This is a genomic window from Rhodospirillales bacterium (assembly GCA_014323865.1).
Taxonomy (GTDB): domain Bacteria; phylum Pseudomonadota; class Alphaproteobacteria; order SP197; family SP197; genus SP197.
Genome location: JACONG010000005.1, coordinates 9,435 through 64,901, shown reverse-complemented (window position 1 = coordinate 64,901; position 55,467 = coordinate 9,435). Strand labels below are relative to the sequence as shown.

59 protein-coding genes, 1 tRNA gene, 1 other RNA gene and 2 pseudogenes (1 of these 63 cut by a window edge) are annotated in these 55,467 nt (G+C 63.3%); 38 read left to right on the top strand and 25 right to left on the bottom strand.

The window, feature by feature from the left end; all coding sequences use genetic code 11:
• Positions 1 to 1,283 carry the end of a sodium:solute symporter gene (locus GDA49_02210; GenBank protein ID MBC6439232.1) on the top strand. It extends 1,396 nt beyond the left edge of the window, so 1,283 of the gene's 2,679 nt are visible here — the last part of the coding sequence; its start codon lies beyond the left edge, outside the window; its stop codon occupies positions 1,281 to 1,283.
• 245 nt (positions 1,284 to 1,528) lie between these two features.
• On the top strand, positions 1,529 to 1,984 hold the full coding sequence (locus GDA49_02205; protein ID MBC6439231.1) for a methylated-DNA--[protein]-cysteine S-methyltransferase: 456 nt from the start codon (positions 1,529 to 1,531) through the stop codon (positions 1,982 to 1,984).
• Positions 1,985 to 2,113: 129 nt separating this feature from the next.
• Here the strand turns inward: GDA49_02205 and GDA49_02200 are convergent, their stop codons facing one another.
• Together GDA49_02200 and GDA49_02195 are read right to left on the bottom strand one after the other, a co-directional pair.
• Positions 2,114 to 3,229: a dimethylsulfoniopropionate demethylase gene (locus tag GDA49_02200; GenBank protein MBC6439230.1), complete on the bottom strand. Its 1,116-nt coding sequence runs from the start codon at positions 3,227 to 3,229 to the stop codon at positions 2,114 to 2,116.
• A gap of 439 nt (positions 3,230 to 3,668) precedes the next feature.
• Positions 3,669 to 3,866: a hypothetical protein gene (locus GDA49_02195; GenBank protein MBC6439229.1), complete on the bottom strand. Its 198-nt coding sequence runs from the start codon at positions 3,864 to 3,866 to the stop codon at positions 3,669 to 3,671.
• A gap of 242 nt (positions 3,867 to 4,108) precedes the next feature.
• On the opposite strand from GDA49_02195, the gene GDA49_02190 reads away from it, so the two are divergent.
• A complete protein-coding gene (locus GDA49_02190; protein MBC6439228.1) occupies positions 4,109 to 6,007 on the top strand; it encodes a vanadium-dependent haloperoxidase in 1,899 nt (632 codons plus the stop codon).
• Here the strand turns inward: GDA49_02190 and GDA49_02185 are convergent, their stop codons facing one another.
• Complete coding sequence (locus GDA49_02185) at positions 6,008 to 6,358, bottom strand: hypothetical protein (GenBank protein MBC6439227.1); 351 nt, start codon at positions 6,356 to 6,358, stop codon at positions 6,008 to 6,010. It abuts the gene before it with no gap.
• A 175-nt stretch (positions 6,359 to 6,533) separates the two neighbouring features.
• Positions 6,534 to 8,030 (bottom strand): FAD-dependent tricarballylate dehydrogenase TcuA, encoded by a 1,497-nt coding sequence (gene tcuA / locus GDA49_02180; protein ID MBC6439226.1) that lies wholly within the window; start codon positions 8,028 to 8,030, stop codon positions 6,534 to 6,536.
• A 125-nt stretch (positions 8,031 to 8,155) separates the two neighbouring features.
• Here tcuA and GDA49_02175 point away from each other — a divergent pair, with 125 nt between their 5' ends.
• Positions 8,156 to 8,938 carry a phosphonoacetaldehyde hydrolase gene (locus GDA49_02175; GenBank protein MBC6439225.1) on the top strand — a complete coding sequence of 261 codons (783 nt, stop codon included), beginning with the start codon at positions 8,156 to 8,158 and terminating at the stop codon, positions 8,936 to 8,938.
• Between the two features lie 47 nt (positions 8,939 to 8,985).
• Here GDA49_02175 and GDA49_02170 read toward each other — a convergent pair whose 3' ends face one another.
• Positions 8,986 to 9,225, bottom strand: coding sequence for a hypothetical protein (locus GDA49_02170; GenBank protein ID MBC6439224.1), 240 nt, complete (start codon positions 9,223 to 9,225; stop codon positions 8,986 to 8,988).
• Positions 9,226 to 9,424: 199 nt separating this feature from the next.
• Here GDA49_02170 and GDA49_02165 point away from each other — a divergent pair, with 199 nt between their 5' ends.
• From GDA49_02165 to GDA49_02155, 3 genes are all read left to right on the top strand, one after another.
• Complete coding sequence (locus GDA49_02165; protein MBC6439223.1) at positions 9,425 to 10,030, top strand: hypothetical protein; 606 nt, start codon at positions 9,425 to 9,427, stop codon at positions 10,028 to 10,030.
• Positions 10,031 to 10,402: 372 nt separating this feature from the next.
• Positions 10,403 to 10,834, top strand: coding sequence for a hypothetical protein (locus GDA49_02160; GenBank protein ID MBC6439222.1), 432 nt, complete (start codon positions 10,403 to 10,405; stop codon positions 10,832 to 10,834).
• A gap of 394 nt (positions 10,835 to 11,228) precedes the next feature.
• On the top strand, positions 11,229 to 12,665 hold the full coding sequence (locus tag GDA49_02155; protein MBC6439221.1) for a sulfatase-like hydrolase/transferase: 1,437 nt from the start codon (positions 11,229 to 11,231) through the stop codon (positions 12,663 to 12,665).
• 237 nt (positions 12,666 to 12,902) lie between these two features.
• On the opposite strand, the gene GDA49_02150 is transcribed toward GDA49_02155, so the two are convergent.
• Entirely contained in the window at positions 12,903 to 13,838 is a 936-nt protein-coding gene (locus GDA49_02150; GenBank protein MBC6439220.1) for an ABC transporter substrate-binding protein, read from the bottom strand.
• A 677-nt stretch (positions 13,839 to 14,515) separates the two neighbouring features.
• Entirely contained in the window at positions 14,516 to 14,959 is a 444-nt protein-coding gene (locus tag GDA49_02145; GenBank protein ID MBC6439219.1) for an ankyrin repeat domain-containing protein, read from the bottom strand.
• 661 nt (positions 14,960 to 15,620) lie between these two features.
• On the opposite strand from GDA49_02145, the gene GDA49_02140 reads away from it, so the two are divergent.
• Positions 15,621 to 15,827, top strand: coding sequence for a hypothetical protein (locus tag GDA49_02140; GenBank protein ID MBC6439218.1), 207 nt, complete (start codon positions 15,621 to 15,623; stop codon positions 15,825 to 15,827).
• Positions 15,828 to 16,051: 224 nt separating this feature from the next.
• Here GDA49_02140 and GDA49_02135 read toward each other — a convergent pair whose 3' ends face one another.
• From GDA49_02135 to ssrA, 5 genes are all read right to left on the bottom strand, one after another.
• Positions 16,052 to 16,360 carry an ankyrin repeat domain-containing protein gene (locus tag GDA49_02135; protein ID MBC6439217.1) on the bottom strand — a complete coding sequence of 103 codons (309 nt, stop codon included), beginning with the start codon at positions 16,358 to 16,360 and terminating at the stop codon, positions 16,052 to 16,054.
• 219 nt (positions 16,361 to 16,579) lie between these two features.
• The gene (locus GDA49_02130; protein ID MBC6439216.1) at positions 16,580 to 16,816 is read right to left on the bottom strand and encodes a hypothetical protein; all 237 of its coding nucleotides are present in this window, start codon (positions 16,814 to 16,816) and stop codon (positions 16,580 to 16,582) included.
• 59 nt (positions 16,817 to 16,875) lie between these two features.
• On the bottom strand, positions 16,876 to 17,730 hold the full coding sequence (gene yghU / locus GDA49_02125) for a glutathione-dependent disulfide-bond oxidoreductase (protein ID MBC6439215.1): 855 nt from the start codon (positions 17,728 to 17,730) through the stop codon (positions 16,876 to 16,878).
• Positions 17,731 to 17,924: 194 nt separating this feature from the next.
• Positions 17,925 to 18,404: a hypothetical protein gene (locus GDA49_02120; GenBank protein MBC6439214.1), complete on the bottom strand. Its 480-nt coding sequence runs from the start codon at positions 18,402 to 18,404 to the stop codon at positions 17,925 to 17,927.
• A gap of 30 nt (positions 18,405 to 18,434) precedes the next feature.
• Positions 18,435 to 18,727: a transfer-messenger RNA gene (ssrA, locus tag GDA49_02115) on the bottom strand.
• Positions 18,728 to 18,827: 100 nt separating this feature from the next.
• On the opposite strand from ssrA, the gene GDA49_02110 reads away from it, so the two are divergent.
• Together GDA49_02110 and GDA49_02105 are read left to right on the top strand one after the other, a co-directional pair.
• Positions 18,828 to 19,751, top strand: a complete 924-nt coding sequence (locus GDA49_02110) for an FAD-dependent thymidylate synthase (protein ID MBC6439213.1) — start codon at positions 18,828 to 18,830, stop codon at positions 19,749 to 19,751.
• Positions 19,748 to 20,020 (top strand): Ldh family oxidoreductase, encoded by a 273-nt coding sequence (locus tag GDA49_02105; protein MBC6439212.1) that lies wholly within the window; start codon positions 19,748 to 19,750, stop codon positions 20,018 to 20,020. Before GDA49_02110 ends, GDA49_02105 begins: the two co-directional genes overlap by 4 nt.
• Positions 20,021 to 20,058: 38 nt before the next feature.
• On the opposite strand, the gene GDA49_02100 is transcribed toward GDA49_02105, so the two are convergent.
• Positions 20,059 to 21,171, bottom strand: a complete 1,113-nt coding sequence (locus GDA49_02100) for an Mrp/NBP35 family ATP-binding protein (GenBank protein ID MBC6439211.1) — start codon at positions 21,169 to 21,171, stop codon at positions 20,059 to 20,061.
• A gap of 176 nt (positions 21,172 to 21,347) precedes the next feature.
• Between GDA49_02100 and hflK the strand changes: the two genes are divergently transcribed.
• Genes hflK through GDA49_02080 form a run of 4 tightly spaced genes read left to right on the top strand, consistent with a single transcriptional unit; the run spans position 21,348 to position 25,079 of the window.
• Positions 21,348 to 22,442 (top strand): FtsH protease activity modulator HflK, encoded by a 1,095-nt coding sequence (gene hflK / locus GDA49_02095; protein ID MBC6439210.1) that lies wholly within the window; start codon positions 21,348 to 21,350, stop codon positions 22,440 to 22,442.
• A gap of 12 nt (positions 22,443 to 22,454) precedes the next feature.
• Positions 22,455 to 23,351, top strand: coding sequence for a protease modulator HflC (hflC, locus tag GDA49_02090; GenBank protein MBC6439209.1), 897 nt, complete (start codon positions 22,455 to 22,457; stop codon positions 23,349 to 23,351).
• Between the two features lie 34 nt (positions 23,352 to 23,385).
• Positions 23,386 to 23,571, top strand: coding sequence for a DUF2065 domain-containing protein (locus GDA49_02085; GenBank protein MBC6439208.1), 186 nt, complete (start codon positions 23,386 to 23,388; stop codon positions 23,569 to 23,571).
• A 59-nt stretch (positions 23,572 to 23,630) separates the two neighbouring features.
• Entirely contained in the window at positions 23,631 to 25,079 is a 1,449-nt protein-coding gene (locus GDA49_02080; protein ID MBC6439207.1) for a DegQ family serine endoprotease, read from the top strand.
• A gap of 53 nt (positions 25,080 to 25,132) precedes the next feature.
• On the opposite strand, the gene GDA49_02075 is transcribed toward GDA49_02080, so the two are convergent.
• Together GDA49_02075 and GDA49_02070 are read right to left on the bottom strand one after the other, a co-directional pair.
• Positions 25,133 to 25,393 carry an HAD hydrolase family protein gene (locus GDA49_02075; GenBank protein MBC6439206.1) on the bottom strand — a complete coding sequence of 87 codons (261 nt, stop codon included), beginning with the start codon at positions 25,391 to 25,393 and terminating at the stop codon, positions 25,133 to 25,135.
• A gap of 54 nt (positions 25,394 to 25,447) precedes the next feature.
• The gene (locus tag GDA49_02070; GenBank protein MBC6439205.1) at positions 25,448 to 25,633 is read right to left on the bottom strand and encodes a hypothetical protein; all 186 of its coding nucleotides are present in this window, start codon (positions 25,631 to 25,633) and stop codon (positions 25,448 to 25,450) included.
• A 27-nt stretch (positions 25,634 to 25,660) separates the two neighbouring features.
• On the opposite strand from GDA49_02070, the gene miaA reads away from it, so the two are divergent.
• The 10 genes from miaA (at position 25,661) to GDA49_02020 (ending at position 36,571) form a co-directional block, all read left to right on the top strand.
• Positions 25,661 to 26,620, top strand: coding sequence for a tRNA (adenosine(37)-N6)-dimethylallyltransferase MiaA (gene miaA, locus GDA49_02065; protein MBC6439204.1), 960 nt, complete (start codon positions 25,661 to 25,663; stop codon positions 26,618 to 26,620).
• Between the two features lie 147 nt (positions 26,621 to 26,767).
• The gene (locus GDA49_02060) at positions 26,768 to 28,537 is read left to right on the top strand and encodes an acetolactate synthase 3 large subunit (GenBank protein ID MBC6439203.1); all 1,770 of its coding nucleotides are present in this window, start codon (positions 26,768 to 26,770) and stop codon (positions 28,535 to 28,537) included.
• A gap of 69 nt (positions 28,538 to 28,606) precedes the next feature.
• On the top strand, positions 28,607 to 29,116 hold the full coding sequence (gene ilvN, locus GDA49_02055; GenBank protein ID MBC6439202.1) for an acetolactate synthase small subunit: 510 nt from the start codon (positions 28,607 to 28,609) through the stop codon (positions 29,114 to 29,116).
• 25 nt (positions 29,117 to 29,141) lie between these two features.
• Positions 29,142 to 30,161 carry a ketol-acid reductoisomerase gene (gene ilvC / locus GDA49_02050; protein ID MBC6439201.1) on the top strand — a complete coding sequence of 340 codons (1,020 nt, stop codon included), beginning with the start codon at positions 29,142 to 29,144 and terminating at the stop codon, positions 30,159 to 30,161.
• 294 nt (positions 30,162 to 30,455) lie between these two features.
• Complete coding sequence (locus GDA49_02045; GenBank protein MBC6439200.1) at positions 30,456 to 31,490, top strand: rod shape-determining protein; 1,035 nt, start codon at positions 30,456 to 30,458, stop codon at positions 31,488 to 31,490.
• A gap of 36 nt (positions 31,491 to 31,526) precedes the next feature.
• Positions 31,527 to 32,387: a rod shape-determining protein MreC gene (gene mreC / locus GDA49_02040; protein MBC6439199.1), complete on the top strand. Its 861-nt coding sequence runs from the start codon at positions 31,527 to 31,529 to the stop codon at positions 32,385 to 32,387.
• The gene (mreD, locus tag GDA49_02035) at positions 32,387 to 32,920 is read left to right on the top strand and encodes a rod shape-determining protein MreD (protein MBC6439198.1); all 534 of its coding nucleotides are present in this window, start codon (positions 32,387 to 32,389) and stop codon (positions 32,918 to 32,920) included. Before mreC ends, mreD begins: the two co-directional genes overlap by 1 nt.
• Before the next feature lies 1 nt (position 32,921).
• Positions 32,922 to 34,778: a penicillin-binding protein 2 gene (gene mrdA, locus GDA49_02030; GenBank protein ID MBC6439197.1), complete on the top strand. Its 1,857-nt coding sequence runs from the start codon at positions 32,922 to 32,924 to the stop codon at positions 34,776 to 34,778.
• A 44-nt stretch (positions 34,779 to 34,822) separates the two neighbouring features.
• Positions 34,823 to 35,947, top strand: coding sequence for a rod shape-determining protein RodA (gene rodA / locus GDA49_02025; GenBank protein MBC6439196.1), 1,125 nt, complete (start codon positions 34,823 to 34,825; stop codon positions 35,945 to 35,947).
• 548 nt (positions 35,948 to 36,495) lie between these two features.
• Positions 36,496 to 36,571 (top strand) — tRNA-Lys (locus GDA49_02020).
• 966 nt (positions 36,572 to 37,537) lie between these two features.
• Here the strand turns inward: GDA49_02020 and GDA49_02015 are convergent.
• Positions 37,538 to 38,312, bottom strand: a pseudogene (locus tag GDA49_02015) (aminotransferase class V-fold PLP-dependent enzyme).
• Between the two features lie 221 nt (positions 38,313 to 38,533).
• Here GDA49_02015 and GDA49_02010 point away from each other — a divergent pair.
• Both GDA49_02010 and GDA49_02005 read left to right on the top strand, forming a co-directional pair.
• Positions 38,534 to 40,168, top strand: coding sequence for a hypothetical protein (locus tag GDA49_02010; protein MBC6439195.1), 1,635 nt, complete (start codon positions 38,534 to 38,536; stop codon positions 40,166 to 40,168).
• Positions 40,165 to 40,761, top strand: coding sequence for a DUF3726 domain-containing protein (locus GDA49_02005; GenBank protein ID MBC6439194.1), 597 nt, complete (start codon positions 40,165 to 40,167; stop codon positions 40,759 to 40,761). Before GDA49_02010 ends, GDA49_02005 begins: the two co-directional genes overlap by 4 nt.
• 128 nt (positions 40,762 to 40,889) lie before the next feature.
• Here the strand turns inward: GDA49_02005 and GDA49_02000 are convergent.
• From GDA49_02000 to GDA49_01985, 4 genes and pseudogenes are all read right to left on the bottom strand, one after another.
• A pseudogene (locus GDA49_02000) lies at positions 40,890 to 41,158 on the bottom strand (hypothetical protein).
• Between the two features lie 49 nt (positions 41,159 to 41,207).
• Positions 41,208 to 41,387, bottom strand: coding sequence for a hypothetical protein (locus GDA49_01995; protein ID MBC6439193.1), 180 nt, complete (start codon positions 41,385 to 41,387; stop codon positions 41,208 to 41,210).
• A 120-nt stretch (positions 41,388 to 41,507) separates the two neighbouring features.
• Positions 41,508 to 41,990 (bottom strand): thioesterase family protein, encoded by a 483-nt coding sequence (locus GDA49_01990; GenBank protein ID MBC6439192.1) that lies wholly within the window; start codon positions 41,988 to 41,990, stop codon positions 41,508 to 41,510.
• Between the two features lie 55 nt (positions 41,991 to 42,045).
• Positions 42,046 to 42,420, bottom strand: a complete 375-nt coding sequence (locus GDA49_01985) for a hypothetical protein (protein ID MBC6439191.1) — start codon at positions 42,418 to 42,420, stop codon at positions 42,046 to 42,048.
• Between the two features lies 1 nt (position 42,421).
• On the opposite strand from GDA49_01985, the gene GDA49_01980 reads away from it, so the two are divergent.
• Both GDA49_01980 and GDA49_01975 read left to right on the top strand, forming a co-directional pair.
• Positions 42,422 to 43,534, top strand: coding sequence for an aromatic ring-hydroxylating dioxygenase subunit alpha (locus tag GDA49_01980; protein ID MBC6439190.1), 1,113 nt, complete (start codon positions 42,422 to 42,424; stop codon positions 43,532 to 43,534).
• A complete protein-coding gene (locus tag GDA49_01975; protein MBC6439189.1) occupies positions 43,531 to 44,643 on the top strand; it encodes a mandelate racemase/muconate lactonizing enzyme family protein in 1,113 nt (370 codons plus the stop codon). The genes GDA49_01980 and GDA49_01975 overlap by 4 nt, the downstream gene beginning before the upstream one ends.
• A 10-nt stretch (positions 44,644 to 44,653) precedes the next feature.
• On the opposite strand, the gene GDA49_01970 is transcribed toward GDA49_01975, so the two are convergent.
• The 3 genes from GDA49_01970 to betA form a co-directional block, all read right to left on the bottom strand.
• Complete coding sequence (locus tag GDA49_01970; GenBank protein MBC6439188.1) at positions 44,654 to 44,851, bottom strand: hypothetical protein; 198 nt, start codon at positions 44,849 to 44,851, stop codon at positions 44,654 to 44,656.
• Positions 44,852 to 44,978: 127 nt separating this feature from the next.
• Entirely contained in the window at positions 44,979 to 45,116 is a 138-nt protein-coding gene (locus tag GDA49_01965; GenBank protein MBC6439187.1) for a hypothetical protein, read from the bottom strand.
• 36 nt (positions 45,117 to 45,152) lie between these two features.
• Entirely contained in the window at positions 45,153 to 46,838 is a 1,686-nt protein-coding gene (gene betA / locus GDA49_01960; GenBank protein ID MBC6439186.1) for a choline dehydrogenase, read from the bottom strand.
• Between the two features lie 92 nt (positions 46,839 to 46,930).
• Between betA and GDA49_01955 the strand changes: the two genes are divergently transcribed.
• The 6 genes from GDA49_01955 to GDA49_01930 are packed head-to-tail and all read left to right on the top strand — an operon-like array spanning position 46,931 to position 49,655.
• Complete coding sequence (locus GDA49_01955) at positions 46,931 to 47,404, top strand: hypothetical protein (GenBank protein MBC6439185.1); 474 nt, start codon at positions 46,931 to 46,933, stop codon at positions 47,402 to 47,404.
• The gene (locus tag GDA49_01950) at positions 47,364 to 47,987 is read left to right on the top strand and encodes a hypothetical protein (protein MBC6439184.1); all 624 of its coding nucleotides are present in this window, start codon (positions 47,364 to 47,366) and stop codon (positions 47,985 to 47,987) included. Before GDA49_01955 ends, GDA49_01950 begins: the two co-directional genes overlap by 41 nt.
• A gap of 2 nt (positions 47,988 to 47,989) precedes the next feature.
• Positions 47,990 to 48,370 carry a hypothetical protein gene (locus GDA49_01945; protein MBC6439183.1) on the top strand — a complete coding sequence of 127 codons (381 nt, stop codon included), beginning with the start codon at positions 47,990 to 47,992 and terminating at the stop codon, positions 48,368 to 48,370.
• On the top strand, positions 48,370 to 48,483 hold the full coding sequence (locus GDA49_01940) for a hydantoinase B/oxoprolinase family protein (GenBank protein MBC6439182.1): 114 nt from the start codon (positions 48,370 to 48,372) through the stop codon (positions 48,481 to 48,483). The genes GDA49_01945 and GDA49_01940 overlap by 1 nt, the downstream gene beginning before the upstream one ends.
• Before the next feature lie 18 nt (positions 48,484 to 48,501).
• A complete protein-coding gene (locus GDA49_01935; protein ID MBC6439181.1) occupies positions 48,502 to 49,218 on the top strand; it encodes a hydantoinase B/oxoprolinase family protein in 717 nt (238 codons plus the stop codon).
• Positions 49,212 to 49,655: a hydantoinase B/oxoprolinase family protein gene (locus GDA49_01930; GenBank protein MBC6439180.1), complete on the top strand. Its 444-nt coding sequence runs from the start codon at positions 49,212 to 49,214 to the stop codon at positions 49,653 to 49,655. The genes GDA49_01935 and GDA49_01930 overlap by 7 nt, the downstream gene beginning before the upstream one ends.
• A gap of 767 nt (positions 49,656 to 50,422) precedes the next feature.
• Here the strand turns inward: GDA49_01930 and GDA49_01925 are convergent.
• Positions 50,423 to 50,698, bottom strand: coding sequence for a hypothetical protein (locus tag GDA49_01925; protein MBC6439179.1), 276 nt, complete (start codon positions 50,696 to 50,698; stop codon positions 50,423 to 50,425).
• A 416-nt stretch (positions 50,699 to 51,114) separates the two neighbouring features.
• On the opposite strand from GDA49_01925, the gene GDA49_01920 reads away from it, so the two are divergent.
• Complete coding sequence (locus tag GDA49_01920) at positions 51,115 to 51,441, top strand: hypothetical protein (protein ID MBC6439178.1); 327 nt, start codon at positions 51,115 to 51,117, stop codon at positions 51,439 to 51,441.
• 15 nt (positions 51,442 to 51,456) lie between these two features.
• Here GDA49_01920 and GDA49_01915 read toward each other — a convergent pair whose 3' ends face one another.
• The gene (locus GDA49_01915) at positions 51,457 to 52,650 is read right to left on the bottom strand and encodes a TauD/TfdA family dioxygenase (protein MBC6439177.1); all 1,194 of its coding nucleotides are present in this window, start codon (positions 52,648 to 52,650) and stop codon (positions 51,457 to 51,459) included.
• Positions 52,651 to 52,900: 250 nt separating this feature from the next.
• Here GDA49_01915 and GDA49_01910 point away from each other — a divergent pair, with 250 nt between their 5' ends.
• From GDA49_01910 to GDA49_01900, 3 genes are all read left to right on the top strand, one after another.
• Positions 52,901 to 54,472 (top strand): class II aldolase/adducin family protein, encoded by a 1,572-nt coding sequence (locus GDA49_01910; protein MBC6439176.1) that lies wholly within the window; start codon positions 52,901 to 52,903, stop codon positions 54,470 to 54,472.
• A gap of 131 nt (positions 54,473 to 54,603) precedes the next feature.
• Complete coding sequence (locus tag GDA49_01905) at positions 54,604 to 54,846, top strand: hypothetical protein (protein ID MBC6439175.1); 243 nt, start codon at positions 54,604 to 54,606, stop codon at positions 54,844 to 54,846.
• 170 nt (positions 54,847 to 55,016) lie between these two features.
• A partial coding sequence (locus GDA49_01900) for a helix-turn-helix domain-containing protein (GenBank protein ID MBC6439174.1) occupies positions 55,017 to 55,467 on the top strand: 451 nt, incomplete at its 3' end.

Here is a 55,467-nt window from a genome sequence, read left to right as displayed (position 1 = left end):
ACAACGGGCCTTGGGCCATCGCCGCGCTGCGGCCCCGGGCGCTGCTCGGTCTCGACGGGATCGATCCGCTCGTGCATGCGGTGATCTGGAGTGTTGGTATCAACGCCCTGCTGTTTGTGGTGGTCTCGACCTTCACCTCCGCCGGCGCCCTGGAGCGCCTGCAATCCTCGCTCTTCGTCGACGTCTATCGCGCGACCGGAGGACAGGCCAGCGCCCTTGTCGCCGGTACGGCCGACATCGAGGCGCTGTTCGTTCTGGCCCAGCGCATCCTCGGGGCCGACCCGGCCCGTCGCCTGTTCGACGATATGGCGCGCAGTCAAGGGCGGTCGGGTTCGATGCCGGTGTCGACCGATGCGGTGGTGTCGCGGCTTGAGCGGGAGCTCGCAGGCTCGGTTGGCGCAGCGTCGGCGCACGCCATGGTCGCGCGGATCGCCGGACGCAAGACGGTCAGCATGACCGAGCTGATTGACATCGCCGACGAGACCCAGCAGCTCATCGAGACTTCGCGCCAACTCTCGGAAAAGTCCGACGAACTGGAACGCGCGGCACAGCAGCTGCGCGACGCCAACGACCGGTTGCGCGCACTCGACGTGCAGAAGGATGAGTTCCTCAGCCAGGTCAGCCATGAGCTGCGCACGCCGATGACCTCGATCCGTTCGTTCTCGGAGATCCTGATGGACGGCGGCCAGGTCGGCGCGGAGGAACGCGACCGCTTCCTCAAGATCATCCATGAGGAGAGTCTGCGTCTCACCCGTCTGCTCGACGAGATCCTCGACATCGGCAGGCTGGAGGCCGGAACGACCGACCTGTTGCTGGAGCCCGTCGACACCGAGGCCGCCGTGCGCGCGGCCTGCGACGCCGTCTCCGGGATGACGCGCAGCAAGAGAGTCGCGGTCGGCATCGAACCGGACGATGGCATGCTGCAGATCCGGGCCGACCAGGATAGGCTGCGCCAGGTGCTGATCAACCTTCTGTCCAATGCCGTGAAGTACAACACCGCCGAGGAACCGAAGGTCACCGTGCGCACCAGTTGCCCTGGCGACACCGTCTGGATTGATGTCGTCGATAACGGCGGTGGTGTGACACGGGACGATGCGACGGTCGTGTTCGAGAAGTTCGCGCGTGGCAGCCGCGCCGGTCGCGATCAGGGTGCCGGTCTCGGCCTGCCCATCAGCCGCGCCATCATGCGCGCCATGGGGGGCGACCTGACGATCGAGTTCACCAGCGAGGACGCCAGCTTCTTCCGCATCAAGATGCCCCGTTTCGCCGCCGCCGCCCGCTGACGTCATTTTCGAGCATGTCGACCCTGGTCCCCGCCGCGCGGCAGGGCTAGCCCGTATCAGCGAATGAATCCAGGAGGCGTTCGTGTGAGATGAAGACAACGGCGGGTTCGGGATTGATGTGGGTGTCGGAGATGTGGACGAGTTTCATGGCCGCTCTCATGCGAATGGGGACAGCATGATTATCGGCCCGTTCGATGACAGCAATCTGTCTTGTCTCGTCGGTGGCCGAGGCGGAAACTGAGGATATGAACATCGGCGCTACGGACACCCCGGTCGGACGCCTCGGCATCGTCGAGGAGAACGGCGCGATCACGAAGCTGCTCTGGCATGCGCAGGACCATGGCGAGCGCACGCCGGTGATCGAAGAGGGTCTGCGCCAACTGGGCGCCTTCTTTGACGGCGCGCGCGACCGCTTCGACCTGCCGTTGGCGCCGGCCGGCTCAGCCTTCCAGCAGCAGGTCTACGACGCGATGCTCGCGATCCCGAAGGGCGAGACCCGGACTTATGGCGATATCGCCGGCGACCTCGGTGTTCCGGCCCATCCGGTCGGCCAGGCCTGCGGCTCCAATCCGATCCCCGTGATCATTCCCTGTCACCGCGTGGTTGGCGCCGACGGGCTCGGCGGGTTCTCCGGCGACGGGGGCGTCGATATGAAGGTCGCTCTGCTCAAGCTCGAAGGCGCGTACTCGCTGCTGCTCTAGCCCTTCATTGTCATCCCTGACAGGGGAGCAACGCGACCGCGATCCGGAACCTCGACAGGTCAGGGCCTGTCGCTTGAGGTCCCGGCTCTCCGCTTCGCTTCTGCCGGGATGACAGATGTAGGGCGGGACCTACTTCACGAACGGCAGGTCCACGACCGTTCCGTGTCGTGCGCCGTCGGGTGTCTCGACAGTCACGGACGTGCCGGTATCCCAGTGCGCCTTTTCGATCATGGCGAAGCCGATGTTGGTCCCGAGATCGGGCGAGTGGGCCGCCGACGTCATCTGGCCGACCTGGCCGCTACCGCCGTGGACCGGCCATGCCTCGACGTTTGGCGGGCAGGTTTCGCCCTCGAAGGTGACACCCCGCATCATGCGCTGCGGGCCGCCGGCATCACGCCTGGTCTCCAGCGCCTTGCGCGCCATGAAGTCGATGGCGGCATTGAGATGGCAATAGCGCCCGAGCCCGCATTCGAACGGGTCGTGCTCGATCGTCATGTCGTTACCGTAAGAGTACAGCCCGCCCTCGATGCGTTCGATCAGGTTGGGGCAACCGGGTCCGACATCAAGGTCGCCACCTGCGGCGAACAGCGCGTCGTAGAGCGCCACGCCCTTCCCGGGGTTGTCGACATAGACTTCGAACCCGCCCTGTTTCGACCAGCCCGAGCGGGCGACGACAAACGGGTGCCCTTCGAACTCCAGCATTGCGAAGCGGAAGAAGCGAATGTCGCGAACGGCCTCGCCCAGGACACGGGCGGCCAGCTCATCCGACTTCGGTCCCTGGATGCCGAGCGGTCCGACATCCGGTTCGAAGACCGCAACGTCGAGGCCCATGCCGTAGGCCAGGCCCTTGGCCCAGAGCACGACATCGCTGTCGGCGACCGAAATCCAGAAGCGATCCTCGGCGAGCTTCAGGATCACGGGGTCGTTGATCATGCCGCCGTTTTCGTCGACCAGAGGTGCATAGGCACACTGGCCCACGACGATCTTGCTCATGTTCCGTGGGGTCATGAGTTGCACGAGGCGCGCCGCATCGGGGCCGACCACCTCGACCTGCCGTTCGCAGGCCACGTCCCAGACCTGAACGTGCTCCTTGAGGTGTCGATAGTCTTCCTCGACCGATCGGAAGGCCGTCGGCAGGAGCATGTGATTGTAGACGGTGAAACCCTTCACGCCCGCGTCGTAGACACGGGACGAAAGAGGCGTGCGGCGCGTGCGGCGCGACGCGGCGAGAATGGGTGCGGTCATCAGCCCTTCCAGTCGATCTGGCAGATTTCAGCAGATCGGCCCTCGAAATCCCAGACCCGAACGAAGGCGCTGACGCGGCCCTTGTGGCCTTCGCGACCATCATGTCGGGTCCCGTCGAGTATTGCGTATTGGTAACCTCGACTTCCTGGGTCTCGTCGGCGCGTTCGTCGATGAAGGCGGCGGCCGTCCAGTTGCTGCGCCCATGTTGCCGGGGATGTCCATCATCATGCCCACAGCCATCGGTGTCCACATGACCGCCAGGGAGGGAATCTCCTGACTCAGCGGAACGACCGAGCAGAACGCGATCCGGAAGCGGGCATCAAGGTGGGGTCCAGCGCGCCGAGTATGGGGCCGACCGGGTGCTTGAGGGCGAAGACATACAGCCTGAGCCATGCCACGAACGTCGCAGCAAAGAAGGCGTAATACCAAAGTGCGCTGATCAGAACCGATTGGCCCGGTTTCTCGATCCGATTGAGGTCATGCGCTCTGGGTCATTGATCAACCTGTTCCAGGCTTCGCAACAGTTCGCCACGATATCGACGACGCTGCCGTCGCGCTTGCGAAACAGAATCCCCGCGGCCGGATCGACAATCGCCTTTCTGGCCAGCAGCCGCCTCATCGTGCCGTCGGTCAGCACGGCGTCAGCGCCGAGGTCGCCGTGAGCAAGGCGCGACCGCGTCGGGATCAGTCGATGCCGTTCCCAATTCACAAGGAGTTCAGCAAAATCTGCGTGGCGGCAGAACAGAGCGGTGGTAGAAAGGGGCATGAGAGAGCCCGATCCTGTCGTGACAGACATGATCTCAGGTTATGCTGGCCAGGTGAGACAACCCCTCTCAACAAAAACCTTGTCCGGAATCGAGGAGCTTGGAGATTGTCATCATGAAAATGGACAGAGCAGAGTCTGCTTACCGTGTGCGGGTCGAGGCAGCGGAACAGGCGCGTCACAGACCCCACCCCGGGCATCAGGCAAACCCGGATGAAAAACGCTACGGCTTCGCCCATTATCTGATGAGCTTTACCAAGGGTCTGGAACATCGCAAGGACTTGGGTGTTGTCGCAGATCCCGCTCATTTCCAGGCTTTTCGCACCTGTATCGACGAAGGCTTTGCCGAACACTTCACCTCGAGTGTCTTTGTACCGACCAATCCGGTCTCGGGCCGGAAACTGGACCGCAGGCCATGGGAGGCCCCGACCGCCGGTATCGTCTACGACCTTGAAGGACCGGATGCACAGGCCGTCACCATGGCACCCGCACCGGAGCTTGGCAGCGACGAACTGACTTTTGAAATGGCCGAGGTCTATGAACTCGCCCTTTTGAGGGACGTCCCGCTGGCAAGCTTCAGCAAGGACGGCGGCAGTCATGACCCCGGGAACAAGGTTGACGCGTCCCTCAGCCGACTGAACGCTATGCGCTATGCCAAAGACGGCTTTAAGGGCCGACCGCGCAAAACCGGTGGCGGAGAATTGGATCGTCAAACGGTCTTCCGTGGCTCGTCACCGGGGGTCGAAAACGGGCCCTATGTATCGCAGTTCCTGTGGATCGGAAACAAGACGACGGCCGGGGGGTGTAAAGTTGACGTTGACAAAGGCTTCATCTCCTATGGTCCGCAGGTGATTGATCAGCGTGTGTCCATCGCCGAGGATGGCGATGATTACATGCAGACTTGGCAGGACTGGCTTGATGTTCAGGACGGTTACAAGGTCCAGGAGGACGGCATCGGCCAGAACCTGACTGACAATCGCCGCTTCATCAGAACACCGAGGGACCTTGCCACCTATGTGCATGTCGATGCACTTTATCAGGCTTATCTGAATGCGACCCTGATCCTGCTGGCCATGGGTACGCCCTTTGATCAAGGCTTTGCCAAGCTTTCGGGCATGCGCAGGATGTACGGGCCTCGCAACAGCGAGGGCACAGCGCGAAATGCCGGTGGCTTTGCGCTTTGGGGTGGGCCGCACATTCTGACCCTTGTGACGGAAGTCGCCACCCGCGCCCTTAAGGCTGTCCGGTATCAGAAGTTCAACAACCATCTGCGGCTAAGGCCGGAGGCGCTGGCCGCCCGCGTGACACGGGCCGAAGAGCTGGAAAAAGCGTTCCCCGGCCTGTGCGGGTGTCTTGCCAAAATGAGGGACGATCTCAATCGCAAGCCCGAGCCCGAGCCCGAGCCCGAGCCCGATCTTGATCTCGAAAGCACGTTGACTGAGATCGCCAAGTATAACTGGGAAAGTAACGAGGAAAATGAACGGAAAGACCCAGTGATAGACTCGCAGAAGGGGAACTATCTTCTGCCCATGGCCTTTGCCGAAGGCTCGCCGATGCATCCGTCCTATGGAGCCGGGCATGCCACAGTTGCGGGAGCGTGCACGACCATCGTCAAGGCCTTCTTCGACACCGGCACTGTTCTGGTCGGGAAGGAGCGCGATGAAAACAGCAATCCCGAATCAGTCGGCTTCAGATTCCCGGAAATCTCAAAAGGCGACAAAGCCGTTTACTACGAACCGAACGACGATGGTAGCGAACTCTGCAACAGGTGGGTTGAGGGTGAAGACCGTCCTTTGACGCTCGAGGGCGAGTTGAACAAGCTGGCGGCCAATATCTCGATCGGGCGGAACATGGCGGGTGTCCACTATTTCTCAGACTATTATGACAGCCTGCGCATGGGCGAGGAAATTGCCATCGGCATGCTGCAGGAACAGGCCATCTGCTACCCGACCGACGATTTTGTCCTGACGGTTCCGACATTCGACGGAAAACAGGTCCGTATCGGCGCGCGCTGATCATGCCAAACGGCTTGCGGGATTGTTTCCGCAACAGGCCGTCGAGCATACCGCCCCAGGAAACGTCGGCGCGATCGCGAACGGCTCGTCCGGAAGGCGGTCCGCCACGTCGGACGGGTCCGGATTGCCGTGAAGCCCGGCGTTGAGGTCGGCCATTGGCGGGTTGCCGCTGAAGCTCGGCGTGCCGTCGCCAGCCGCTCTGGCCGCCTTGAACTCGGCCAACTCGAACTGCTTGGGACAGGCACCTGAGATGCCCATGTTGTCCTTGGCCGTGACCGCCGGACAGGCGGCGCGAGCCATGCCGGCGGACAGCAGGAGCGCTGCGCCGCTGCCAAGCGAAAGTCGCTTCATGGGATGGATTCCCTTCTTGAAGCCATGCTTTGTTCACGCACGACTCGCAGGAGAGCCGCGCACTCAAGCATCTTGGGAGCCCACGATGACGGTTGGGGTTCGTTTGTGTGTCAGAAACATGAAGGCCTCCGTGCGCGGCGGCCTCTGTGAACAAGGTTGTCCATGAATGCAGGGTTCAGGCGCCGGAGGCATGTGCTCCGGCCGTGTCGCCGGCAAGCCGGCCAAAGACCGACCCCGACATCAGCCCGGTTCCACCGGGATAGTTGAAGTAGAAGATGCCGCCGACCAGCTCGCCCGCAGCATGGAGGCCGGGGATCGGCTGGAGGTCACGGTCCAGCACGCGGCCGGATGTATCCACCCGCAGGCCGCCGAAGGTGAAGGTGATGCCGCAGGTCACGGCGTAGGCCTCGAAGGGCGGCGTGTCGATCGTGTTGGCCCAGTTCGACTTGTGCACTGCGAGTCCCTCAGTACGGCGCCCGTCCTTGACGTTGGGATCATAGGGAATGTCGGTACGGACGGCGGCGTTGTAGGCCCTGACGGTCTCAAGCGCTCCCTCGGTATCGACGTCGTCGAGTCTTGCGCAGAGATCCTCCAGCGTGTCGGCGCTCACCCTGGTGATTTCCTTGATGCGGTACTCGGGCCGCAGCCGGTCGCTGACTTTGGCGTCGAAGACCTGCCAGGCGAACTGGCCCGGCTGCTCCAGGATCACACGGCCGTACCTGGCATAGGTGTAGTTGCGGAAGTCGGCGCCCTCGTCGACAAACCGCTCGCCCCGGGCGTTCAGCATGATACCCCAAGGGTAACTGTGCTTCTGGAAGTGGTCGCCGACCCCGAGATCGCCGAACTCCGGCGCATTCCGCTCCCAGCCCACGGCGTGGCAGCCCGACCAGTTACCGTAGGACGCGGCACCGATGTCGAGTGCCATGCGTATGCCTTCGCCGGTGTTGAAGCGGCTGCCGCGTACCTTGGCAAGGTCCCAGCCGGGGCCGAGGTAGCGTGTCCGCCATTCCGGGTTGGCTTCGAACCCACCGCTGGCGATCACGACGCACCTTGCCGTCACGGGACGCGTCATGCCGTCGTGGCGGACATGGACGCCGATGACCTTGCCGTCGTCGGTGATCAGTCCGTCGGCGCGAGCCCCATGGACGATGTCGATCGCCTCGCGGGCGGCCGACGCATTCCAGGCTTCGAGGAGGCCGGGGCCGCCGCCGCAGGCCTCGACGGTCAGGCCGCCCCAGAACTTGAAGCGGCCGTCCACCTTGAACGCCTGGCGCCCGTAGATCGGTGCGAATCGGATGCCTTTGGACTGCATCCACAGCATGGTCTCGCGGCTGCGTGTGACCAGCAGCTCGCAGAGATCAGGGTCGGTGCGGTACTCCGTGACGCGATACATGTCGTCGAAGAACCGGTCTTCCGTGTAGGTGCCGAAGTCGGTGGTCGCAAGCTCCTCGTCGGTCAGGTCGGGCATCAGTGCGACGAGATCATCGACACCGCGATAGGCAAAACGGATGGCACCCGCCGTGAAACGCGTGTTGCCGCCGGCCTCGTCCTCAGGCGCACGTTCCAGCACGGTGACCCTGCAACCGTGTTCGCGCGCGGCGTGGGCGGCGGCGAAGGCGGCGTTGCCTGCGCCGATGACAAGAACGTCGGTCTCTTCGGGAAGGCTGGTCATGGTGTCGATCCGGTGGGCCCAGACCATGGTTAGCCCGGCCAAACCGCAGGCTTCAAGAAATAGTCATGGTGCGAGAAGTATTCTGTGGCAGAAGGCAAATTTCATTTGTCAGCATGGATCGTCCGATGACCACGTTCAAGGCTGCGGTGTTCGATTGGGCAGGCACCATGATCGACTATGGCTCCTTCGCGCCCATGGGAGTTTTCGTCGAGGCCTTCGCCGAATTCGGCGTTGAGGTCACCGTTGATGAGGCGCGCACGCCCATGGGTATGCCCAAGTGGGATCACATCAACACCATGATGCAGGCCCCGCGTGTCGCCGAGCAATGGGCCGCCGTGCGTGGCAACCGTCCGACCCGCGACGACGTCGATGCGGTCCATGCCGTCTTCGTGCCGAAGAACGAGGAGGTTGTTGCGAAATACGCCACGCTGGTACCGGGCGCGGCCGAGATGATCGGCAACTTGCGTGGCCGCGGCATGAAGGTCGGTTCGACCACGGGCTACACGCGCTCGATCATGGAGCGTGTGCTGCCTGTCGCGGCGGCACAGGGCTACGAACCCGACAACCTGGTCTGCGCCGATGACCTGCCCGAATGCCGACCAGGGCCGCTCGGCATGTACAAGTGCTTCGTCGATCTCGTGGTCTATCCGCCCGAGGCCGTGATCAAGGTCGACGACACCGGGCCCGGCATCGCCGAAGGCGTGGCGGCAGGCTGCGTCACCGTGGGCGTTACGCTGTCGGGCAACTACGTCGGCAAGACGCCCGAGGAGGTTGCGGCCATGAGCGAGCAAGAGCTGGCACCGATGCGCAACCATGTTGCTGCCCAGCTTCGTGCGGCCGGCGCACAGCACATCATCGACACCGTTGCTGACCTGCCGGCGCTCATCGACAGTCTCGAAACGGCCTAGTCGTCGGCGATGGTCAGCAGGGGAGTGCCCGGCGCCGCCCTCCGGCCTCACCACGTGGCGGCAAGCCGTTCAAAGAAGGGCTTAACGGGCATGCAAGCTTCCGGTGCCAACGCCGTGTTTGCTGATGTCGCCGTGCGCCAGAGCATGGCGAGCGTGCTGATGATCGCCTCGGGCATGTTCATGAGGTTGAGACTGTCGCGCAGGGCCGGGAAGGTCAGCGGCAGGGTCACCGGTTCGGGGTGGCCCAGCACGTGACCAATGATGCGTCCGGTTCCGGGAAACGTCATGGCAATGTATGCGCCCTCAAGCGCAGCGCAGGACTGGAAAGCCCTGTTGAACACAGCCGTCCGTCGCTGGCGATCCGCACTGGCAGGCGAAACATACGGCATTGGTTTAGGGTGTACCCCATGGCGTGGCTGTAAGACGTCCATCAGGCCAAATAAAATCTGGACACTCCCCTTGACATACGACGTATGGTGCCACTATATGACGCGCATGACCACGAACCCGGCTATAAACGTTCTCCAGCGCGAGCGTGACGACACTGATCGTCAAATTTCCGATCTGACCGATGCTCTCAAGTCAGCAAAGGAAAAGCGCGAATCGCTTGTCAAGGCGCTTTCTGTTCTCACAGGCCAGACCGTTGCAGCAAGCACGTCACGAAATACGTCTCGCAAGAGGCCGAAGCTCAAAGAAGGAATTCTTGATCTGCTTTCGTCAGACGGTGCGGGGCTTGTGCCTGCAGAGGCTGCTCGTTTGCTGACAGAGAACGGTCGTGAGACCAAAAACACCACCGTTTCATCGATGCTTTCGTTGATGAAAAAAGAAGGCATTGTTATCAGGCGCGGGGGTAAGTGGTTCTTGTCGCATGGAGATACGTCACAACGGCCTGAAGCGGGGAAGCTTCCCCCAGAATCAGGCGGTGATGCATTTGCCGCGACAAAAGTCACCACAGCACAGGATTTGGCTCACAAGGTCACAAACGATCCTTCACAACCTCACCAGAATCCAGCACCTGCAGGGGCTGGAAAAACGGAAGCTGGAAGTGATGACGGCATTTCCAGACTTGCTGAAGACAACGACACAAAATGAAAGCAGCAGCCACGAAATCTTCAGCATCGAGGAAGGGTAAGGCGATCGATATGGTTGCTTGAGACCGGTCAGATCTCGCTGCACCACGACGACGCCTTCCACAGCTCACGACCCAACGCGTCGACCGACCGACGCTCGGCATGACAGTCTGCTGGATCAAACCGGCCATGCGACAGACCAAGTCGGACCGTGACTGGGCCCGTCACGTTTCGGACGAGGACCGGCATGGCAACGTTCTGCGGTTCGGGACGCCCGGAGTGTGATCCCGATCCGCCGCGCCTTTGTCGCACCGTTCCAGCTTTCCCTGATCGACGGCACCGGCGGTTTCGGCACGCCTGTGCAGCCGTAGGTGCGGTCGGGGCGAGTGCGGTGATGGTTGCCCTGGCGATCGGCGCGCGGCGTGTCCATGCGCTCGGCCGTCGCGTCATTGCTGTGACCGCGATGCCGGAGGGAAGTGCTGTCGATATCACGTTCACGTCCATCGAGGGCACCGACCCGGCTCCCGTCGAAGCCTTGCTGCGACACGTCCGTTCCAACGGCTCGTTCGTGAGCGTTGCGGTCACCGAACGCGTGGTGGCGGTCGATCTGCGGCTTGTTGTTTATAGTGACGTCACGATCCGTGTCTCGCTGTGGTTCGAACGGCAAGACATTGCCGCGTTGCCCGCCATGATCGCTTCGGGCGTGCTCGACCTCTCTGTCGTGTGTGTGCAAGACTTCGCGCTCGACGATGTCGCCGATGCGCTGCAGGTGGTTGCTGCAAGGCCCAGCGCGCTTGAGCAGGTCGTCCTGCGTTGCAGCGACTGAGTGGCGGACCCGGCGTGTGGCATGACAGATAATGGCGATCCATGTCCACGGGGGGCCGGTGGAGATGGCCTGCACCTGTCAGCTCTTTGATGTGGCGGGCGCAGTCGATTCTGGACTCCAGTGTCGTTCGCATTGGGACTGACGACGGCCTGATGGGCCGGGGCGCGTTCTGTCCGTTCGGGCACCGGTACGCCGAGGCCTGCCGTGCCATGCGACGCCAACTGCGATCTGTCATGGCGTCTGGTATCCGCCGGAATTCAACCGGGCGTACCTTGTCGAAGGCGGTGTGGTGCTGGAGGCTGGCCACATTCGACGCACCGGGGTTCGGCGTCGAGCCGGACCGTGCCTTGCTGAGCGAACCCGTCGCCGTCTTTTCCTGAGGGAGCAATCCGCCATGGCCCACAACGTGCTTTTCATCTGCTCCGACCAGCACTGGCGCGACACGGCGGGTTGTTACGGCCACGAGCTCGTTCAGACACCCAACATCGACCGGCTGGCAGCCCGGGGCACGGTGTTCGACAAGGCCTACTGTGCCGGACCGATCTGTGTTTCGACCCGGGCCAGCATGCAGACCGGCCGCTGGGTCCATCAGCTCGGCACCTGGTCGAGCGCGGAGCCCTACACCGGCTGCGTCAGGGGCTGGGGTCATCGCTTGCAGGACGAGGGCCGCGCTTCGGTTTCGATCGGCAAGCTCCACTTCCGCTCGACCGAGGACAACAACGGGTTCGGCGAGGAGATCATCCCGGTCCATGTGCTCAACGGCACGGGCTTCACGTCATCGATGGTGCGTGATCGCGACTGGCCTTACCCCAGCAACGACGACTTTGCCAACGACATCGGCCGCGGCGAGTCGCGCTACACCAAGTATGATCGTCAGGTGTGCGAGCTCTCATGCGATTGGCTGACCGATGTCGCGCCGAAGCTCGACCAGCCCTGGACGCTGTTCTGTTCGTTTGTCGCGCCGCACCATCCCATCGTTGCACCGAACGAGTTCTACGATCTCCATGACCGGGACCGAATCGACATGGCGCGACTGCGGGCCGAAGGCGAACGACCGGACCACCCGGTGATCGACGTCCTGCGCATCGTCTGGAACTACGACGACCATGTCCGGGACGAGGAGCACATCCGCGAGATCAGGCTGAGCTACTATGGCTATGTCTCGTTCCTCGACCACAATATCGGCCGCGTGCTCGATGCGCTCGAAGCCTCAGGCCAGGCGGAGAACACGCTGATCATCTACACCAGCGATCACGGCGAGATGCTGGGCAACCATGGCATGTGGGCCAAGATGAACATGTATGAGGAGTCATCGGCAATTCCGCTGATCGCCGCTGGACCCGGCATCCCCTCGGGCGCCCGCTGTGATGCGCCGGCCTCCCACGTCGACCTGCATCAGACCATCCTCGGTGCGCACGACCTGCCGCTCACGGCCGAAGACGGCGGGCTGTCGGGCATCGCGCTGGCGGACCTGATCGCGGGCGATTACAGCGAACGTGGCGTACTCAGCGAGTATCACGAGACCGGTGCGATCACCGGCATGTTCATGCTGCGCTGGCGGAACTGGAAGCATGTTGCCTATCCCGGCTACCCGCCCCAGCTCTTCGATATGGATGCCGACCCCATCGAGGCGCACGACCTCGGCCGCGATCCCTCATACGCCGACACGATCGCTGCCTGCGACGCAAAGCTGCGCGAGATCGTCGACTACGAGGCGGTCAACGCCCGGTGCTTTGCCGAGCAGGGCGCCAGGATCGCCGCGCTCGGTGGGCGCGATGCCGCGCTTGCCGACGGCGATCATGCCTATACGCCGATGCCCGATGTCGGCTGATTGCCGTCGAGCCTGGCTGTCGAAGTCGGGGTGCTTGCTGAGCGACAGCAGAACGCTGAGGTGGCGCCGGGCCTTCAGTACGGCCGTGTGAATCAGATGTCCGGCCTCGTTGGTCGGATCGTCGCCTTCCAGCGCAGTGCCGTCGAAATCGACCTTGAGCGGCGAGGACGTCGTGATCTCTACAACGAAAGGGCCGGGTATCGCCACCCGGCCCTCGTTCAAACGGTTGCGGTCGGCTTACGAGCCGGACATCATGGCTTTGTCCACATAGGGCTGCCACGTGTCCGGATTGCTGTCGATCCACTCGCGGGTGACCGCCATCAGGTCCTCACCGTCGTTGTCGATCAGGCCCATCATGTACTCCTGATCGGCGTTGCCGATGCGGAAGCTTTCGATGAAGCGGGTGGCGATGGGCCACTCGTCGGCCATGCCTGGCCAGCCGGCCTTGAACACGCGCGGCTTCTGCAGGCTGTATTTCTCGACGAGGTCCTGCGGCATGTTGACCCACTCGACGTCATGGGCGAAGAGCGACCAGTGCGGTGCCCAGAACATCATGACCAGTGCCGACTGCCGTTCGACCGACGAGTTCAGCTCGGCGATCAGGGCACCTTCCGAACCGGCCGGCACGACCTCGAAGGGCAGGCCTTCCTCGCGGACGAGATCACCGCCGCGGCTGCGCCACTCGGCCGGATAGTCGAGATAACGGCCGTTGGGGAAGGTCTCGGCCGTTGAGAAAATCCCGGCGCAGCCGATGAAGGCGTCCCAATCGGGCAGGCCCGGGCACAGTTTTTCGACGTGCTTCGGATAGAGCCAGCCTTCGCGCGCGTCGATGCCGACATCACCGAGATCGACGACCTTGCCTTCCGCGATCAGCTTCGGATAGAGCTCACCGAGGTTGTTGTCCCAGACCTCGGGCGAATAGGTCACATCGCCGTCGGCGATACCCTGTGCGGCTGCCAGGAAGCCGATCGTGACGTATTCGACGTTGTAGCCCATGTCCTCAAGGATCTGGCCTGTGACGGCGGCATTGATCGTCGCACCCGTCCAATTGTGCATCGGAATGACGATCGGGCGTTCGCTTTCCGGCACGTCCGCCGTTGCGGTGCCCGTGGCACCGAACGCCAGTGCGACACCTGCGACGGCACCAAGCAATTTCTTGCTGAAAGCTCCCATTTGGGCCCTCCGTTGAGTTGATTGGACATTCCTATGGACATTCCTGTCGGCCGCCTTGCCTAGCTTGGCGACTCGTTCGACCCGCAATTCTGCTCGATCATGCCGCAAGCCTGCCCCGCAATTCACGGGAATGCAAGTCCTGGATGAGAGAGGTTCCCAGACGGCAAGCGCAGCCTTGTCGTCGTCCCGGACCCCGAACCTGCCGTCGACGCGCTCGGGGTCGGCACCCTTCTCGGCGAAGTCGTACGCCGTGTGTCGTGCCACGCCCGGTGCGATTGGCGTCATGCCGGGAAAGAGCTGGAACGAGGTGTGGTTGTCTGCGGTCAGCCGGTTGCTGCCGTCGTCGGCCAGAGCCTTGAGGATACAGGATCGGCATCCGGCGCGTTCGCCAGCGTGCCGTCGAGGTTGCAGGCCCAGGCGTGATAGCGGCAGACCAGACGCAGGCATTTCGACGGGTCGCGCTCTACCGACGCGAAAAAAATGAGAAGGGAATGTCATGCGCTGGATTGTGGCTGCCCGTTGGACCATAGCCCGACCATGGCCGGGCTATGGCTGGGCCTTTAGCGCTGAATCGACCGGACCCGCGACCCGCGTCAAACCGGTCGGTCAACGCCCGGGCGGGCAGGACCTGACAGGGCTGTCGCTGGAACGCCTCTTATCGAACCGACGCCCGCCGGTCAGTCGAACCGTGCTTCGTTCAGTGTCCGGAACACGTCATGATTGCGCACCGCTTCGTTGCTTTCGGCAAGATCAGCGGCGAGCCTGCCGTCTTCGGTCTGCGCCCTGATGTCGGCCCCGGCGTCGATCAGGGCCTTCACGGTCTCCGCTGTGCCTAACCATGCAGCCCCGTGCAGCGGTGTCGCTCCGTCTTCGTCCCGCGCCGCGATATCGGCCCCGGTGGCGATGCAGCGTTCCACGGCCGGCAGGTCCGCGCCGTCCCAGAACGCCCTTTCCGTCCAGTCGCATCCGTCGGTCTGCGCCCCGGCCTGACCGGCCAGGACAGCGTTGCCAGGATTGCGCCCGCGAGCCCGTGGCGGGTCATGCCGCGGCCTCCGGCACGATCGGGGTGCCGCGCCCGGCGCGTTTGTCCAGCCGTGCCGGCACGGCCAGAGGCTGGGCAAGGGGCAACCCCGCCGATCCCATGGCCTCGGGTGCCGGGGCGCTCCGAACGCCCGCCCCGGCCTACCCTTGCTTCACGCCATGCCCACAGCCGCTTGCCGAGTTTCCGCGTGTCCATAGCGGTTTCTTCCCTGAAAGAGTGGCTATCGTTTCATGGTTTCCGATAGCACATCGTCTGACCGTCGCGCCACGCCTTCCTGTGTCCGGTCGCGGGCTCCGCGACCGGACCCGCTAGCCCGGTCCGCCGCGCCCGATGGCCCTGACGTGGCGGCACCGCAAGCCCACCCTGGCGAAGACGTGGTTGTGTCGGACGTCGCCCGCTGGCGACGGAACGGAATGCCGGACCCGCTGGCCCCACCCTTGTCGAACCGACGCCGGCCGGTCAGTCATACCGCGCCTGGTTCAGCGTCCAGAACACGGGATGATTGCGCACCGCTTCGTTGTCTTCGGCAAGATCGACGGCGAGCGTGCCGGCTGCGGACCGCGCCCCGATGTCTGCCCCGTCGTCTGCACAGCCCCCAGAATCAGGGGGAACCGGGGGGATGGCCTAAAATCCGGGCCAAGAGGATGTTCAGGAAATAACTTGCGTAAAATAGTTTGACATAATCACGGCCATATAACTATATTCAAAATTCGTAACAAACTCCAGAGGAGTAACTAACGATGTCGAAGAAAACAATTACAGAATCCGTAACGGCTGCTGACGGAAGCGACTGGACGGAAAAGGCGTTCTGGCAAGGCGCGAGCTTGTCGGACGTGGAACGCCGCATAGACGCCGGTGACGACGTGAATGCGCGTAACAAAGACGGAGAGACACCGCTGCACTGGGCGGCGGGTGGCGGCAAAACGAGACGGGCTAACCACCATTGAGGCACGAACCGTGCGCAACCATCCCGTGTTCTGGGCGCTGAACAAAGCACGGCTTCACTGACTGCCAGCAACGCAGACCCCCGCACCTAACCATGGGTGCGGGGGTTTAACTAATCAACCAAAGGAGTACCTATGTCTTTACACCAAGCAATAATGGGCGGCGCTACTGGCCCAGACATACAGAAGCGCATCGACGATCAGGGCCTGTACGGCCTCCGCTGTGTCTAACAATGCCGCCAAGTGCAGCGGTGTATATCCGCACCGTATTGCGCCTCGATGTCGGCCTTGGCGTCGATCAGGGCCTTCACGCTCTCCGCTGTGCCAAAACCCGCCGCCACGTGCAGCGGTGTCAATCCGTCTTCATCCCGCGCCTCAATGTCGGCCCCAGAAGAGACGCAGCGTTCCACGTCCGCCACACTCGCATTGTCCCAGAACGCTTCGTCCGTCCAGTTACACCCGCTAGTCTGCGCCCCGGCCTGACCGACAAGCATCAGCGTTGCCAGGATTGCGCCCGCGAGCCCGTGTCGGGTCATGCTGCGTCCTCCGGCACGATCAGGGTGCCGCGCCCGGCGCGTTTGTCCAGCCGTGCCGGCACGGCCAGAGGCTGGGCAAGGGGCAACCCTGCTGAGCCCATGGCCTCGGGTGCGGTGGCGCTCCGAACGCACGTCCCAGCCTTCACGCCATGCCCACAGCCGCTTGCCGAGTTTCCGCATGTCCATATCGGTTTCTTCCTTGAAAGAGTGGCGATCATTTCATGCCTTCTGATAACGCAACGTGTGAATGTGCGCCACGCCCTCCTGTGTCCGGTCGTGGCCTCCGCGACCGGACACGCTGGCCCGGGCCTCGCGGTCGCCGCCGGCACAAGCGCGATGGCCGCCGACCGGGTTGTGAACGCGCTGCCCGATGGCACCGCGATGGAACATGCCGGCAGGCTCGACGGTTCCGCGCCGATCGACACCCACGCCGGTGAGGGTGCGAACATCTGGCATCCGCAGGAGCCCAGCCGGGCCGGCCCTGCGCGCTTCCCGATTCGGAATGACGTGAACGGTCAGTCGAGATCGCTGGCGTCGTGGCGCTCGCGGATCAGGCCCTTGCCCTCGTCATCGTCGCCGCCGTCGCGGTTGACGCGGCGGCCGCGCTGCACGGCAGGGCGGGCGAGGATCTCCTCCTGCCAGCGCAGGACGTTCGTGTAGGACCGGCCCTCAAGGAACGTCGTGGCGTTCTCGTAGGACTCATCGGTCGTGATGGTGCCGTACCAGGGCGAGATCGCCATGTCGGCGATGGTGTAGTCGTCGCCCGCCATGAAGCGGTGGTCGGCGAGGTGCCGGTCCAGCACATCCATCTGGCGCTTGGCTTCCATCGCGAAGCGGTTGATCGCGTACTCGATCCTGACCGGCGCATAGGCAAAGAAGTGGCCGAAGCCGCCGCCGAGATAGGGCGCGCTGCCCATCTGCCAGAACAGCCAGTTCAGGCACTGGGTGCGCCCGGCATGGTCGTCGGGGAGGAAGGCGCCGAACCTGTCGGCGAGATAGAGCAGGATCGAACCGGATTCGAAAACGCGCGTCGCGGGATCGGTGCTGTGATCCATCAGCGCGGGAATCTTCGAGTTCGGGTTCACGTCGACAAAACCGCTGCCGAACTGGTCGCCGTCGCCGATGCCGATGTACCAGGCGTCGTATTCGGCGCCGCTGTGGCCGGCCGCCAGCAGCTCTTCGAGCATCACGGTCACCTTGATGCCGTTGGGCGTGCCCAGCGAATAAAGCTGCATCGGGTGTTTGCCGATCGGCAACGCCTTGTCGTGGGTCGGGCCCGCGATCGGGCGGTTGATGCTGGCGAAGCGCCCGCCGCTCGACTGGTCCCAGGTCCAGACCCTGGGCGGTACGTATTCGTTGGCGTCACTCATGATTTCTGTCCTTGCTGCACGGGAATCGCCGGGGGGCGGTCGCTGTCGGGATGGGGGCTCGCCGTTCGGTTTGAACCCACGGCGATCCGCTCCCGATGCCGTGGGCGCCGAACATGGCCTGCGCGCGCACCGGTCCGGGCGGTATGAGCGCCGCCACCACACGTTCGGCGCGTTCGGCCTTCTCCCGACGCATCCTACCCTTTGCGGAAGCTGTCGAGGGCAACGACATTGTCGGAGTCGGCGCACGGCGGCTCGCCGACTTCGGGTGCCTGCAGGCGAGCGGGCTGCCCGGGCCCGGCATCGCCATGATCGCCCGCGCCCGACTGCGGGAGGAACTGCAGGCCGAACTTCGCACTCGGGTCGACGAATGCGATGACCGACGAATAGGGGATGTAGAGCGCCTGGGGAGCCTGGTTGAAGCTGAGCCCGATCTGGAAGCCCTTTTCGTCGATCCTGAGGTCCCAGAACTGGTGCTGTATCACCACGGTGATCTCTTCGGGATACTTCGCCCTGAGTTCCTCGCCGATGCGCACACGGGGGTGGTCCGTGCGGAAAGTAATGTAGAAATGATGCTCGCCCGGGAGACCCTCGCGCTCGACCATCTTGAGCGCACGCACCATCACGCCGCGCAAGGCATCGTCGACCAGGACATCGTAATCCAGCATATCCGTCATCTGGCGTCCCGGGCTCCCTCAGGCCGAAAACGTGGAGGGCTTCTGTTGCCCGGTGCCCTCCGAACCGCGCTTATTGCCTAGGCAGCAACAGCGAACGCCTCATTATCGTTGGCGTTTGTCGTTTGACCCGATAACGGCGGTATCATACCGGGCGAAGACCAAGCCTTTACCACGCGCGTCGAACCTGGTTCGCCCCCCCAGATGGTGGAGGCGGCGGGTACTGCCCCCGCGTCCGCTACGCTTATTCCGCAAGGCGTTTATCGCCATAGTCCGGCGAACCGAACCCCTGATATATAGGTGAACTCGGGCGTTATCTCAACGTCGCCTGATATTCGGCCTTCATGCTCTGGCTAGTTCGGTGTTCATGCTGGCTAGTGAAGATGCTCTAATGTGCATGGAACCGCTGAAGAAAGCCCCCACAGCATGCCGTTGACCGAAGAGCAGGCCGCCGAAATCGCGGCCCAGCGCGCCGTCGAACAGTCCACCCGGCGCGCCGTTTCGCCCGTGCTTGAAGATATCCTCTACCAGCCCATGCCCGTGCTCGATCGCGGTTTCGTCCGCGTGATCGACTACATGGGCGACGATGCGGCTATTGTGCAGGCTGCGCGGGTCTCCTATGGGTGCGGCACGAAATCGGTCCGGAACGACGCCGGCCTGATCGGCTATCTGATGCGTCACCGGCACTCCACGCCGTTCGAGATGTGCGAGATCAAGTACCACGTGAAGCTGCCGGTCTTCGTCGCGCGCCAGTGGATCCGCCACCGTACCGCGAACGTGAACGAGTATTCGGCGCGCTATTCGATCCTCGATCGGGAGTTCTACATTCCCGCTCCCGATCAGCTTGCCGCGCAGTCGGTCAGCAACCGGCAGGGTCGCGGCGATGTGCTCCAGGGCGATGAGGCGCAGTGGGTGCTCGACACGCTCAGGCGCGACGCCGAACAGACCTACGGCCATTACGAAACCATGCTGAACGAGGGCGACGATGCCGATCCGGACCGTCAGGGGCTGGCCCGCGAACTGGCGCGCATGAACCTGCCACTCAACCTCTATACCCAGTGGTACTGGAAGATCGATCTCCACAATCTCTTCCACTTTCTTGCGCTGCGCATCGATCCCCATGCGCAGTACGAGATTCGGGTCTATGCCGAGGCGATGCTTGAGACCGTGAAAGCCTGGGTGCCGCTGGCCTACGAGGCCTTTGTCGAGAACCGGCTGGGTGGTGCCGTGCTGACGGCCGGTCAGCTGGCGGTTCTGCGGCGTCTGCTGAAGGGCGAAGCCGTCACACAAGAAACCAGTGGGCTCTCCAAGCGGGTCTGGGCCGAACTGCAAGCGACACTGGCGGAATGACCGACCTGCGGCGCTCCATGGCACTGGTCTTCCGGGCAGCGGGCGCCTCGGGCGAGAGGGCCGATGCGATGGCCGCCATGCTGCTCGAAGCCAACCGCGCCGGCCATGACAGCCATGGCATCCAGATGGTGCACTCCTTTCCGGAATGCCCCGCGAACCGCAGCCTCGACGTGACCGGTGAACCCTCGGTGACAGCCGACCTGAGAGGGGCCGTCATCCGGATCGACACCAACGATCAGTCCGATATCGAGCACGACCCGGTGCCCTGATCCCTGAGTGCCGCGCTATGGAGTGCCGCGTTACTGCGTTACTGAATGACGATCCTGGGCGCCTGACGCTGGTTGCCGGCAATGCTGTCGAGCACGGCCCGGGCGATCTGGCGGTAGGATTCCGAGAACGCGCCGTCGGGCTCGGCCGCGACGATCGGGTGGCCGCCGTCCGACGTTTCCCTGATCCGGATGTCGAGCGGGATTTCGCCCAGGAAGGGCACGCCGAGCTTCTCGGCCTCCTCGCGAGCACCGCCGTGGGCGAAGACCTCGGTCCGGTGGCCGCAGTTGGGGCAGACGAAGTAGCTCATGTTCTCGATGATGCCGAGGATCGGCACGTCGACCTTCCTGAACATATTGAGGCCCTTGCGCGCGTCGATCAGGGAGAGGTCCTGGGGTGTCGAGACGATCACCGCGCCGGCCAGCGGCGCACGCTGGGTCAGCGTGAGCTGAGCGTCACCGGTGCCCGGCGGCATGTCGATGATCATCACATCGACCTCGCCCCATTCCACCTTGCGCAGCATCTGCTCCAGGGCGCTCTGCACCATCGGACCGCGCCAGACCATGGGCTGGTCCTCGTCGATCAGCAGCCCGATCGACATGGCCTTGATGCCATAGGCCTGCTTTGGCCACAGCATGTTGCCGTCGGTCTCGGGCTTGCCCTCCAGCGCCAGCAGGCGCGGTGCGGAGGGGCCGTAGATGTCGGCATCGAGCAGCGCGACCTTCTGGCCGAGGCTGGCCAGCGCCAGCGCGAGGTTGGCCGACGTCGTCGACTTGCCCACACCGCCCTTGCCGCTGGCGACCGCCACGATGGCACCGACCCCGGGAATGCGGTCGACGCCGGGCTTTTCGCCCTGGTTTGCTGCGGGCTGTGGCGATGCGGCAGGCGCGTCCGATCCGACGGGTTTGTGAGCCGTCATCACGGCCGTCACAGAGAGCACGCCTGAGAGTGCCCTCACGGCGTCCTCCGCCTTCTGCCGGAGCGGTTCCATGACCTGACCCCGATCGGCGGGCACCTCCAGCGCAAAGCAGACGTTGCCGTCCTTCACGACGAGGCCCTTGACCATGTCGAGCGCCAGCACGGATTGGCCACTCGAAGGCTCGATCACCACATCGAGCGCATCCCGCACTTCATCCGCGGTGACCCTGGCCATCCGTTATCTCCTTGAGCGCGTAAGTCATGACGTTGCGGCCCATGGAAGCACCCGGGACCGCGTTGCGGGCACGCATAGGCTGTCATATAAGCCTTGATCTCTTGGCAGCAACCCATACTTAAGGCCCAAACGCGCTGAAACCGGCGTGCATCATGGCTTGAGCGAGGCAATAGACGATGCCCTGGAACAATCAAGGTGGCGGCTGGGGGCCCGGCGGCAACGACGGCGGACCCTGGGGACGTGGCCCCTCCGGCGGCGGCGGTGGCGGCGGACAGCCCCCTGATCTCGAAGACCTGATCCGCAAGATGCAGGACCGTGGCCGCCGGTTCGTTCCCGGCAGCTTCGGCGGCGGCAAAGGCATCGCGATCGCGGTACTCGTGCTTCTGGTCGTCTGGCTCGTCAGCGGTGTCTACCGCGTCGACACCAACCAGCAGGGCGTCGAACTGGTCTTCGGCAAGTGGGTTGCAACGACTGAAGAAGGTCTCAACTACAACTGGCCTGGGCCGATCGGTCAAGTCTACACGCCGGCCGTCACGGAGATTCAGCAGTTCACCGTCGGCAACACGGCGAACGAAAGCCTGATGCTCACCGGCGATGAGAACATCATCGATGTGAAGTTCGTCGTGAAGTGGAAAATCAAGGACGCCGGACAGTTCCTGTTCAACGTGACCGATCCGATCGAGACCACCAGGAACGTCAGCGAGAGCGCCATGCGTCAGGTGATTGGCCGAACCGCTCTGGCCACCGCACTCGCCGAAGGCCGCGCCCAGGTCGAACAGGAGACCTTGACCTTGATGCAGGAAATGCTCGATTCTTATGGTGGCAACGATGAAATGGGCCGGGGTGCCGGCGTGCTGATCACGCAGGTCGAGCTGCAGAGCGTGGACCCGCCTGCGGCGGTGATCGACGCGTTCCGCGACGTTCAGGCCGCGCGCGCCGATCAGGAGCGTTCGATCAACGAGGCCCAAGCCTATCAGAACCAGATCGTGCCGGTCGCCCGCGGTGAGTCGCAGCGCATGATCCAGGAGGCCGAAGCCTACAAGGAACAGGTCATCAATGATGCCGAGGGTGCTGCTGCGCGCTTCCTGTCGGTCTACAACGAGTACGTGTTGGCCAAGGATGTGACCGAGCGGCGCATCTATCTCGAAACGATGGAGACCGTTCTGCGCGACATGGAAAAGATCGTCATCGACAACGGTGCGTCGGACGGGCAGGGCGTCGTGCCCTATCTGCCGCTCGATCAGCTGCGCCGTTCGGCCGATCAGCAGTAAGAGGGGCCAACGATGAACATCAAGATTGTCCTCATTGCTGTGGTTTCCGCGATCGTTCTGATCGTCGGGTCAACCTGCGTCTTCACCGTCGCCCAGTACGAGCAGGCCCTGGTGCTTCGCTTCGGCAAGTGGGAACGCACCATCACCGAACCGGGCCTGAACTTCAAGCTGCCGACCTTCGTGGACGAGGTGATCTACTACGAGAACCGTGTGCTTCAGATCGACGGACAGCCCGAGCAGGTGACCGCGTCCGACCAGAAGCGTCTCGTCGTGGATGCCTTCGCCCTCTACAGGATCACCGATGCCCTGCGGTTCAAGAACGCTGCACAGAACGTTCAGAACTTCGAGCCGCTGATCCAGCAGGCCCTCACTGCCACGCTGCGTGAGAACATCGGACGTGTGCCGCTTGTCGATGTCGTCTCCGGTGAACGTCAGTCCCTGATGAGCCAGATCCGGGATGGCCTCGAGACCGCGAGCGCGCAGTTCGGTGTCGAGATCGTCGATGTCCGGATCAAGCGTACGGACCTTCCGACCGAGAACAGCGAGGCGATTTATCGCCGGATGCAGACCGAACGTGAGCGTGAAGCTGCGGAAATTCGCGCCGAGGGCGAGGAGCAGGCGCTGCGCATTCGCGCGGAGGCCGACCGTACCCGTACCGTCCTGATCTCCGAGGCGCGCCGGCAGTCCGAGATCCTGCGTGGTGAGGGCGATGGTGAGGCTGTCCGCATCTTTGCTCATGCATTCGGCCAGGATGTCGAGTTCTTCACCTTCTACCGGACCATGCAGGCCTACCGGGAGTCGCTGAACGCGAACGACACGACACTCGTCCTGTCGCCAGACAACGACTTTCTGCAGTACCTCAACACCTTCGAAGGGCTTCAGATTCCCGGTGTCGGGGTAAGCCAGTAATCCAGGCATAGGCCCCGGCCGGTAAGCGCGTGTCATGGATGTCTGGTTGATGGCGCCCGGTCTCGCATTGTTTATCGAAGGTGCGGCCTATGCTCTGTTTCCTCAGACGATGAAACGGTCCATGGTGCATGTGCTCGCGCAGCCGTCGTCGACGCTCCGGGTCGCTGGGCTCGGCTTGGCGCTGGTTGCTGTGCTGTTTGTATGGATGGTCCGTGGCTGAACCTGCGACGGATCGGCCACGAAGTTGGAACCCTTGAGAACGTAACGGACGATAACGCGATGACACGACGCTTCTTCGGTGTTTTCCTTGCCCTTCTTGTGCTTCCGGTCGCGTTGCTCTCCGCGCCGGTCGATGCACGTCAGGCCCCGGAGAGCTTCGCCGATCTGGCTGAAAAGCTGATGCCGGCCGTGGTCTCGATATCGACAGAGACCTATGTCGAGGACAGCCAGCAGCTTCCGGGCATTCCCAGGGGCACGCCGTTCGAGGAGTTCTTCCAGGAGTTCTTCGATCGCCACGGCTATGGGATTCCCCAAGATAGCCTGCCTGTCTCCCTGGGCTCGGGTTTCATCATCGGTTCCGAGGGTTACGTCGTCACCAACGTCCACGTCATCGAGGAGGCCGACCGAATCTTTGTCCGTCTCAATGACGCCGCCGAGTACGAAGCGACCGTTGTGGGAACCGACCCCAAGACAGACATCGCGCTGCTCAAGGTCGAGGCGGATGTGCCGCTGCCCTATGTCAGCTTCGGCGATTCCGATGCTGTGCGGATCGGCGACTGGGCGCTCGCGATCGGCAACCCGTTCGGTTTCGGCAACTCTGTGACTGCCGGTATCATCTCGGCGCGCCAGCGCGACATCAATTCCGGCCCCTATGACGAGTTCCTGCAGACCGATGCCCCGATCAACCGCGGCAACTCCGGCGGCCCGCTGTTCAGCATGGACGGCAACGTGATCGGCGTGAACACGGCGATCTATTCGCCCTCGGGTGGCTCGGTCGGCATCGGCTTCGCCGTGCCATCCAGCATCGTGGAACGTGTCGTCGATCAGCTTCTGGAGTTCGGCCGCACGAAGCGCGGCTGGCTCGGCGTCCGCATCCAGTCGATCACGCCCGATATCGCCGAGGCATTCGGCCTACCCAACTCCGAGGGCGCCCTGGTCGCCAGCCTGACGCCCGACGGCCCGGCCGAGAACGCCGGACTGGAGGCCGGCGACGTGATCACGAACTTCAACGGCACGCCGATCACCGAGATGCGCGAGCTGCCGCGGGCCGTTGCCGAGACTGACGTCGGCCGCGAGGTCGAGGTGATCGCCATTCGCAACGGCGAGGAAATGACCTTCTCGGTCGTGCTGGGAGAGCTCGAGGCGTTTGAAGAACAGCTCGTCTCGGGTCTCGGCAGCGAGGAAGACGACACGCGCAAGCCCGTCAGCAACGAAATGCTGGGTATGACAATCCGTCCGGTCACACCGGAAATCGCGCAGCAGCTGGGCCGCTCGCCCAACAAGCCTGGTCTCATTGTCACCGAAGTGCAATCCGGCAGTCCGGCGGCGCGTGCCGGTATCCAGCCGGGCGACATGGTGCTCGAGGTCGGCAAGGTGCAGGTCGAGACCGTTCAGCAGGTCAGCGACCTGATCGATGCGGCCCGTGAGCGTGATTCCCGATCCATCGTCATCCGCATCGATCGTGACGGAAATCCGCAGTTCCTCGCCATCCAGCTCGATGACGAGTAACAATCAGCGAGGCGGGTGTCGTTCCGGCCCAGTCCGGGATGACACCTGAGTCTTCAAGGATGCAGAGCGGTTCCAACTGAGTGCGATCCGCTCCAGACCTCGACGAACGTGTCGCGCCGGTATCCTTGGGCGTAGGGCAACGCCGTCAGGTCGTTGTGGCGGGTCACCGCGTCCGCCACCTCGGCGACGGCCGGCACCGGATGATAGCCCACGACCAGACCGGTTGCTTCGATCATCGCGATATCGTTGGCACCATTGCCGACGGCCAGCGTTTCTGCCGGTGAGAGTCGGTGCTCATGGGCCCAGCCTCGCATGAATGATCCGGCGTTTGGCGTCGCAGTCGAGGACGGGTTCTGTGAGGGTGCCGGTCAGAAGGCCGCCTCCGGGAGCGCTTCGGACGCGCCTTCGAGCAATCGCACCTGCTCGCGCGGGGATTGGCCGAACTCCAGCTCGCCCCGTATGGTGCGCGCCGTGATGTCGGCGATTGTGTCCCCGATTCCCGCGCGGGCAGCCAGAACGTCGATGCATTCGACGGCGATCAGTGCGGGACCCATGCCATTGCGCGACGGTAGGAGGTCGCCATGACAGTCACAAGCGGGCCCGTGATTCTGCTCGGCGGACCGACGGCTTCGGGCAAATCGGGCCTCGCCATGCGGCTTGCCAGGGCGGTGAGCGGCATTCTGATCAACGCCGACAGCATGCAGGTCTACGCCGATCTGCGTGTGCTGACCGCACGGCCGTCGCCCCAGGACGAGGCGGCCCTGCCGCATCGTCTCTACGGGGCGATTGATGCCGCCGAGCGCTGTTCGGTCGGTCTCTGGCACGGTCTTGCCCATGACGCGGCGGATCAGGCTGTGCAGGTGGGCAGGGTCCCGATCCTGGTCGGTGGCACCGGGCTCTATCTCGAAGCCTTTCGCAAGGGGCTGTCTCCCATCCCCGAAACGCCCCCTGACCTGCGCCAGAGACTGTCGGTACGCCTTGCCGCCGAGGGATCCGAGGTGCTCCACGCCGAGCTTGTGGCCTGTGATCCCGACCTGGCCGCCCAGCTGCCGCCCGGCGACAGTCAGCGGATCCAGCGTGCCCTCGAAGTCCTTGAGCTGACGGGGGTTCCGCTCTCGGAATGGCGGAAGCGGCCCCGGACCGGCGCCTGGCCTGGTCCTTTGCTCTATCTCGTGGTCGCGCCGGCGCGCGATGCGCTCTACCGATCTTGCGAGTCGCGGTTCGACGCCATGCTCGCCGCAGGCGCGCTCGATGAGGTCCGCCAGCTCACCGCACGAGGGCTTGATTCCTCGCTGCCGGCGATGCGGGCCTTGGGCGTGCCGCACCTGATGGCTCATCTCGACGGGCATCTCTCGCTTGAGGAGGCCGCGGAACGTGCAAAGACAGGTACACGGCGCTATGCCAAGCGGCAGTCGACCTGGTTTCGCCATCAGGCTGCCGAGGCCCTGCGGATCGAGGGTTTCGGCCATGACAAGGCGGCGGAATCGGCGGTTGAGAGCGCGGCGCAGTTTCTGTTGACCGCCCAGGGGACTCCGGCCTAGGTTCCAGCTTTCGCGAAGACGCGGAGTGCTTTGCGCTCCGTGCCTGTGTCACGCCTGAGGCAGGCGCTCGGTCGTCGCGGACAATCAGTTGAGATCAAACCCTATGCAGGTGGCCTCCAGGCCGGCTCCCTGCTGGAGGACGAAACTGTGGCGCAGGACCGTATGACCGGCTCCGAAATCCTCGTCAAAGCTCTGACCGATCAGGGCGTTGACGTCGTATTCGGGTATCCCGGCGGTGCGGTACTGCCGATCTACGACGCGATCTTCCAGCATAACCACCTGCGCCACATCCTGGTGCGCCAGGAAGGCGGCGCGGTGCATGCCGCTGAAGGCTACGCACGCTCGACCGGCAAGGTCGGCGTGGTGCTGGTGACATCGGGCCCCGGTGCGACCAACTGCGTGACCGGCCTGGCCGACGCGCTGATGGATTCGATTCCTGTGGTCTGCCTGACCGGCCAGGTGCCGACCCATCTGATCGGCAACGACGCCTTTCAGGAGGCCGACACGGTCGGCATCACCCGGCCGTGCACGAAGCACAACTACCTCGTGAAGCATGTCGACGATCTGGCCCGCGTGATCCACGAGGCCTTGCATGTCGCCCGCAGCGGCCGTCCGGGGCCCGTGGTGGTCGATCTGCCGAAGGATGTGATGACCTCGCTCGGCGACTATCTTCCGCCGGCGCAGGTGCAGCACCGCAGCTACAATCCGCAGGTCAAGGGCGACCTCGGCAAGATCGAGGAAGCGGTCGAACTCCTCGCCAACGCCAAGCGCCCGCTGATCTATGCCGGTGGCGGCGTGATCAACGCCGGTCCTTCGGCCTCGCAGCTGCTGACCAATCTGGTCGACACGACCGGTTATCCGACCACGCTGACGCTGATGGGATTGGGCGCGCTGTCGTCGTCGCACAAGAACTTCATCGGCATGGTCGGCATGCATGGGTCGCGCGAAGCGAACATGTGCATGCACGACTGTGATGTCATGCTGTGCGTCGGCGCCCGGTTCGACGACCGTGTGACCGGCCGGGTCAATGCCTTCTCGCCGGACTCGAAGAAGATCCACATCGACATTGATGCCTCGTCAATCAACAAGAACATTCCGGTCGACGTGCCGATCATCGGCGACTGCGCCTATGTGCTCGAGGACCTCAGCAAGATCTGGAAGTCGCGTCAGGCCAAACCCGACGGCAAGGCGCTGGCGGCCTGGTGGGATCAGATCGACGCCTGGCGCAAGCCCAAGTCGTTCACCTACAAGCCCGCCGACGGCGTCATCAAGCCGCAGCAGGCACTGGAACGCCTGAATGCGCGTCTGCAGGACAGGGACGACGCGTTCGTGACCACCGAGGTCGGTCAGCACCAGATGTGGGCCGCCCAGTTCATCGGTTTCGAGAAGCCGAACCGCTGGATGACCTCCGGTGGTCTGGGCACCATGGGTTACGGCCTGCCGGCCGCCATGGGCGTGCAGATCGCCCATCCCGATGCGCTGGTCATCGACGTCGCCGGTGAGGCCTCGATCCTGATGAACATTCAGGAGATGTCGACGCTGGCGCAGTACCGCCTGCCGGTGAAGGTGTTCATCCTCAACAACCAGTGGATGGGCATGGTGCGCCAGTGGCAAGAGTTCTTCTTCAGCGGGCGCTACTCGGAAAGCTACATGGATTCGCTGCCCGATTTCGTGAAGCTCGCCGAGTCCTTCGGTGCCGTTGGCCTGCGCGCCAGCAATCCCGACGAACTGGATGATGTCATCGACGAGATGATCGCCACACCCAGGGCGGTCATCGCTGACATCTGTGTCGATCCCAACGAGAACGTCTACCCGATGATTCCCGCGGGCGCGGCGCATAATCAGATCATGATGAGCCCTGACGACGGGGTGGAACTCGACGCGGCGCACAAGGATGAGGGCATGGTCCTGATATAGGCCGGGACCCGCCGCTTCACCCTTTGCCCATCCGGCCGCGTTCAGGCCACCTCATCCCGGAACAGATCCGTGAAACCCAACGACACACGTAAAGCCACCATTGCTGTGTTGGTCGACAACGAGCCGGGCGTGCTTGCCCGCGTCGTCGGCCTGTTTTCCGGACGCGGCTACAACATCGATTCCCTGACGGTCAGCGAGGTCGATGAGGCTGCGCATCTCTCGCGTATCACCATCGTCACCAGCGGCACCGAGATGATTATCGAACAGATCAAGGCGCAGCTTCAGCGTCTGGTCCCGGTTCATCGCGTCAGTGATCTCACCGCCGAGGGCGCCCATGTCGAGCGAGAGCTCGCCCTTGTGAAGGTTGCCAGCAGCGGTGAGAAACGCGTCGAGGCGCTGCGCATCGCCGATATATTCCGGGCGCGTGCGGTCGACAGCACGATCAACTCCTTCGTCTTCGAGATCACCGGCTCGATCGAGAAGATTTCCGCCTTTGTCGATCTGATGCGCCCGCTGGGCCTGGTCGACGTGTCACGAACCGGCGTGGTCGCGATCTCGCGCGGCCCCGACGCCATCTAACTCTCAGGAAGCGGGGACTCGAACCATGCGCGTCTATTACGATCGCGACGCCGATCTCAACCTCATCAAGTCCAAGAACGTCGCCGTCATCGGCTACGGCAGCCAGGGCCATGCCCACGCGCTCAACATGCGCGACAGCGGCGTAACCAACGTCGCCATCGGCCTGCGTCCGGGTTCGTCGAGCGCGCCCAAGGCCGAAGGTGAGGGGCTCAAGGTCATGACGCCCGCCGAGGCTGCCGCCTGGGCCGACTTTGTCATGGTCGTCACGCCCGATGAAGGCCAGCGCAAACTCTACAACGAGGACCTTGGCCCGAACCTGAAGGAAGGTGCCACGCTCGCCTTCGCCCACGGCCTCAACATCCACTTCAACCTGATCGAGGCGCGCCCCGACCTCAACGTCATCATGGTCGCGCCCAAGGGCCCCGGCCACACGGTGCGCAGCGAGTTCGCACGCGGTGCGGGCGTGCCCTGCCTGCTCGCGATCGACCAGGATCCCAGCGGCCAGTCACACGAGATTGGCCTTTCCTACGCCTGCGCCATCGGAGGTGGCCGTGCCGGCGTTATCGAGACGACCTTCCGCGAGGAGTGCGAGACCGACCTCTTCGGCGAGCAGGTCGTGCTCTGCGGTGGCCTGACCTCGCTCATCATGGCGGGTTACGAGACCCTGGTCGAAGCCGGCTACGCGCCGGAGATGGCCTACTTCGAGACCCTTCACGAGGTGAAGCTGATCGTCGACCTGATCTACGAGGGCGGCATCGCCAACATGTGCTACTCGATCTCCAACACGGCCGAGTACGGCGGCTACACCCGCGGTCCCCGCGTTGTCGGCGACGAGGCCAAGGCCGAGATGAAGAAGATTCTGGAGGAGATTCAGTCCGGCAAGTTCGCCCGCGACTGGATGCTCGAAAACGAGGTCGGCCAGACCAGCTTCAAGGCGACGCGTCGCCGCGCCGCAGAGCATCCGATCGAAGAGGTCGGCGAGCGTTTGCGTGGCATGATGCCGTGGATTGCGCAGAACCGGCTGGTCGACAAGGCCAGGAACTGACGTTTCAAAACGGAACGGTGCCTTGGTTGCGCCGCTTTCACGTCCTATTTTGACTCCGACATGCCCGAATCGGGTGTGCCGGCTCTTTTCCGGTCGTGGGCCTTGCGCATTCATGGTATGACGTCTCAGGCTCAGGCCTCGGAAAAAGCTTGTAAAACACGGAGTTGCTCGTCCGATTGAGTGGATGGGTGTGGCCTTCGCGTAAAGCGTGTCCGGCGCTGCGGCCGTGGTGCGCATATTTGAGATTCGGCGGGATCGTTCTGATCCCGGTTTGGGGAGAGAGTCAGAACCACCATGCTGTCCCGTTTCTTCTCATCCGACATGGCGATCGACTTGGGCACTGCGAACACCCTGGTCTACGTGCAGGCGCGCGGGATCGTGCTGAACGAACCCTCGGTGGTCGCCATCGACAACCGCCGGGGCAAGACACAGGTGCTGGCGGTCGGCGAGGAAGCCAAGCAGATGGTCGGCCGCACGCCGGGCCACATCGAAGCCATTCGACCGCTGCGTGACGGCGTGATCGCGGACTTCGACATCGCCGAAGAGATGATCAAGCACTTCATCCGCAAGGTGCACAACCGTTCGAGCTTTGCCCGGCCCGAAGTCATCGTCTGTGTGCCGTCCGGTTCGACAGCGGTCGAGCGGCGCGCGATCGAGGATGCCGCGCTTCATGCCGGTGCCCGCAAGGTGGGTCTGATCGAAGAACCCATGGCGGCGGCGATCGGTGCCAGCCTGCCGGTGACCGAGCCGACGGGCTCGATGGTCGTCGACATCGGTGGCGGCACCACCGAGGTCGCGGTGCTGTCGCTCGGCGGCATCGTCTACTCCCGATCGATCCGCGTCGGCGGTGACAAGATGGATGAGGCAATCATTCGCTACATCCGCAACACCTACAACCTGCTGATCGGCGAAAGCTCGGCCGAACGCATCAAGAAGTCCGTCGGCTCCGCCAGTTCGCCCGAAGACGGCGAGGGGCCGACGTTGGAGATCAAGGGACGCGATCTGATGAACGGCGTGCCCAAGGAGCTTGTCATCAGTCAGCGCCAGATCGCCGAGAGCCTCGCCGAGCCGGTCGGCCAGATCATCGAGGCAGTCAAGACCGCGCTTGAGCAGACACCGCCGGAGCTGGCCGCCGACATTGTCGACAAGGGTATCGTCCTCACCGGCGGCGGTGCCCTGCTGGGCAACCTCGACAACGTGTTGCGCAACGCCACGGGCCTGCCGGTCTCGATCGGCGACGAACCCCTCAGCTGTGTGGCGTTGGGCACCGGACGTGTGCTTGAGGATCGCAAGACCCTGAAGCACATTCTCTACAGCCAATCCGACTAACGATCGCGAAGGAGGGGCGCGGGTGGCTGACGGACGATGCTGAAGACCGCTCTCTCGCTCGGCGGCGTGATCCAGCGCTTTGCCTTCCCGCTTTTCGTCGGCATCGCGATCGGTTTGATGGTGCTGAGCCGGATCGATCATCCTGCGGTCAGCATGCTCCGCACCCAAGCCGTCGACGTCTTGGCACCGGTGATCGAGATCGTCTCGAAACCGATGGCTACGGTCGACTCCGTGGTCGCCCGGGTTGACCACTTCTTCGAGGTTTATGACGAGAACGCCCGGCTGCGCGCCGAAAACGAACGCCTGCTCCACTGGCAGGCGGTCGCGCGTCAGCTTGAGGCCGAAAACGACCAATACCGCGACCTCCTGTCGGTCGTCGCCGAGCCGCGTGACGCTTTCGTCACAGCTCGAATCATCGGCATGTCGAGCGGCACCTTCGTGCGGACCGCCCTGATCAACGCCGGTTCGGTCGCCGGTCTTGATGTCGGCCAGGCCGTGGTCACGTCACACGGCATGCTGGGGCGCATCGTCGAGGTCGGCACACGCAGCGCCCGCGTGCTGCTGCTGACCGACCTCAACAGCCGCGTCCCGGTCGTGCTGGGATCCAACCGCTCGCCGGCCATCGCCGCCGGTGACAACTCCGACACGCTCTCGCTCATGTTCGTGGCCGATGGCGCCGACATCATGATCGGCGACCGCTTGATGACCTCGGGCGAGGGCGGCATGCTGCCGCCGGGTCTCGCGGTCGGGGTGGTCACGGCGAACGAGGATGGCGTCTGGCATGTCACGCCTTTCGTTGATGCCGCACGGATCGAGCATGTTCGTGTGCTCGACTACGCTCTGCCCGGTCTGCTGCCGTCGACGCGGGAGGCCGGGGCGACGGGACAGCTATGGTAATGGACGGCTGGATTCGCAAGCTGCGTCAGGGCGTCGTGGCGCTGGCACCGCCATTCACCGGGATTCTTCTGGTTCTGGCAACAGCCACACCGCTTTATTTCGGTCACATCGGTGAGGTCGTCCCCCAGCTTGGCGTCGTGGCCGTGTTCTTCTGGACGATCTACCGACCCGATCTCATGACCTACGGTGCGGCCTTCGCCATCGGTCTTGTGACTGATGTTGTCACGGGGACGCCGCTGGGCATGACGTCGCTCGTGCTGATTGTGGTCCGGCGCATCGTTCTGGCGCAGCGCCGCTTCTTCATAGGCAAGCCGTTTCACGTCTTGTGGTCCGGCTTTGCGCTCGTTATGCTGCCTGCGGCGCTGCTCGGATGGCTGATCGCCTCGATCTACCTCTTTCAAGGTCTCGATATCCTGCGGGTGCTCGTGCAGGCGCTGATGACCGTGGTGCTCTTCCCGCCGACGGCGTGGCTCCTGACACGCTGCCAGATCCTTCTGCCCATGCCACGCCTGCCTGCGATCGGACGAAGCTGACATGCGCCAGGATATCGACCAGCGCAAGCAGTTCACACGCCGCGCGCTCATGCTCGCCGGAGGCCAGCTTGTGCTGGTCTCGGGCCTTGCGGCCAATCTCTACTACCTGCAGGTCGTCAAGGCGCCGGAGTACCAGATCCAGTCCGACGACAACCGGATCAACCTGCGTCTTCTGCCGCCTCTGCGCGGTCTGATCGTCGATCGCTTCGGCCAGGGGCTGGCGATCAACCGACAGACCTATCAGCTCGTTCTGGTGTCTGAGCAGACCGATAGCGTCGAAGACACGCTCGAACGCATAGGTCAGCTGATCGATCTCGACGATCACGAGATACGGTGGGTCCTGAAGGAAACCGCGCAGCGCAGCGCGTTCGTGCCGGTGACCGTGCGTGAAGATATCTCCTGGAGTGAGGTCGCCAAGATTGAGGTGAACCTTCCGGAACTCCCCGGTGTTCTGATCGAATCGCGCCAGAGCCGATTCTATCCCTATGGTGAGCTGGCGACGCATGTGACGGGATATGTCAGCGCTGTTTCGGAAACGGAACTCGACGGGGATCCGCTGCTCGAACTACCCGGGTTCCGCACCGGAAAGAACGGCGTGGAGAAGGTCTTTGAGCAGAGTCTGCGCGGTTCGGCCGGGACACAGAACGTCGAGGTCAACGCCTACGGCCGCGTCATCCGCGAGATCTCCAGTGTCGAGGGCGTGTCGGGTTCCGAGTTGCGCCTGACGATCGACGTGGGCCTGCAGGCATTTGCCGCGAGACAGATGCAGGATCAGGCCGGTTCGGTCGTGGTCATGGATCTGCTCAACGGCGACATCTTGGCGCTGGTTTCGTCACCGGGCTTCGATCCCAACGCGTTCAACTACGGCCTCAGCAGCGAGGCATGGCAGGCCCTGCTGAACGATCCCAGGACGCCGCTCGTCAACAAGGCGATCGCCGGCCAGTACCCGCCGGGTTCGACCTTCAAGATGGTCGTCGCGCTGGCGGCGCTGGAGGAGGGCATCGTCACGCCCGGGGACGAGGTCTGGTGCCCGGGGCACTACACGCTCGGCAACCACCGGTTCCACTGCTGGCGGAGCTGGGGCCACGGCGACATGAACATGGTCCAGGCACTCAAGCACTCCTGCGACGTCTACTTCTACGAGATTGCCAGGCAACTCGGCATCGACAAGACCGCCGCCATGGCCGAACGGTTCGGCTTCGGTGCCGTGACCGATGTCGAGCTCATCGGTGAACGGCCCGGTCTCGTTCCGACGCGCGGCTGGAAGGAGGCGGTCTACGGTGAACCCTGGTTGGGCGGCGAGACGCTCAACACCGGCATCGGCCAGGGCTACATGCTGAGCACGCCGCTGCAGCTCGCGGTCATGACGGCGCGGCTGGGGAACGGCCAGGTGAAGGTAACGCCGCGCCTTGCGCGCCTGCCCGATGCGCCCGATGTGCCGGCCTTCGAACCTCTGGGGGTTGTGCCCGAACATCTCGAGGTGATCCGGCAGGGCATGTTCGAGGTCGTGAACAACCCAGACGGCGGCACGGCCTATCGCGCGCGGATCAAGGACGAGGGCATGAAGATGGCCGGCAAGACCGGCACTGCCCAGGTCCGGCGCATCACGGCGGTCGAACGCGAGGCTGGCCTCGACGACGAGGAGGTGCCTTGGCACCACCGCGACCACGCGCTCTTCGTCGCCTATGCCCCGCTCCATGCGCCGCGCTACGCCTGCGCCGTCATCATCGACCACGGCGGCGGCGGCTCGACCGCGGCCGCGCCGGTTGCGCGCGACGTGATGCGCGAGGCGCAGCGGCGCGAGTCGGTCCGCTGGCCGCTCGGCGGCGACGGCGTCGACCCGCTCCGGGAGGTCTGATCGTGGTCGCCTGGGGAGAACGCTTCGGGCCCGAAGGTCTCACCATGGGCCAGAAGCTCGGCGGCATGAGCTGGGGCCTGGTGGCCTTGCTCATGCTCACCGCGGCACTTGGCTGCGCCATGCTCTATTCCGCGGCCGGCGGTGACGTCAGGCCTTGGGCCATGGCCCAGATGATCCGCTTCTGTATGGGCCTTACGCTCATGTTGGCGATCGCCATGGTCGATATCCGTCAGCTTCACCGCTTCGCCTATCCGATCTATAGCCTTGCGCTGCTGTTGCTGGTGGCGGTCGAGCTCAAGGGTACGATCGGCATGGGCGCTCAGCGCTGGATTGAGATCAACCTTCCGGGGCTCCGGTTCCAGCTTCAGCCGTCGGAGATCATGAAGATCGCGCTGGTGCTTGTGCTCGCCCGCTACTTCCACGGTCTGGCGCCTGAGCAGGCGCGCAAGTGGACCAGTCTTCTGTTGCCGCTGATTTTGATCGCCATGCCGACCGCACTTGTCCTGCGTCAGCCCGACCTCGGTACAGCCGTCATGATCGTCGCCGGCGGCGTGGTGCTGATGTTCCTTGCGGGTATCGCGATTCGCTGGTTCGTCGGAGGCCTCATCGTCGCCCTGGGGTCGTTGCCCGTCATCTGGAACACGCTCCATTCCTACCAGCAGGAACGAGTGCTGACCTTCCTCGAACCCTCACGCGATCCGTTGGGCGCGGGTTATCACATCACCCAGTCCAAGATCGCCTTGGGGTCGGGTGGATTGTTTGGCAAGGGTTTCCTCGAAGGCACCCAGAGCCACCTCAACTTCCTGCCCGAGAAGCAGACCGACTTCATCTTCACCATGCTCGCTGAGGAACTCGGGATGGTCGGTGCCCTCCTCCTGATTGCACTTTATCTGCTGATCATCTCCTATGGCTTTGGCGTCGCTCTGCGCAGCAGCAGTCAGTTCGGCAGGCTTCTCTCGCTTGGCGTGATCGTCACCTTTTTCCTCTACGTCTTCATCAACATCGCCATGGTGACGGGGCTGATTCCTGTGGTCGGTGTCCCGCTGCCGCTGATCTCCTATGGCGGCACGGCTATGCTCACTCTGATGGTCGGCTTCGGCATGCTCGCCAGCGCCCATGTCCACCGCGACATTCCGATTCCGCGCCGGCCCGGCGGAGGGCCGTTCTGACAGGCGCTTTGGTGTCCTCCCGATGAGTTTATCATGCCGAACAACACAAGCAGGGGGCAGACATGATCGAGATCAGCAACGAAGCGCGACGCATTCCATGACTCCCTGATCGTCATCGACACGCATGTCGACACAGTTGTGCGCTGGCTCGACCTCGACGAGGACCTCAGCGCCGTCACCGGCAACGGTTACATGGACCTGCCGCTGATGAGGCGGGGAACCTGACGGCCACGTTCTTCCCCTGCTGTGTCGGATTCCACCATGCCACCCATGCCGTCGGCCGTGTTGGTCGCGTAGGGGAAGTGATAGGCGCCGATCTTCACCGTTTGCTGGGCCTGTGCGCTCTGCAGCAAGAACGCGGTTGAAATGATTGCAACGGTAAACCCACTCAAGAGGGCTCGTATGAACAGGGCCTCCGTGCTGTTGTCGATCTGTATTGTGACTCCGCGAGCGAAGCCTGTCAGCCCGCATGATGGCCATGCGCAAAACCCGACCCGTGGAGGCCTCGACAGCCCTTGTCCGCTCTGCTATACGCTGCATTCTTGCGTGGGCGCATAGCTCAGTTGGTAGAGCAGCTGACTCTTAATCAGCGGGTCCAAGGTTCGAGTCCTTGTGCGCCCACCATGTTTTCCCAATGAAGACATAAAGCTGTGACGATCGCGGAGCGTCAGCGATGACACTGCCTGGACCGTGTCGGCGGCCCAGACGGTGAGCGGCCTCCCAGCTACGCCCGGTCTCGTGCTCTCTACCAGCATTTCTACATGGCGCGGACATAACAGGACGACAGTCCTAGTCTGTTTGTTCAATGAGTGAGACAGTTCATCAAGACTTCATTCACCGGTTGGTTGGAGCCACGAGATTCCGGGCGATGAGTCGGTCGTGTTCATTGATGTCTATGCGCCGCACAGCGGTGGTCTCGGGAACAATGTGACGTATTACGAGGGATGGCTGACATCGCTTGACGATGTCGTTTCATGGCTGGCCCGGACGATGACAGCGCCACGTCACCTCGCTATCTCCGAAGTATGGCCACGATGCTTCGCAGTCTCGCTGTTGCTCTCGCCGCCGTCATTCTCTCGACATCGCATGCCTCCGACGACGCGATTGTCCTGACCGACGACACGACGTAGTAAAGCTCGGTCGTGACCTCCCAAGTCACCGCGCCCTCGCAGTGTCAGATGGCGTATATCTGTGTGCCGTCCTCGGCGGTCATGACACATTTGCCCTTGCCGGTCATCGCGCCGGTCGCACCGTCGTTATGGATGCTGGAGGTGCACATCAGGTTGGCCGTATCGAACGGACCGCTGCCGTTGTCGAGAAAGAGATCGCCGTCGTGGTCGAGAGGTTCCGGAAGCTGTCGGGTCCCATTGCGACCCCTCAGGTCCTCGGAGTCGATCGCCGCGAATGCGGCATGGGCACCGCTGTCCAGGCTGAAGCCGGGGGCGGAGCGAACGCAAGAGCGATGGCAAGGGCACCCGAGAAAACGGCGGTTTTGGTAGCGGCGCGGATCATGGTCGTATCCTGTTGAACTTGGTTGGGGGCACCTTGTAGGCGTTGCGCTAACGACTTTCGAGCCATAAGAAAAGCACGTCAGGTCGCCAGCTTGGCACGCTCTTCCAGTGCGGCCGCAGGCGGTCATCTCCGTTAGCGCATCCCTTGCGGCCGCCACGAGACGGCGTATGACGTGTTCGTCCATGCGGCCGATGCAGCCCACCCGGAAGCTCTCCACCACCGTCAGCTTACCCGAATAGATGATGAACCCCTTGGCCTTCAGGAGGTTGTAGCTGATGCGTCTGTAGTCGAGTTCGACGGCGCCGAAGACGCCCATGCTGTCGACAAGCAGCTTGCGCCCCGTGGCATGTGTGGTCTCCGCAATCTCCTCGATCGGGTTCAGGATCCCCGAACTGGTCTCGCAATGAACGGCAACGACATGGCTGGTCGTGGGACCGGCCGCGAGTGCCGCGGCGACCTCTTCGCCTCGCGGCGGCAGGTAGTCGCCCTTGTCGATCAGCGTTTAGGCGGGCCCGAAACAGTCCATTGTCTGCGCAATCCGCAGGCCGTAGGTGCCGTTGGCCAAGACGAGCACCTTGCCGTCGTGTGGCACGAATGACGCCAGCACAGCCTCGACCATGAAGCTGCCGCTGCCCTGCATCGGAACGCAGTCGAGCACGCCGTCGGCACCGCCGGCGAGATCGACGAGCATCTCGCAGACCGCACGTGTGACCGCGCGGAAGTCACCATCCCAAGAGCCCCAGTCCTTCAGCATGGCTTCCTTGACCGCACGACTGGTGGTCAGAGGGATGGGTGTCAGGAGGTACGGCTCGCCCATGAAGGGATCGTCGAAGACATCCGGGGCGTGGGACATGGCGGGCTCCAGTCAACGAAATTGGTCTAGACGAACACACCCTCAGAAGGTCGTTCGCACGTCTCGGGGGCGTGACAGCCTTGCGTTCGGCTGGGAATCGTGCGGCCATTGTAAGGGGACTCGCTTGGTCGTAGGACTTGGATCGCCATCGAACGGATAACTCCTTGACGGACATTGCCACCCTTTCCCAAGATGTCGCGTTGCGCCCGCCCGAGCAGGTCATGCGGCTGGCGCGCATGGGAAGTTTCCACCAGTGCCGCCTGTCGTTCATGCGCACGCTGCTGCGGCGCCTGCGGGACGAAGCCTGGACCTTCAACCGGCCGCGCTTCGCGATCGACGACAAGGGTGTCGGTGTCGCCGTCTACACTGCGGCCGGACCGGAGAACGCATACAGCCTGGTCGCTTTCGCCCATGACCTGCCCGATGACCTGCGCTCGGATCGTGTGATCGCCGAAGCCTGGGACGCAACCTTTGCACTGTTCGACGGTGTGCCGACTGATGACGACATTGAGCGGCTGTCGCGCAACGTGCCGATTCAGGAGGCGGGCCGCTACAGCGAGCGTGAGCTCTCCGTCTCCCGCGCCAACCGGTCGGTGCGCCTGTTCGACCATGTCATCGAAAGCCTTGCCGCCGGCCGCCAGCCCGATGCCGACAGGATCAATGCGGTCGGCTACCTGATGCGCACGACGGCAGTTTACGGCTCCGGCAAGTTCGGTGCGGCCGACCGCGAGCTGATCTGTACCCGGCCGGAGTTCGCCGGGCCGTTTCAGGCCGAGATGCTGTCGGTCTGGCTGATCCGTGCCTTCACGCTCGACCTGGTCGAGCACTTGGCGCGCACGAGGTCACCCGAGACGGCCGTGGCGATGGATCCTGCTGTGCGCCGCCGTTTCGGTGTCGGCAACTCGACGGGCCTCGGCATGGCGCCGTTCCTGATCACGCACCCGGCGTTGCTCAACAACTGGATCGCCGCGCGCGAAACGGCGCTGGCGCGGGTCCGATCGGTCGAGCGCGCCTCCGAGCTGGAGATTGCCGTGTTTCGCACGGTGCTGGAGCGTGCCTGCCTGAATGCCGATCTTTGGCCGCGCGAGCATCCCCTGCAGGCCGAGAAGCTCGACGCACTCTACGCCGATCTGGCGAAGCTCTCGGAGCATGTCCGCGGCCAGTCGTTCGCCGAGGATCGGCCCTGGGATCGCCTCTACCTCTGGGCCGAAGCCAGTCTCTCGCTCGAGGGGCAGGAACAGCTGGTCTCGCTGCTCCTGGAGCCCTATGGCGATCTAGTCGATGATCTCACCCCCACCATGAGCGCCGACGAACTGACCGCGTTCCGTATCGATGGCGGGCAACCATTGCGAACGCTCTCCACCTTGGTCGACCGGCACTACGGCTGGGCGCTCGATGTCGACTGGGGCGCGGCGGCAAGCCGGGCGCGCGTCTGGTACGTCTCCGAGGAAAAGTTGGAGCCGCGCCTGGGCGAGCGCTTCGAAGAGCCGATCGAGCCTTACGAGCAGCCGTTGGCGCCGGGTCGGGACGTTGCGGCGCTGCGACAGGCCATCGACACCTGGGAGGACGAGTGCAGAGTCGCGGACTTCCTGCTGGCCCATCCGCGACACCGCTATGCCGTTCGGCGCGTGCAGGCCATGGCGCGCTTCCCCTATGCGGAAGTTCGCGACAACACGATCGCGTCGGACCTGCTGCCGATTGACATGCTGCGCTGCAAGCTGAGTTTCTTCGGGGCGAGCCATTTCGATCCGAAGTCGGATCGATGGGTGCGGATCAACATGTACCGTGGTGCGCCGTTCCCTCATGAACTTGCCGATGCGCCGCGCGACGACTGGTCCTACCCGGTGCTGCCGTGAAGGTGTCGTTCAACGAACTTGATGCCATGGCCAAGAAGGCCGCGCGCGGCATCGGTTGCCCCTGGGGCATGGCGGAGGAAGCGGGCAAGGCGGCACGCTGGCTCTGCGCCCGCGGTGAAGACGGTGGACGTCTGCTGGCCGGGCACCTGACGGCGGCTGAAACATGCTGCTGCAGCGACTGGGATCGTGCGCAACGTTGTCCCCTGCGTGTCGGCGCGCTGCTGGGTGACAGTCTGGATGTCCTGGCGGGTGATGAGTCTTTGACGTTCGACGAGGTCGGTCATCCCCTGCTTGTCGCAGCCTTCGTGGTGCGCGAGGAGGGTTGTGTCGTGATCGCTTGGGAGGATGCAACGGTCGTTGTCTCTCACGAGGCGATGAAAGCGGGCGGCGCGGCGCTTCACGCCGATACCGGCGTCAACCTGCGCTGCACGGCACAGCATGATGCCTTGCCGGTGGAGCCGTGGCTGTCACGGGCGGAGGTCGACGAAACCGCATGGGCGACGCTGATGACGCTGGCGCACAGGACCTACGCACCAGCGACCGACGAGTCCCGCGCCAAAGGCGCCGGAGCCAATCTCGACGACAACGACTAGACCAAGCGCTGACCTTTGCCCGGGTGTCATCCCGGCTGTAGACTGAAGGGCAGAGGGCTGGGACCTCGAGGGATCGGCGCTGCCCTGTCGAGGTCCCGGCTCTCCCTTCGGTCGCCCGGTATCACAGGTCAGGTTGTCTTCAGCAGACCGTCGGCGATCTTCTCGCCGATCATGATGGTGATGAGGTTGTGGCGTTGACCACGCACGCCATGATCGAGGCATCCGCGATGCTGAGGCCGTTGACGCCGATGACCCGGCCTGCCAGGTCGGTGGCGGCCTTGGAATCGTCGGTGCGGCCCATCCGGCAGGTGGCGCTGGCATGCCGGCTTCCGGGGGCGTGTTCACGCGCCCAGTCGCGCAGGGCAGGGCGGTCTGCCATCAGGGCGGCAACATTCATGCCCGGTGTTACCAAGCGATCGAAGAACCACTGCCGCGTGTAACCGAAATCAAGCAGGCTCGCGGCGATCCGCGTCTTCAGCTAGGTCGACTGGCGCACGACGGCGAGATCGGGCGAATTGAGCGCCACGAAGCCTTCTGAAAACGGTTTGTTGATTGCAGACCACAATGCCGCCCAGTATCTTGCCCATCGTGTGCCAGTCGCTGCGGTTGTTGACCAGCGCGAACATGTCACCTGCCGGGCAAGTCGGCATGGCCGGAGGACTAGCGGAAGCAGAGGTAAGAGGTAGGTGTGCCGCCGCCGATGACGGCGATGTCGAAGGTACGCCGGGCAGCGGCCATGCGTCCGGCTACTTGCGCTTGAGTTCGACGCCCCGGCCCGAGAACCGCGGGCGCTCGAGATGGCTCTGCTCGGCCTGCACCTCGGCCAGCCGGGTCATGATGGTCTCCGGGAAGGCGCCAGGCTTGCGCGTTTCCCAGTCGATGAAGACCTCGATGATCTCGAAGCAGGCGGCGACGTAGTCGTCACGCATCTGCTGCATGGTGAGGAAACTCACGACCTTGTTATTGTCGAAGTCAATCAGCTGGCCTGTGATCAGGAGCGGATCGCCCTGCATCACCTCGCGGCGGTACCAGGCGGTGTCCTGCAGGGCGAAGATTGTGCCGCCGGCATTCTTCACTGCATCGCGTGATATGCCAAGGTGGACGTAGAACGGGGTCGTCGCCTCGTCGAACAGCCGCGTATAGGCCCGGATGCCCATGTGGCCGTTGTGGTCGACATGTTCGGCGAGAACGTGGGTGCGGAGCGCGGGAAAGGGCGCAGTATCGGTCATGGCGGAGGTCTCTGGATCGGCTGAAGCGCTCGGTAGCGTGATCTAGCGACTTCGCTCAAGCCGCGCCAGCCCGTTGTTGCTGTCCGGCGGTTGTGCCGAGGTTGCCGGTGAGGTTCTGGCAGAGTACGAGCAACGCCGACTGCACGCTGTCTCCGTCGTTATCATCTGTCATCGCCATCCCGCGTTCGATAACTTGCAGGGTGCGCTGGTAACGCAAGCGCTCGGCCTGCTCCGTTGCGGCCTTCAGGAAAGCGTCGGCAGCACGTTTGCCGCGATGGCGCTGCGTGGCAAGCCATCGCCTCATGCTCCGGCAGGTGTGTTTGATTGAGTGCATTGTAACGCCAAGATTGTTCTTTGGGTGGAATTCCGAGTGATTCTTGACCCAAACGGAGTTATGAGAATCCATCATATCCTGTCTGGAGATCGGCACGATGGCGGTTCAGGCAAACACGCGCGACACCACCGCTCCCGTCATGGCGCTTGATGCGCACTGGTACACAGATCCCGGAGTCTTCGAGCTTGAGCAAAGCGCGATTTTTGCGCGCACGTGGCAGTTCGCCTGTCATTCCGGCGAACTCGCAAAGGCGGGCGACTACGTCACGTTCTCGGTCGGAAAGGCCCATCTGTTTGCGGTGCGCGACCGCGCCGGCAGCATTCGGTGTTTCCACAACGTCTGCCGCCACCGGGCGCACGAGCTGGTCGAGGGGCGGGGCAGTCGACCCTTCATCATCTGCCCCTATCACGGCTGGCGCTACGATCTCGACGGCAGCCTGAAAAGCGCGCCGGGCGAGGATCGCGTGCCCGGCTTCGACCGCAACTGCATTCGTTTGCGCGAGGTAAAGACCGAGGTGTTCTGCAGCTTCGTGTTCGTGAACCTCGATCCCGATGCCGCACCGATGGCCGACTGGTACCCCGGTGTGGAGGCGGCCATGCGGGAGTTCCTGCCGGAGATTGACGCGCTGAAGCAGGTTGCCGTCATTCCGGTTGAAGAGGCCTGCAACTGGAAGGTGTCGGTCGAGAACTACAGCGAGTGTTATCACTGCAAGCTGCGCCACCCGACCTTCGTCAGCGGCATCATCGATCCCGACAACTACGATATCGTGCCGACCGGCTACAGTCTGCGCCACGTCACCCAATCGGTCGCGACCGAGAAGATGACCTACGCGATCGACGTGCCCAATCCGCACGCGGCCGAGTACAGCTCCTGGTACCTCTGGCCGACGATTTCCTTTCAGGTCTATCCGGGCAGTGTACTCAACATCTACCACTGGCAGGCCAACGACCACAGCAGCGTGACCGTGAAACGCGGCTGGTTCACACCCGGCGGCGAGACCTCCGAGCGGATCGACAAGCTTGCCCAGCAGGACCTGGAGACCACGGTGACCGAAGACATCTCGATCGTGGAGGCGGTCCAGCGCGGGCTGGAGAGCGGCTACTACGAGCCGGGCCCACTGGTGATTGATCCCAAGGGCGGCGCGCTGAGTGAACACTCGATTGCCGCGATCTACGGCTGGTATCGCGAGGCCATGGGCGTCCCGGCGTGAGGGTCACACGCCTGACGGTGTGGCACCTCGATCTGCCGCTCGCGAAACCCTACTGGCTCTCGGGCGGGCGCCTGAAGTTCGAGCGGCTCGATAGTACCATCGTTCGCCTCGACACGGACAACGGTGTCAGCGGTTGGGGTGAGGGCTGTCCCTGGGGCTCGACCTATCTGCCGGCCTTCGGCCGCGGCGTCCGTGCTGGACTTGAGGAGCTGGCGCCGGTCATCCTGGGCACCGATCCCTGCCGGATCGACGTGCTCAACCGTCTCATGGATGTCGCCCTGCCGGGCCATCCTTATGTGAAGTCCCCGATCGACATCGCCTGCTGGGATATCCTTGGCAAGGCGGCCGGACTGCCGGTCTGCGATCTGCTTGGCGGGCGCGAGAGCGGGGTGATCCTGACCAACAGCTCGATCTCGACCGGCACCCCCGACGAGATGGTGGGATACATCGCCGATGCCCGCGCGAAGAGCTACACCGTACATTCCTGCAAGGTTGGCGGCACCGATATCACCGGTGATATCGCCCGGATCAGCGCCGTGATGGACAGCCTGCCGTCCGACGAACGCGTTACCTTCGATAGCAACCGCGCCTGGACGCCGGGTGTCGCTATCGAGGTGATGAACGCGGTATCTGATATCGCACCGGGCTGGTTCGAGCAGCCCTGCGAGACGATGGACCAGTCGATCCACGTGCGCCGCAACACCCGCCAGCCGATCATGCTGGACGAATGCTTGCACGGCTTCACCGATCATGTTGCTGCCCATGGCGCCGGCGCCTGCGAGGGCGTAAAGGTGAAGCCCAACCGCCTGGGCGGGCTCACCCGGGCACGCCAGGTGCGCGACTTCGGCGTCAGCGTCGGCTGGCAGATGCACATCGAAGACGTCGGCGGCACCGTGCTCGTCGACACCGCCGCCATGCATCTGGCGCACTCGACGCCCGAAGCCAACCGACTGGCGAGCTGGATCGCCCACGACCATCTGGTCGATGACATTGCACCGGGCCAAGGTTCACGCAACGAAAGCGGCATGACTGCAGCACCGGCGCTGCCGGGACTCGGGGTGGAACCTGAGCTTGAGCAGCTGGGCGAGCCGGTAGCAGTTTACGCCTAAGTGGCCGTGGTCAGAACAGGAAGTCCTCTTCGATGAAGTGCGTTTGGTTTGCGATGACGATGATGCTGTCGCCGCCGTCGTCCGAGATCACGACACTGGTTCCATCGGTCGACAGATGATCGGCCATCAGGTCGTTGAAGCCATCGATGTCGGAAAGGCCTGAAAGATCGATCACATCGTTCTCGGCGAGGCTAAAGTCCGTGACCACATCCTCTCCGGGGCCATTGCCACAGAAGCGGAACACGTCTGAGCCGGTCTCGCCCGTCACAGCGTATCGTCGTCTTGGTCGCCATTGAGCTTGTCGTTGCCACTCCTCCTTGGACAACGTCGTCACCTTAGCCTTCTCCGCTGTTGATTTCGTCGTCGCCGGCCCCGCCTTCTGCGAAGTTGACGTTAACGATCACATCGTCACCGTCTCCACCAAACACGAGTTCAACAATCTGAAGGACGCGCTTCCAGTTGTAGAGAAACAACTCCTCATCGATCTTTCCGAAGCGTGGTGCGTCCTTCTAACGCTGCTCGTGTTCCCAGTCCGGGTGCACCCACACAGGCGCGTCCGAGGGTGGGGGAGGCGCATTGCCAAGGATTTTGTCGGCGGTCTTTTCGGCGATCATGATGGTCGGGGCGTTGAGGTTGCCCGAGACCACATTGGGCATGATCGAGGCGTCGACGACGCGCAGGTTCTGCAGACCGTGCACCTTGAGATCGGGGTCGACCACCGCCATGACGTCGCGGTCCGGCCCCATCTTGCACGAGCAGGAAGGGTGGTAGCTCGACTCGGCGGTCTCACGGATCCAGGCGTCGAGTTCCTCGTCTGTCTGGTTCTCCTTGCCCGGCCACAGCTCCTTGCCGCGGTAGGGGTCGAAGGCGGATTGCGCGAGGATCTCGCGGGTCAGGCGCGTGCCGTCGCGCAGACAGCGCACGTCCTCGTCCTCCTTGAGATAGTTGAAGAGGATCTCCGGTTGCTTGCGCGGGTCGGCGCTTTTGATCTTCACATAACCGCGGCTCAGAGGGCGCATCATGTCGACCATGGCCTGGTAGCCGTGGATCTTGTTGATGTTGAAGGCGTCGTACGTCATCGCCATCGGCAGAAAATGGTACTGGATGTCGGGATGCTCGATACTGGGGCGGCTGCGGATGAAACCGCCGACGTCCATGTGATTGGTCTCGGCTGGCCCATCTTTTGTCAGGAACCAGCGCACGCCAACCTTGAGCTTGCCGAAGGGTGTGAGGTGGTTGAGCAGGCTGATCGGCTGCGTGCACTCATGCTGCACGAAGACCTCGAGATGGTCCTGCAAGTTCTCGCCCACGCCGGGCAGGTTGTGGACAACGTCGATGCCGAGCGTCTGGAGTTCGTCGGCGTTGCCGACACCCGAGAGCTGCAGCACGGCGGGCGAGTTGATCGCACCTCCACTCAGGATGACTTCGCGGCTGGCGCACACACGCTTCGTGCGACCGTCGTGTTCGTACTCCACGCCGACTGTCTGCGTGCCGTCGAACAGGATGCGATTGGTGAAGGCGCGGGTGTCGACCGAGAGGTTGGCGCGACCCATGACCGGCTTGAGGTAGGCCGTGGCCGTGCTCCAGCGCCGCCCGTTGTGGGTCGTGCGGTCCATCCGGCCGATGCCTTCCTGGCGGATGCCGTTGAGGTCCTGGCTTTGGTGGTAGCCGGCCTGGACCGCAGCCTCGATAAAGGCACCATAGAGCTTGTTGCGTTCGACCAGGCCCGAGGTGACGTGAAGCGGGCCGTCGCCACCGTGGTAGTCGTCCGCGCCCCGGTCGTGGTTCTCCGCCTTGCGGAAGTAGGGGAGAACCTCGCGGTAGGACCAACCCTGGCAGCCGAGCTGGGCCCACTTGTCGTAATCGAAGGCGTGGCCACGGATGTAGACCATGCCGTTGATCGAGCTTGAGCCGCCGATCACCCGGCCGCGCGGGCAATGGATGACGCGGTTGTTCAGATAGGGCTCGGGTTCCGAGTGGTAAAACCAGTTGTACTTGTCGTCGGCCAGCGGGTGGGCGAAAGCCGTCGGCATATGGATCTTCCAGCTGTCGAGCGCGTTGTCCATCGGGCCCGCTTCGATCAGCAGGACACGATTCCCTCTGTCGGCCGAAAGCCGGTTCGCCAGCGTACAGCCCGCCGAACCTGCGCCGATGATGATGAACTCGACCTCGCGGTCGAACACGTGCTTCGCCATGGGTCACCCCCAAGAATTCGCGCGGAACCTAGCGAAGCGGCGGTGCTCAGACCAGCCCATATGAACGATCAGCGAATGGCGATGTCGCGACAGTGCGTTTGCCACTGCATTGCCGGTCGTGCCAAGGTCCGGTCGCATTTCGTGTAGGGGACACGCTGGAGCTGTGCCGCCTGCGCCTGCCCAAGGCCAATGATTTCTTCGTACCCAAGCCGGTCTCGCTGGTGCCGCGCAGCCATGTCCGACCGGTCGACGAGCGCATGCTGGCGTCAAACCAGATCAAGACGCCAATTCGCCGCGAGGACGTCGAAGAGCGGGCTCGGGCGCTGCTGGACGACGGCATCGAGACGCTCGCAGTCTTGCTTTTTCCATGCCCGCCAGAACCCCGAGCACGAACGCCTCGCGAAGAGCTGGATCGAGGAGGGGTTTTCGGGGATCTACGTTTGCACCTCATCGGAGGTCTGGCAGCAGCAGCGCGAGTACGAACGCTCGCTGATCAGCGTGATCAGCGCCTATGTCGGCGGGCGCATGAAAGCTTATTTCACGACGCTCCAGGATCGCACGCGTGATCTCGGCATGACCTGCCGGGTGTTCTCGACCAAGTCGAACGGTGGCGTGATGGGCGTCGGCTCGGCGTCCGAACGCCCCGTGGAAACCCCGCTCTCCGGACCGGCCTCGTGCGTTATCGGCGCACACTATGTCGCCAACATGATCGGCGCTCCCAACATCGTCACGGTCGACATGGGCGGCACGAGCATCGACGTCTCGATCCTCGAAGGCGGCATGCGCTATGCTGCCGAAAACACATTGGGCGACTTCCCGGTGATCATGCCGGCGGTCGATGTCTCGGCGGTGGACGCGAGCGGCGGTTCCATCGCCTGGACCGACGCCGAGGGCGTTCTGAAGGTCCGCCCGGAAAGCGCCGGCACCCTGCCGGGGCCGGCCTGTTACGGCTGTGGCGGCACCTGGCCCACCGTGACCGATGCCTATCTCACCGCGGGCATCGTCGCGCCCGACAGCTTCCTGGGCGGCGAGATGAGGCTCGACCGTGAGGTTGCTCACACGGCGACCGACGGCATCGCCGAGGTGCTCGGGTTCTCACGATCCTGCGCTCGGCCGATCTCTGCTACGTCGGCCAGTCCTACGAGGTGAACGTGCCGTTTCCCGATGTCGCCGCGACCGATCTGACGACCACCAAGGTCGAGGACTGGTATCACAAGCGCTACGGGCAAGTTTACGGCTACGCCGATACGGACGCGCCCACGCGCATGCTGGTGACCCGCCTGCAGATCGTCGGGGTGACGCCAAAGCCGCAGGTGCATTTGGTGGCCGATGTTGGCGATGCGCCCGAGAGACCGAAGGGCACGCGAGTGATCCACGAGCACGGCGAGACGCTCGAAGCGACGGTCTGGCAGCGCGGCGCTGTCTACGAAGGTCCGATGGTGGTCGAGCAGTACGACACCACGGTTTATATCCCGGCCGCGTTCCGTGTCACCGTGGACGACCACGCCAACCTGATCGGGGAGCGCGTGTGATGTCGGACAAGATCCAGCTCCAGATTCTCTCGAACCGCTTCCAGGCTATCGTCGATGAGATGGCCCAGGTGGTCTCGCGCACGGCCCACACGGTGTTCGTGAAGGAGACCTAGGACTACGGTTCCGCCCTGGTGTCGCGCCAGGGCGAGGTTTTTGCCGCGTCCCGCCGTTACGGCGTGCTGATGATGATCGGCATGCCGATGGAAGGTGCGCTGGCCTTGATCGGCGACGATGTCAGCGAAGGTGATGTCTTCATCTCCCACGATCCCGAAGCCACTAAGAACATGGCGACGCATCTGAGCGACGTCTACTTGTGGAAACCGATCTTCGTCCACGGCGAACTCCTGTGCTGGTCCTGGACCTTCATCCATGTCTCCGACATCGGCGGACGTGTACCGTGCTTGATCGCGCCCTCAAGCCACGAGGTTTATCAGGAGGGGCTGCGCATCACGCCGCAGAAGCTCTACAGCGCGGGTGAGCTGAACAAGCTGCTGCTCGACATGATCATGGCGAACTGCCGGACACCCGATCAGAACTGGGGCGACATGGAGACATGCCTCACGGGCCTTGCCACCGCCGAGCGCCGTGTGCACGAGCTGGCCGGCCAGTATGACGACGCCACCATCGACCGGGTGCTCGACTATGCCGCGCGCTACTCTACAAGTCACAAGGTGTGCGCTGGCACAGGCCGTTCCGATGGAACTGCCCGCCACGGACTCAGGGCAGGGCTCGATCCTGCTGGTCTCCGTGCCCGACTTCGAGACCGACAGACACAAGGTTTCGGTGATTCAGCCGATTGTCGGTGGGCGGCAGGCCGGTCGACGACGGTGTCGACGGTACCATGGTGATCCTGAACTTCCTCAAGAACATCCCGCCCGAGATCTTCGAGAACGAGATGCCCGAGGTTCTGATCCGGCACTATGGCCTGCGTGATGACTCGGGCGGTCCCGGCAAGTATCGCGGTGGCACAGGCATCGAGATCAAGTTCGAGGCCTCATTGCCCTACACATCGATCACCTCGCGCTGCATGGAGCGTTATATCTTCGGTCCGCTCGGTCGGCTCGACGGTCACATGGGAGCACCCGGCTACACCACCTTCAATCCCGGCACGAACCGGGAAGAAGACCTCGGAAAGATCGACGTTCTGGAGATGGAGCTGGGCGATGCGCTGCGCATCGGGACCCAGGGTGGCGGCGGTTTCGGCGATCCGCTGGATCGGTCGATGTCGGCGCAACCGAGACGAAGCACACGACGCACCGCTCTACGGCCTCGGGAGCGCGCGTGAAGCGCATGACGCTGTCTGGACCACCGAGCTCCAAGACGCCCTGATGGCTGCGACGGCGGGCCTGCCGATCCAGACCTTCGGTGCGTCGTCGAGGGTTGGAGCGCTCTCCCGGAACCACGACATCCCCTCGATCACCGCAGGGGGTTCGGCGACAGCGTCGCATCAGCACTTCAGATTGGGCAGCGCCGCAACCGCGGGGAAGCCTCGCACCGTCAGGGCTGTCATTGGATAGGCTGCAACGTCGGCGAACGAGTTAGGTGTTGCCGGCGACGAAAACATGCTACGCGAGGTAGCCGTCGATAAGGCACGCGGCGGCAATATGCGGGACGCGCCTGACTTGCTGTCCCACCAAAGGAAGAGGCCCAGCAAGGCGGCGGCCCTGTTACAGAAATCCCGGATGTTGAAGGCAATTTCTACACCGTTGAGCAGCCCGTAGAGTAGGTCAAACAAAAAGAAGAGACTCTGCGTCTATTTCCGCTTGCATGTTGGCTACTGTTGATCGGATAAGGCCGCAGACGCCCAAGCAAACGAAGATAGCAGTGCCGACGGCGGCGACAACCACGACAACGCCGAACACGTACGTGAAGGCAATTAGCAACATGTCTGCCATGGATTTAGCCGCCGCCATGCTTCATACGTGAATGCTTCTCGAAGGTCCTTGCTCCTGTGTAGCCGAGGAACGAAACAGTAAAGAGGGTCCAGAGTTCACCCGGTATAGCTTCCAACAGGTTCTTGATATTATCAGCCGCGTGCTTTACGTCCTCAGGCTACCAAATGCCAGCGACCCCGCCGATGAAGCATAGCGCAATGACGGAATACATGAGGTAGAAGAGCGTAGGGCGAGCGCGAGAAGTCCACGGGTCCTGAGACTGCGCCTCAGCGAGGATGACAGACAACTGCTGCTCCGCCTTGGCAAACCCGCCTTTCTGTTGGAGTTCGAGTAGGCGTTGCTTCGCCGCGGCCCGCTCTTCGTCGCTCGTAAACAGATCGTCGATCAGGTTTGAGATTGGGCCGATCAGCGACCCGGCCAGTGCTAGATTCATTTCTTACCTCCTTTGTGAAAGACGGGGACGGCGCTCGCCTGAACGCCGCCCCTGCCTCGCTCCCATCCAGGATATTACCCAAGCCCCGCCGCGTTCAAGTGCGAGAGCTTGAGAACCTCACTACATCCATCTTTCTCTGAAGATGTCCTTAATCGTACTGACCATGGTCTTCTCTGAGTTCATCTCCTCATTCATGCACTCTTCTTGGATTGAAGACCAAACAGAGAAACCGATGCCAACGCCAACCCATGCTACCGCTCCTGCGATAAAGATCAAGAGTTCAACGTTCATCATACCTTCCTTGCTCACGCTGAGCGCAACGTTCTAGCCACTCCGGGAGACCGCCGACACCTGCAACCCGATAAGAGCAAGTAGACCGTCAAGGGTCATCAGTCGTCTCCAAGGATATCGACGTGTTGCCCGATCTGCCGCTCTACGCGATCGGCTGCAACCATGCGGGGATCAATCCCGATCTCAAGATCAAGCCCCGTCTGTTGCGTGACCGTCGTCCACGAACGCCTTCGGCCTTCGGGGTGGGCGAGCTAGGTGAGTCGCTTCGAACTCTTGTCACCGACGACTTCATTGACGATGAGGGCTGGTACCACTTGGTCATGGACAATGTCACTGGCGGCGCAGGTTCGAGCGCGGTCATCTATCGCAGCGCCGGCGGCCGGGACTGCTGGGAGTTTCAGCACCGACTCGACGCAAATGTGCCCCTGGCCACGGAAACGGTCTGCCGATAGAAGTTGTTTGCGGCGTCAGACCAAGGCACCGTGGGGCAGGTTGAGATTGGCGCTTTCGCTGTCCTGGTGGGCGGCTAGGGTACGCAGGGTCGAATTGAATTCGTCGAGCTCGACATGACAGGTGCGCATGTAGCGGTCGCCGTCTGCTGCGAAGGCGGCGCGGCCGTGCAGCACACGCTGGTTGTTAAAGAACAGTGCCTCACCGCTGCCGACAGGCACGCGCACCTGGTGCGCCGGATTGAACAACAACGACTGCAGCCTGCGGAGAGCCCGGTAGAACGGCCGGATCATGTCGTCGGCCATGTCGGCTGGGCCGATGGAACGGTCCATGTGGCGGATGCCGGCGATCTCACCGTCTTCGTCGAGGCTGAAGACCGGTGCCCGCATGCGGAAGTCGCGATTCTGGCCTTCGAGTCGGCGATAGAAGGTCAGCGGCAGCGTGGCGAGCAGGCGGAAGGCGACGGGGTCCTCGTCCCGCAGGATCGCACCGATGCGGAATCCGTCCGTCATGGTGTTTTCCCCGCCTTTGGCTGCTGCGCGGATGAAGTGGAAGCAGGTCACCGACGGCGGCGCCTGCCGATAGGGCTCGTCGGTGTGAGGATCGAGCGCGACGTTGAGATCGCCGTAGACCAAGGCGTCGGGTTTGTAGGTGAAGTCGTAGATGCTGCCGTAGTTGGTGATCCGCAGGGGCCCCGCGAGACCGGCGATGTCCTCGGTCGCGGAGGGGTCGTCCGGCACGTTACGGACCAGGACGAAGCCGTGGTCCCGGAGCTTTTCGAGCATGACCAGGCGCGCCCCATCGTCGGCCTTGCACGCATCGTAGTCCGCCTCGGGCACACGCGCTTCGATCTCCTTGCTCCAGAGTACAGGGCGCCAGCGCCGCCGCGTGCGCTCACTCTCGCTGTTGCAGCGTTCGCGCAGCCAGCGCGCGGGGAACCGGCTCTTGTGGCTATCGCCGCACCAGACGATCCTGACCTCGCCGTGGTGTTCTTCGACCTTGGCCAGTTCGATGTCGTCGGGGATCTCGGTCAGGCGCAAGGAACGGATGGCGCTGAGGTAGGTGCCGCAGTCCTCGCACTGGCAGGCATGGCGCAGCCACACGGCATGAAATGTACTTCGATGGCCATCGGCCCAAGTGATGTCGAGCTGGGCGCCGTGGTTGTCCATGAATGAAACCTGGAAACGGGGATCGGAATCGACCACACCCATGGCCCGTGCCTCCTGCCGTCCCGGCAAGCCTGAATCGTTTGACAGTGCCTGTAAACTCACATCGGCTGCGAAGCAGGGCAAGCCAGATTGAGCCATCGGTGCATCATATAGAATTCGCGAATCATCTCGATCAATCGGCTTGGGTTCTTCGGACCGGTCTTGATAGACTCCTCCCGCTGCATCACGTCGGAGAAGGCGTATGGCGCAACCGGTATCCTTGAAGACATTGATGACCGACGCCTAGTGGCAGATGCGCTGCGATTTCGCCGCCTGCTACCAGCCAATTGATCTCTATGGCATGTCCGATATCTCGGGCGCTCACCTTTCGGCCCGCGTGCCCGGGGCCGAGCAGTTCCTGATCAACCCCTACGGTCTGCTGTTCGACCAGATCACGGCCAGCTCGCTGGTCGAGGTCGACCAGAAGGGCCAGATGATCGGCGAGAGCGACGATCCGTTCAACCCGGCGGTCTTCCTGATCCACTCCTGCATTCGTCGTGCCCAGTTGGATGTGCATTGCGTGCTCCACACGCACACGCGCGCCGGCAATGCGGTCGCCATGCAGAAGGACGGTGTTCTGCCGTTGTACCAGAAGGTGCTGATCATCCTGGGCTGGACCGCCTGTCTCGACTTCGAGGGCGTCGTGCTCGACAGCTCCGAGCAGGAGCGCATGGTCAATAGCTTGGGCGACAAGATGATCCTGACCCTCGGGAACCACAGCCTGCTGACCTGTGGTGACACGGTCGGCGCGCTTTTCGTCTGGATGCACAGGATCGAGAAGGCCTGCCGCTTCCACGTCGACGGGCTTGAGGGCGGCGTGCCGCTCAACCACTTCAGCGACGAGGTCCAGCAGAAGACCATCGAACAAGGGGCTCAAGATCTTTGCAACCAACGGCCATACCCGTTTCGGTATGGAATGGCCCAGCCTCATCACTCAGCTCGAACGCGAGCTACTGGAGTTAGACAGACAATGCCCAAATTCCTCACCCAGGAGCAGGTTGATAGCTATTGGCGTGACGGATTTCTCTCGCCGGTCGACATCATGTCGAAGGACGAGGCGCTGGAGATACGCAGCGAGTTGGAGCGAGTCGAGGCCGCCTACGGTTCGGTCCACTTCATGGCGAAGCCCTATCTCGTGACCGAGGTCGGCGACCGGTTGCTGCACGACTCGCGCATTCTCGATGTGGTGGAAGATATCATCGGGCCCGACATCATGGCTTGGGACGGCGCCTTCATCATCAAGGAGCCCGATCGGAAGACCCACATCTCCTGGCACCAGGACCTGACCTACTGGGGTCTCGACACCGTCAACGACCTGGTCTCGATCTGGTTTGCACTGTCGCCGGCGACACCGGAGAGTGGGACCATGAGGATGGTTCCGGCGAGTCACCGGACGGGTCAGCTGTCGCATCACGCAACGGACGACGACACCAACATTCTCTCCCGCGGCCAGACGCTCGATGTCGAGATCGACGAGGCCAGGGCCGTCGACAACACCCTGTGGCCCGGCCAGATGTCGTTGCATCACGGACTGACCTTCCACGCCTCGATGCCGAACGTCTCGGCCGACCGGCGCATCGGCTTCAACGCGAACATGATCCGCCCGTCGGTGCGCCAGCTCCGCGTCGAGAACGACACCGCGATGCTGCTGCGCGGCACCGACGAACACGGGCACTATCGCCTTGAAGACCGCGCCCGTGGCGACTTCGTGCCCGAGGACGTTCAGCGCCAAGGCGAGATCAGCTTGGTGCGCGGCAAGGAGGTCAACTACGACCCGACGGGTCGTCTGGTGAACACGGTGTTCAAGGGCGAAGTGGCCGAGTAGGGCGCACCGGGCTTCACGCCTTGTCGCGCGATGCTGCGGCCTCGTCGAGCATCCACTCCCGGAATGCCTTGATCTTGGGGTGCCTGACGCCGTCGCTCGGCGTCAGGAGATAGTAGGCGAAGTTCAGCGGCGTGTTTGAGACTGCGGTCGAACGGGCGCACGAGCCTGCCGGTGGCAAGGTGGCCGGCGACCAGGACGTCGCCGATGAGGGCGACGCCCTGGCCGTCGATCGAAGCCTGCATCGCCATGGTCTCGACCGTGAAGTGCGACCCGGCCGTTGGGTCGACATCCTGCACGTCGGCTGCCGTCAGCCTGAGAGCCTGCGTCAGACGACGGAACAGAGAGACGCCAAGAAACGCCTTGAGCAACCTTGACCTGATGGCTCACGGCAGTGGGAGTGACCCGGCCATTTCCATACCTACATGAATTCTAGGGTATCGACCGAGACTATCTCGTTTGTTGGCGCCCCTTTTCGGCCTCATTGTTGAGGATTCCCCCCAGCCTGTTCATGGTGGCTCATTGTGGAGAACGGAGGAAGTTTTTCATGAGGCTGGGTATTGGGCTTCGCAGTGATTTTTCGGTTATCAAGTCGGTGTGTTTGGCGCGACAGAGCGACGATGCAGATCAGACGAGGCGGCTGTTGTCCATCGCGGTGATCCTGGATGGCGGATCGCGATCTGATGCGGTGCGTACTGGCGGAGTTGGTCTGCAGGTCATCCGCGCCCGGGTTCTGCGGTTCAATGCTGGCGGTCCAGAAGGGTTCCGCACCCGCAAGGCGCCGGGCAAACCCTCGATCCTGACGGATGAGCAGCGCCAGCAATTGGCTGCTGTCGTCGAGGCTGACCCCGATCGCGATGGCGTGGTCCGTTGGCGCCTGGTTGATCTGGCCGTGTGGGTCAAGCGCACGTTTGGCGTGACGATCAGTCGCACCACAGTGGGCCGTGAGCTGCGCGCCATGGGTTTCCGCAAGCTTTCGGCGCGTCCCCAGCACCATG

Excerpts from the sequence above, each read along its gene's own strand:
- GDA49_02205 (MBC6439231.1), top strand. The coding sequence starts at position 1,529 with ATGAACATCGGCGCTACGGACACCCCGGTCGGACGCCTCGGCATCGTC.
- GDA49_02200 (MBC6439230.1), bottom strand. The coding sequence starts at position 3,229 with ATGACCGCACCCATTCTCGCCGCGTCGCGCCGCACGCGCCGCACGCCT.
- GDA49_02190 (MBC6439228.1), top strand. The coding sequence starts at position 4,109 with ATGAAAATGGACAGAGCAGAGTCTGCTTACCGTGTGCGGGTCGAGGCA.
- GDA49_02185 (MBC6439227.1), bottom strand. The coding sequence starts at position 6,358 with ATGAAGCGACTTTCGCTTGGCAGCGGCGCAGCGCTCCTGCTGTCCGCC.
- tcuA (MBC6439226.1), bottom strand. The coding sequence starts at position 8,030 with ATGACCAGCCTTCCCGAAGAGACCGACGTTCTTGTCATCGGCGCAGGC.
- GDA49_02175 (MBC6439225.1), top strand. The coding sequence starts at position 8,156 with ATGACCACGTTCAAGGCTGCGGTGTTCGATTGGGCAGGCACCATGATC.
- GDA49_02170 (MBC6439224.1), bottom strand. The coding sequence starts at position 9,225 with ATGACGTTTCCCGGAACCGGACGCATCATTGGTCACGTGCTGGGCCAC.
- GDA49_02165 (MBC6439223.1), top strand. The coding sequence starts at position 9,425 with ATGACGCGCATGACCACGAACCCGGCTATAAACGTTCTCCAGCGCGAG.
- GDA49_02160 (MBC6439222.1), top strand. The coding sequence starts at position 10,403 with ATGGTTGCCCTGGCGATCGGCGCGCGGCGTGTCCATGCGCTCGGCCGT.
- GDA49_02155 (MBC6439221.1), top strand. The coding sequence starts at position 11,229 with ATGGCCCACAACGTGCTTTTCATCTGCTCCGACCAGCACTGGCGCGAC.
- GDA49_02150 (MBC6439220.1), bottom strand. The coding sequence starts at position 13,838 with ATGGGAGCTTTCAGCAAGAAATTGCTTGGTGCCGTCGCAGGTGTCGCA.
- GDA49_02140 (MBC6439218.1), top strand. The coding sequence starts at position 15,621 with ATGTCGAAGAAAACAATTACAGAATCCGTAACGGCTGCTGACGGAAGC.
- GDA49_02135 (MBC6439217.1), bottom strand. The coding sequence starts at position 16,360 with ATGACCCGACACGGGCTCGCGGGCGCAATCCTGGCAACGCTGATGCTT.
- GDA49_02130 (MBC6439216.1), bottom strand. The coding sequence starts at position 16,816 with ATGCCAGATGTTCGCACCCTCACCGGCGTGGGTGTCGATCGGCGCGGA.
- yghU (MBC6439215.1), bottom strand. The coding sequence starts at position 17,730 with ATGAGTGACGCCAACGAATACGTACCGCCCAGGGTCTGGACCTGGGAC.
- GDA49_02120 (MBC6439214.1), bottom strand. The coding sequence starts at position 18,404 with ATGACGGATATGCTGGATTACGATGTCCTGGTCGACGATGCCTTGCGC.
- GDA49_02110 (MBC6439213.1), top strand. The coding sequence starts at position 18,828 with ATGCCGTTGACCGAAGAGCAGGCCGCCGAAATCGCGGCCCAGCGCGCC.
- GDA49_02105 (MBC6439212.1), top strand. The coding sequence starts at position 19,748 with ATGACCGACCTGCGGCGCTCCATGGCACTGGTCTTCCGGGCAGCGGGC.
- GDA49_02100 (MBC6439211.1), bottom strand. The coding sequence starts at position 21,171 with ATGGCCAGGGTCACCGCGGATGAAGTGCGGGATGCGCTCGATGTGGTG.
- hflK (MBC6439210.1), top strand. The coding sequence starts at position 21,348 with ATGCCCTGGAACAATCAAGGTGGCGGCTGGGGGCCCGGCGGCAACGAC.
- hflC (MBC6439209.1), top strand. The coding sequence starts at position 22,455 with ATGAACATCAAGATTGTCCTCATTGCTGTGGTTTCCGCGATCGTTCTG.
- GDA49_02085 (MBC6439208.1), top strand. The coding sequence starts at position 23,386 with ATGGATGTCTGGTTGATGGCGCCCGGTCTCGCATTGTTTATCGAAGGT.
- GDA49_02080 (MBC6439207.1), top strand. The coding sequence starts at position 23,631 with ATGACACGACGCTTCTTCGGTGTTTTCCTTGCCCTTCTTGTGCTTCCG.
- GDA49_02075 (MBC6439206.1), bottom strand. The coding sequence starts at position 25,393 with ATGCGAGGCTGGGCCCATGAGCACCGACTCTCACCGGCAGAAACGCTG.
- GDA49_02070 (MBC6439205.1), bottom strand. The coding sequence starts at position 25,633 with ATGGGTCCCGCACTGATCGCCGTCGAATGCATCGACGTTCTGGCTGCC.
- miaA (MBC6439204.1), top strand. The coding sequence starts at position 25,661 with ATGACAGTCACAAGCGGGCCCGTGATTCTGCTCGGCGGACCGACGGCT.
- ilvC (MBC6439201.1), top strand. The coding sequence starts at position 29,142 with ATGCGCGTCTATTACGATCGCGACGCCGATCTCAACCTCATCAAGTCC.
- GDA49_02045 (MBC6439200.1), top strand. The coding sequence starts at position 30,456 with ATGCTGTCCCGTTTCTTCTCATCCGACATGGCGATCGACTTGGGCACT.
- mreC (MBC6439199.1), top strand. The coding sequence starts at position 31,527 with ATGCTGAAGACCGCTCTCTCGCTCGGCGGCGTGATCCAGCGCTTTGCC.
- mreD (MBC6439198.1), top strand. The coding sequence starts at position 32,387 with ATGGACGGCTGGATTCGCAAGCTGCGTCAGGGCGTCGTGGCGCTGGCA.
- mrdA (MBC6439197.1), top strand. The coding sequence starts at position 32,922 with ATGCGCCAGGATATCGACCAGCGCAAGCAGTTCACACGCCGCGCGCTC.
- rodA (MBC6439196.1), top strand. The coding sequence starts at position 34,823 with ATGGGCCAGAAGCTCGGCGGCATGAGCTGGGGCCTGGTGGCCTTGCTC.
- GDA49_02010 (MBC6439195.1), top strand. The coding sequence starts at position 38,534 with ATGCGGCTGGCGCGCATGGGAAGTTTCCACCAGTGCCGCCTGTCGTTC.
- GDA49_01995 (MBC6439193.1), bottom strand. The coding sequence starts at position 41,387 with ATGTTCGCGCTGGTCAACAACCGCAGCGACTGGCACACGATGGGCAAG.
- GDA49_01990 (MBC6439192.1), bottom strand. The coding sequence starts at position 41,990 with ATGACCGATACTGCGCCCTTTCCCGCGCTCCGCACCCACGTTCTCGCC.
- GDA49_01980 (MBC6439190.1), top strand. The coding sequence starts at position 42,422 with ATGGCGGTTCAGGCAAACACGCGCGACACCACCGCTCCCGTCATGGCG.
- betA (MBC6439186.1), bottom strand. The coding sequence starts at position 46,838 with ATGGCGAAGCACGTGTTCGACCGCGAGGTCGAGTTCATCATCATCGGC.
- GDA49_01950 (MBC6439184.1), top strand. The coding sequence starts at position 47,364 with ATGAAAGCTTATTTCACGACGCTCCAGGATCGCACGCGTGATCTCGGC.
- GDA49_01940 (MBC6439182.1), top strand. The coding sequence starts at position 48,370 with ATGTCGGACAAGATCCAGCTCCAGATTCTCTCGAACCGCTTCCAGGCT.
- GDA49_01930 (MBC6439180.1), top strand. The coding sequence starts at position 49,212 with ATGGTGATCCTGAACTTCCTCAAGAACATCCCGCCCGAGATCTTCGAG.
- GDA49_01925 (MBC6439179.1), bottom strand. The coding sequence starts at position 50,698 with ATGAATCTAGCACTGGCCGGGTCGCTGATCGGCCCAATCTCAAACCTG.
- GDA49_01915 (MBC6439177.1), bottom strand. The coding sequence starts at position 52,650 with ATGGGTGTGGTCGATTCCGATCCCCGTTTCCAGGTTTCATTCATGGAC.
- GDA49_01910 (MBC6439176.1), top strand. The coding sequence starts at position 52,901 with ATGCGCTGCGATTTCGCCGCCTGCTACCAGCCAATTGATCTCTATGGC.